Source organism: Rhizobium sp. P38BS-XIX, assembly GCF_012641435.1.
In the GTDB taxonomy this organism is placed as follows: domain Bacteria; phylum Pseudomonadota; class Alphaproteobacteria; order Rhizobiales; family Rhizobiaceae; genus Rhizobium.
In genome coordinates this window covers 57,672-115,342 of the sequence record NZ_JABAIJ010000004.1, presented here as the reverse complement: position 1 = coordinate 115,342, position 57,671 = coordinate 57,672, and the positions used below count along the sequence as shown (strand labels likewise).

Below are 57,671 nucleotides of genomic sequence, written 5' to 3'. Positions count from 1 at the left end.
CTTTGACGTAGGCTTCGTTGACGACGTTGAACCAAGCGGCGTAACGCTGCTGATCGCGCGGCCAGATCTCGGAAAGCTCCTGCACTTGTCCTTCCGCTAGGCCGCGAAGGTGTTTGATATTGTGCAATGCCGGACTGTAATTGATTAAGACTAATAAGAATGACGTATAGGCCTGCTCGATTGACTGATGCAGCAGAAAAGCGGCCTGTTTTAGGCCCCTTCGTTCAAAAGGAAATTCGCAGTTTTGGCAAATATTCGCGCATTAGGTATCCGATCCTCGTAGTACTCTGTAGCAAAACTGTAAGCGTCGGCTGGACGTAGCAGAACTGGATTGGAAAGCGGTTTTTCATCGACTTCGTAAAGGACGATATCATCGCGCCTAAGGTCGACGAAGAAGTACCCGCCTTGTTCCAGCCGCATATTGACTTCCCGAAGCGAGTGCACGATGAAATTTACTGGCGTTGTGGGCTGCCTTTCGCTCATTAAGCGATTTTCCGCTCGTTCCTACTAAGTGCTGAAATCCGAAAGTTTCCTATTGTTGACGACCACAAGCAGATCAAAGTACCGAGCGGTACCCCTTTTTGGTATGGGGGTCGTCCACCCAGCCGCCGCGGGCGTAAGAACCAAACAAGATAATTTTGAGGATACGGCCGCGTTTCGTAAACTCGGCTGAGGCACCCTTCAGGACATCATCGAACTCCTCTCGCAGCAACTCCACGACTTGATGTAGCTTGTGCTGCTCGACGGGTGGCAAATGATCGATCGTTGACTTCATAAGCACCGGCTTAGACTTTCGTGGGATAGGAGAGGCATACCGGAGCTTGCGCTTCGAATCCATACGGTGCTCCTACCTAAGAAAGATTGCAACATAAGTGCTGCATCAAAAATGCGTGCCGCATTGCTCAAAATGGAAGGATACCTACGATCGTGGCCGGAATATAACTAATATGACGGCCAAAACATCCTATTATGATGCAACAAGCTACGTTCAGCATAACCGCGGCACAAGGGAGGGAGTTCTCTGTCTATCTCGCCTAACGTCGATTGCTAATGTACGCCGAGTTGGCTAGCTTTGCGGGTGATTTGCCCGGTTGAGCTCGGACAATCGCATCGTTCAAAATATGAAATTTAACTAATGACTATCGATACTTGATACTTATCGATGGTTATCACACTAACCCGCAATCATACCATGTGAGGAACCTCAATATTCCGATAGAGTTCCTATAAGAGATCGTTTACCATAAAATCAATGGCTTATGATCTTTCGAAAATTCCAATTTTGAATTTGGTTCAGCCGGCTTTTGACGCCGGTATCGCCCTCACGCGTCTCGACGAGCGCATCGCTCGCTCATCGGCCGGCGCTGGCTTTCTCGAGCGGCAAAATTTCGCCGATGCCTGCGCCTCCCTCTGGATCGACGGCGAGCTCGTTCACCTCGAGGACCTCGTTCTCCACGACGCGTTTCGCGATACGCGCACACCCACCCACGAACTCACCATTGCCCGCGACGTGTTGCGAACCCGCCGGCGTATTGCTGGCCAGGTGCCGGACTGGGCCCTATCACCCGACGGTTTGCGGACGCTCCGGCAGACCTCGGAGATCACAGCCGCCGGCACGGGCCTGGAGGAGGCGGCAAGCACCATGCGGCCCGCGGTCCCGGCCGATCCGGAAGGGGAGGGGGACGATGTCGATGACCTCGGAAATCTCCCCGGCGTCGATCTCGCCGCGATCGATGCGGTGCTCGCGCGATCGGAGGCGGCAATCGAGGGCGCAAAACGTCCCGGCCGCGCCGGCAGCAACAGACCGTCCGACAAGGATCCTCTGATCTACGATCTCGACTGGGACGAGGATGCCCGGCTCGACGAATGGCGCGGCGTGCTGCGCCAGGCCGAACACCTGCCGGCGATGCTGCAGGCGATCGTTGCCCTCGATGCCTGGAACGAGCTGTCCGTGCTGCAGCACGCGCCATGGCTTGGCCGGCTGTTGTCCGCTTCAATTCTGCGCCAGGCAGGCATCACGTCAGGCGCCCATCTCGCCGCTATCAACTCCGGCCTCAAAACCATTCCCGTCGATCGGCGCCGGCATCGCGATCGCGATACCCGGTTGCTCGCCATCGCCCAAGGGCAATTGGCGGCCGCTGAGACCGGCATGAAGGAGCATGACCGGCTGACGCTGGCAAAGACAATGATGGACCGAAAGCTCGAAGGACGGCGAACGTCGTCAAAATTGCCGGAGCTGGTCGAGCTCGTCATGGCAAAGCCGCTGGTGTCGGCCGGGATGGTGGCCAAGACGCTCGACGTGACGCCGCAGGCGGCGCGGCGGATCGTTTTGGAACTCGGCCTCAGGGAGATGACGGGGAGGGGGAGGTTTCGGGCGTGGGGCGTAATCTAAGCTCAAGCGTTCAGGTGCCGACCCATATGATAAGCCGGCCGATAACGCTTCCATTAAATGGCGACCACAACCTTAATCATTTTGTGACAGGAGAGAACGAAAGTAGAATCACCGGGCGATTTGCAGATTTTTGGCGAGAGGTGTCACCATGGCGATGAATTCGACGATCGAATGGACCGACCACACTTTCAACCCGTGGACCGGCTGCACCAACATCAGCCCAGGTTGCGACAACTGCTATGCCGAGGCTTGGGCCAAGCGGTCCGGTCAGGTCAAATGGGGCAACTCGCCTCGCAAGCGCACGACAGAGAGTTATTGGAAGGCTCCGCATATGTGGCAACGCAAGGCCGCAGAATTCGCGAGCGTTCACGGTCGCAGGCAGCGCGTCTTTTGCGCTTCGCTTGCCGATGTTTTCGACAACCAAGCTGATCCGACGTGGCGTGAAGATCTTTTCAAAGTCATCCGTGCAACCCCATCGCTCGATTGGCAGTTGTTGACCAAGCGCCCGCAGAATATCCAGAAAATGCTGCCGGCCGATTGGGGGAGCAAGGGATATTCGAATGTCTGGCTAGGCTTCACTGCTGAGGATCAATCCCGTTTCGATCAAAGGAAGAGATTCCTCTCTCTCATCCCCGCTCGTGTCTGGTTCGTGTCCTACGAGCCGGCGATAGGTCCGCTTCGGATATCACATGGCGATCCGAGGCCGGACTGGCTTATCAGTGGCGGAGAAAGTGGCCCGCGCGCTCGCCCTATGGTGAGCCAATGGGCGCGAGACATAATTGCCGATTGTCAGGAATTCGGTATCGCAGCATTTCACAAGCAATGGGGGGCGCCTGGCAATAATCCGCTTGTGCAAGAGCAAGGAATGTCGCCAGCGCAAGTCAAAGAAATTGATCCTCATGGCAAAGGGGGAGGTCTTGTTGATGGCAGGTTGGTGAGGGAGTTTCCAAAAGGCTGCGAAAAGGCAGATAAGGCCGCCTGAACTTGACAGCTCTACATGTCGAACGCAACTTAGACGTGGTTGGCATGGGAGTCGCGACAATCGCCGAATTTGGATGGAAGCTAGGCAGTGAGCTGCCGCCTCTTAGCGCTCACAGCGGCGCGAAATTGCGTCTCATCGAGACCTATCTTCAAAATTATTTCCCAGCAACGCTCGTGAGCCACGCCCAGGAGAGACAGCGCATCACGTTGGTCGACGGATTTTGCGGAGGTGGTCGATTTAGTGATGCCGGCGAGCTTGTCCGCGGCACACCACTTCTCTTCCTGGATGCTGTAAACAAGGCTCAGGTGGAAGCAAATGTCGGGCGGACAAAGCCGCTCACCATCGACGCCGAATATCATTTCGTCGACAGCAAAAAGGACCACATCGACTTTCTTCGGGAGGAGCTGACGAAGGAAGGCCACCTTGCTGCGATCGGAAAATCGGTATTCCTTCATCACGCAAAGTTCGAGGTCGTGTTCCCGGATATCTGTCGCAGGATCGAACAGCGCACGCGCGGCGGCGTGGGGCGCTCGATTTTCCTCCTGGATCAAAAAGGCTATTCGGACGTCGCCTTTGAAACCGTTCGAAAGATACTCCAGTTCTCGGCGGGCGAATGCATCCTCACCTTCGCCGTCGGCTGGCTTATCGATTACCTCACCGACAAACCTCAAACCGTCAACCGCCTTGCGCCGATTGAAATATCCGAAGATCAGCTCCGCGAATTCCTTCGCTACAAGGGCGAGCATGGTGGACGTTATGTCATCCAACGCCTGCTGCTGCGGCATATCTCAGGCATGACAGGCGCGAAATTCCAAAGCCCATTTTTCCTTAGATCAAAAGAGGCTCGGAAGGATCTATGGCTAGTGCATCTCTCGAACCACCTGAAGGCCAGGAACGTGATGGTCGACAGCCATTGGCTGATCAATAACCAGTCCTTGCACCAGGGGCACGGTGGGTTGGAGATGCTCGGCTTCAATCCGAATCTCGATCCAGGCAATGCTCCGGATTTTTGGTTTGGACCCAAGGACGAGGAAGTCATGAAGGATCGGTTGGCCGACGATTTCATGCGCCGGATCCGCGATACGCACGGTGACGCACCGGTATCTTATGGTGACTTCGTAACATCGATCGCCAACGAGACGCCTGCTCGCCTGAGCGATATCGATAAGGTTACGGCGCTTCTGGTCGGGGAGAAGGAATTGGATCTCCGCAACGCGGCCAATTCACCAAAGCGCACATCTGCTCCGATCTATAGAGACACGATAGGTGTCTCTCAGCAAACGCGCTTGTGGCCGGCGCGGGCGCTTTGATCTTCGTGATCTCGGATAAGGTATCCATCTTCGTGGTAACCGCGACCAACTCGTCAACTTCGTTGAGTGAGGGCTTGTTGAAGATGAGATTTCGGGCGGCTTGTTTTCCTTTCTTTTCAGGGTTACTGGCGATGGAATTACGGGAAAACGCTGAACGAGTAGCTGTGATTAAGTGGTCTGACCCGCTTCGCATCTATTATTTTTTGATCCTTGGCGACGAGGAGTTGCCAGCTCACATGTCGCCCTTTCAAGGCCTCGGTTGAGGGTCAGATGCCACGACGTTGACGCGACTGCTGCGACCGATGCGGATGGAGCGGTGGAAGACGAATCTCTCCAAAGCTGCGGGAATATTTCGAGCCCAATATGCATGTCTTCCAAAAAAATATCATATAAAACAATAATATGCCTTTAGGTGGAAGAAAAATTAACTGAGAGGCGTAGAAAATCTTCCGCGTCGAGTTATAACTCAATGGCAAATGAGATCGGAAGCGCTTGTGGCAGCTGTGGCATCAAAACTTGAAAAAGACATTTTAAACCTGGCTCGCATAGCGCTCTCGGGGAGGCCGCAGGATGTCTTGCAGATGGTACATCGCATGGCGAAGGCACATCGCGAGAACGCGCCAGAACTTGCGACGGGGCTGGTCGAGCTCATGCGGGAAGCTCCGACCCAGGCATCTCCGCTGCGCCGTCAAACGGAAGCTGTTCTCCCAACCGACACAGACACCCGCTTCTCGCTGCTGCGGATTGAAGAGACGCCCACGCTCGATCACGAGCCGGTTTTTTCCGTGGAGATCGGCCGGTCTTTGGATCGGATTGTCGACGAGCGGACACATCTGGACGCTCTTCTAAAGGCGGGATTGGAGCCGACAAGTTCGGCAATCTTTACTGGACCGCCTGGTGTTGGCAAAACCATGGCAGCGCGCTGGGTTGCGCGATCGCTCAATCGACCACTGCTGATCCTTGATCTGGCAGCCGTCATGAGTAGCTATCTCGGTCGGACCGGGACCAACCTTCGGCATGTTCTAGATTATGCAAAGTCGATGCGGTGCGTCTTGCTGCTCGATGAACTGGACGCTATCGCAAAGCGGCGAGATGATCGCGGCGAGATCGGGGAATTGAAACGGCTTGTCACTGTCCTGATTCAAGAAATTGATGACTGGCCGGCAACCGGACTGCTGTTGGCGGCGACCAACCACGCAGAGCTTCTCGATCCAGCGATCTGGCGACGCTTCGATCACGCGGTCGAGTTTCCGATGCCGGATCCACAGGCGATCAGGGTCTTCGTGAAGGCTGCTCTCAGTCCCTATATGGAAAAGTCGGACGAATGGGCTGGGATCATGGCTGGAACGATGGCCGGTAAGTCCTTCAGCGATATCGATCGGGATATTAAGTCTGCGCGTCGGCTTGCGGCCATTCACGGTGGCGATTTGGCCAGCTATCTGAAGGATTTCATCCGTCCGGACCAGTTGGCGAAACCGGAACGAATTGCGCTGGCGCGGACGCTGGCTGGAGAGAAGCTGATGTCGCAACGTGCGGCGCACGAATTCACCGGTGTTGCACGCGAGACGATTAGAGGTGAACCTTCCAAACCCAAGGCGAAGCCGGAGCGAAAGCGGAAACAGGATGGCAAAGCGCAACTTTCTTCTGGGCAAAGGTGAGCGGCTCACCAGTAGCGTAATCGTGCGAAGTGGCCCACCCAATAAAGTGGCGCCCTATACCTTCGCTGAAGCGCGTGCTCGCCTGTCGCCGATGCTTTCAGCCACGGTCGTGACCCTCGATGAATTGCCTGCGGCTGCATGTCCGCAAGATCATGCGGTCGCGTCTGTGACGCTGAACCCGGAATATATTGCCAAATCCTTCTATCCCGGCGCATTGTTAAAGCAGACGGGTTTGCTGGCCGTCGGCAGCCGGCCGCGCCGGATCACCCCGGCCAAAAAGTCGAAAGGGCGCGAACCCACCGAAACACTGACGACCGAGCTTTTCTTGCTCGGTCCTCGATCAGCTTTCCGCCAATGGCAGGGCGCGTTGCCACGATGGGACGACGACACCAGCGTTGCTGACGACATGATCACGATCGAGGAGATCGCGGCCCCAACCGTTGACGACAAGATCAAGGGGCCGTTGCCAAGGGGCAGGGAGGCGGTCTTCGAAGTCGTTCTGCACACTGATCCACTCCTCGGCGAAACCCAGATCTTGCCAGCTTTTGACGTCTATCTCGCGACCCTTGGCATCGAGCAGGATCTTTCCAAGCGCTTTTACGCCGGTGGTCTATGCTTCGTTGAAATCGAGGCACCCGTTGATCTCGCCGATGAAATTGCAACATTCACGATCGTTCGTGCAATCAGGCAGATGCCGCGGCTTCGGATCTTGAGACCTGCCTTTCGAACGTCGGGACTGCCATCGCAATCGATCCGGTTGCCGAGCGAACCCGCGGTGGATCCCTCGATCAGAGCTGCAATTTTTGACGGCGGCCTCCCCGACGACCATGTCCTCGATCCATGGGCGACTTCGATTGAAGGCCGACATATCGGTGGATCTCATCCTGTGCTGATGAGCCATGGTCTGCAGGTCACGTCAGCTTTTCTTTTCGGATCGCTCGATCCAGCCGGGCCGATCGACGTTCCGTATTGCAATGTTGATCACTACCGGGTGCTTGATGCCGAGCCGGGGCAGGATCCACGCGAGCTCTATGAGGCGCTGGAGCGCATCGACTACGTCTTGAATAATCGGCCATACGATTTCGTCAATATTAGCATCGGTCCGAGCCTCTCCATCGAGGACGACGACGTGCACGCCTGGACCGCGGTTCTCGATGAGCGCTTCGCGCTCAACGACACGCTTGCCACCATCGCCGTGGGTAACAATGGTGAAGGTGACGCCATAATGGGCTTCAATCGTATCCAGGTTCCGTCCGATTGTATCAACGCACTGGCGGTTGGCGCAGCAGATTCTCCCGGCACAACCTGGCAGAGGGCGGCTTACAGTGCTGTCGGGCCTGGGCGAAGCCCCGGCCTCATCAAACCCGACATTGTTGAGTTCGGAGGATCGCTTCCGAGGCCGTTTCTCGTTGTTGCTGAGGGCCCGGTCGGCAAACTTGAGCCGACTGGCGGGACGTCTTTCGCTGCCCCCAGCACTCTGCGACTCGGCGCTGGTTTACGAGCCCATTTTGGCGGTGCGGTAAATCTCCTTGCCGTGCGATCACTTTTGATCCATTCGGCCGAACCAAGCGACCTTCCGCACGCGGAAGTCGGTTGGGGTAGGGTAGCGCGCACGATCGACGAGATGGTTCTGTGCGATGACAACACGATCCGGGTGATTTATCAGGGCGCAATATCGCCGGCCAAATATATTCGGGCTGCGGTTCCTATGCCCGACACAGAGCTCGCCGGCATGATCGAGATTACCGCAACACTTTGCTATAAATGCCAGACGGACCCACATCATCCCGGCAACTACACACGGGCAGGTCTAACCGCCACCTTCCGTCCGCATGATGGGAGGTTCAAGGCTGACGAACAAGTCCATGCAAACTCGAAATCGTTCTTTGGCGATCCTGGTCTGGATGCGGCCGAAGACGAATTGCGCCGTGACGCCTGGAAATGGGAAAACTGCCTGCACGCTTCCAGACGATTCCAAGGCAGGAGTCTGAGCCGTCCGTGCTTTGACATTCACTACAATGCCCGGCTAGAAGGCCGAAACTTCGCACCTGACGAGCAATTGGCTTATGCGTTGGTTATCACCGTTCGCGCAAGGAAAGTGGCCGATCTTTACGACCAGATCGTCCGCAAATACGCGACCGTGCTTGAGCCGATCAGACCCATCATCGATATCCCGGTGCGAACCTGACCCCTATTTGGTGCTTCGCAAGAAACGAAGATACTCGAGAAGTTTTGCGTCTTCTTCGGGCGTCAGGTTAAGCTCGGTGAAGCTATTGTGGGCAGGAGGATTGGGCTTTTGCGTCTTTGACATGACAGCATAACCCGCCATCACCATCAGTTGCTCGTAGTTGATTTTATAGACGACCGCGAGTGAATGGAGGACGTTCGGGGACGGTTTCTTGATCTTGCCGTTCTCGATTTGGCTGAGATAAGCGTTTGAAACTTCGCGCTTCGTTGCCGCCTCCACCTCTCTCAGTTTCATGCCCCGATCCTCGCGAATCGAAGCTAGATATTGCCCGAGATTCGGAAGGGTCGCCGGTTTTTGTTCGGTGTCCTGATTCATAACCATCTGATAACATATTGATTTGTCTTAAATAATACGCCCGCGTGCTCATTCTGTCAAGCATGCTAATTTTTGCTTGACATATCAAGCAGGCTTGTGACACCATGCATACATTGGTCGACGAGGTCGGCTGCAGCACATGAAGGACAAAAAAATGAACATGCATGAAAAGGGCAACGACCCGGGCGAGGAACAGATCCTCGATGACATCATTGATCTCGAAGAGTATGCCAAGCTCGGCAAGCAGCCCCCACTTGCCAAGGGCTATCGCCTTCAGGTCAACGGCAAACCGTACGTGATCCAGAAGCCGAACCCGACCGGCTCGGAAATCCTGACGCTCGCAGGCCTTCTCCCTGCCAAGGACTATACCCTGCGACTGAAGATGGCTGGCGAACGTCCCGAGAAGATCTCTCTCGATGAAGAGGTTGACCTACGTCGCAAGGGCATCGAGAAGTTCAAGGCGCTGCCGCGCGATCAGACGGAGGGCTGAAGCAATGGAAATGCGGCGTGCTTTTGATCTTGGTGTGGAAGACGAGGAATTTCTCGCAACCTACGAATGCCCGTGGGAAACCATCGCCGATGGTTCGTCCTGGGTTCTTATCCACGAGTTTACGGTGCCTAAGGGCTATAACCACGAAAAGGTTACGGCCGCCATCCGGATCGAGGCGGGCTATCCGAATGCTCAGCTTGACATGGTCTATTTCTATCCTCCGCTCAGCCGCCTCGACGGACAGCCGATTGGCTGCTCCGAAGCGCAGCAGCCGTTGGATGGCAAGATCTACCAGCGCTGGTCGCGACATCGAACCCCTGCCAATCCGTGGAAGATCGGTTTCGACAATCTGGGAACCCATGTTTTCCTGATCGAAGAATGGCTGGAACGGGAGTTCGAGAAATGCCCTGCAAGGTAACGCTCGCGCTATCAGGCGATCAACACGCACATCTGAAAAGCTTTCTGTTCCCCGGTGACGGGTACGAGGCTGTAGCCATCCTTCTCTGCGGTCGCCGGGACGGCGACCGCAGTCATCGGCTGACGGTACGAGAGATTCACGATATCCCTTATGAGGAATGCCTCGAACGGTCCTCAATCGGCGTCGTCTGGAGCCCCGACTACATTGCCGGCATTTTGGATCGAGCTGCTGAGAATGGGCTTTCGGTTATCAAGGTCCACAGCCATCCGGGCGGCTATCCGCAGTTTTCAGATGTTGATGACGTCGGCGATCACAAGCTACTGCCCATGATCCGAGGTTGGGTGGAAGCCGATATTCCGCACGGGAGTGTCGTCATGCTGCCAACCGGGGAGATGTTCGGCCGAGTGCTTGTTGATGACAATGACATGCGCACCATCAGCGGCATCAGTGTCGCCGGCGATGATTTGTTGTTCTGGTATCCCAACACGGGTGATGTTGAGATGCCGAGTTTTGTCGCCTCTCACGCGCAAGCCTTCGATGAGGGAACGATCGAGCGGCTCCGCAAGCTGTCTATCGGCATTGTGGGTTGCTCCGGTACCGGCAGCCCGGTTGTTGAGCAGTTGGTGCGTCTTGGAGTGGGCGAAGTCGTCATCGTTGACGACGATCCGATTGAGGACCGCAATGTGAACAGGATCATCAACTCAACCATGAGCGACGCAAAGGTCGGCCGAAAAAAAGTTGACGTCGTTGGCGATGCCATCGAGCGGATGGGTTTGGGCACCAAGGTTGTTCGGCTGCCTCGCAATCTCTGGGACCCTGACGTTGTTCGGACCATTGCCCAATGTGACGTGCTCTTCGGATGCATGGATACGGTCGATGGACGATATCTTCTGAACTGCATCGCGAGCCAGTATCTCATACCGTACTTTGATATCGGTATCCGGCTCGATGCGGTCCGCGACGGATATAACCGCGGCCAGATCCGTGAGGTTTGCGGCACTATTCATTATCTGCAGCCGGGCCGCTCCTCGTTGATGAGCCGCGATCTGTTTTCTATGGAAGATGTGGCTGCGGCTGGCCTTCGCCGGACCGATCCCGATGCCCACCGGCGGCAACTGGAAGAAGGATACATTCGCGGCGTCGTTAATCGTCGGCCGGCGGTGATCAGCGTCAACATGCTCGCGGCCGCTCTTGCGGTCGATGAGTTTCTTGCCCGGCTTCATCCGTTTCGGGAATTGCCGAACCGGGACTACGCGAGCGTTACCTTCAGCCTCGCGAGCATGGAACTCTTCTACGAAAGCGAAGCGGGGATCTGCCCGATCCTTTTGCCGAAGACTGGCTTCGGGGATACTAAGCCCCTCCTCGGGATGCCTGAACTCGGAAAGCGTAGCTGATGAACTGGATTACTCAATTCCTCACATGGCTGCGCCTGCTATTCGCTGGCTGGATTAACCCGCCCTATAAAACAATCGTGGTCCAAGCCCTTCTGCCGGAAAAGCTGAAAAGGAAGACCATCTACATTGTGGAAGAGGACGGCTTCGAAGAACAGGCAGCCATGCTTTGCCCGCGCTGCCGTAATCACGTTCTCCACATGAACCTTCTCCCGGATGAACGGCCGTGTTGGACAATTACTTGCCACGACGACGGAACCGCATCGCTTCATCCGTCAGTTTGGCGGAAAAAGGAGTGTGGAGTGCATTTCTGGTTCAGGCGAGGCCGAGTTCGTTGGACTTGATGTAAGTTGAACGATCGACGCCTTTAATGGAATCGAAGCACCCATGGGCCTGTGGCTAAGGCTGCAGATCAACAGTAAGGGCAAGTGCCGAAACATTATCCGGTACCGTGAATAGCCCAAGCTGACCTGACAAAGGAACGGGGTTCAGCAACTTTCGTGGTCGCTCAAATCGCCATCCGAAGGCTTTATTCGGCATCGGACCTGGTACCAAGTGTTCCGATCGGAGACGGCTCCACAATGCTTGTGTGAAAGGTTGAATATCCGCCAAGTCGGCGACACCAAGGAGGCCCCCTTGGAAGCTCGTATCAATGTCGGGAAACCTATCTATGAACTCTTCGGCCGGTTTCTTCCCAGTATGGATAAACAGAGGCCCGCGATAGTCGACGGACCAACTGCGTACTTCAATTGTCTTCCGGCCGGCGACGATTAGGGCGGCCCAAGGCTGTCGAATACTGATTGCGAAATGCGGGCGCTGGCGGGTTGGCGGCGACATCGTTTTCGTCTCAAGTAAACGTCTTGATGATTTCTGTGGCGAAGCGACGCTGAAGGGCAAGAGCTGTTTCTATCGTCAAGTCGCCGTTCGAAGCAGCGACCGCCTCGCGTAGGATGCGCGGCGCCTCGAAGAGATAGTCTTCGGTCTTGTACGAAGGACTGGTAATCTTGCGTGCCCAGGTCAGAAACGCATCAACATGGATGCGCACGTTGGGATCATTGTAATGGGGGGCCTTCGCTGACGTCAAATCGACCGCACAGGTCAACGGATCGGGAGACAGCGCTGTCCGGCGCACAAGGCAGGGAATGCACACGCCGCAAGGCTGTCCCAAACGCTTCGTAACACTGCCGAGAATCTGTCGCGAAGCGAGGCTCCAACAGGTCTCTGTCTTTGCGACCGTCGAGAGAAAACGCTCTCTTCCGAGCCGTTTGTAGAGTGCATCCGCAGCCTCTCCTTTAGTGAAAACCAAGAACGGGTTTTCGACCTTTATTGTCACCGAAAACAGCGCGGTTAGCAATTGCTCGACCAATCTGTGGAGCAGCGGGTGAGCGTGCCGCGTCATCCTGTAGGTCGGTGAGGGGGGCGCGGCTATGGCAAGAGGTCCGTTTTCGAACTGCATGAGCCTGGCGGCACCGAACGAAATGGCGACGGCCGCACCCAAAGCTAGGAAGAGAGCCGAGCGATATTGGAATTGCCCGCCGATGCGCCTACGACCGCCGTCCCAGCGGCAGCCGACCTGCACATGCCGCTCAAAACCAAGTTCTAAGGCAAGCTCCTGCTGTTTCGCCTTCGCGCCGTAAAACGAGGCCAGTACGGTCTGGCTCCGTTGGTCGAAAAGATTGCCGAGACCGCAGGTGCTGTCGAGCCCGCCGGAAAACAACGAGACCGTCTCTGCTTTGCCAGACTTAGTGCGGGCGGCGTTCGCCGCAAGCGCGTCGAGCGCGTTGGATCCCTGCCGCTGCGTGAAATCGAACTGCCACTCTGTATTGCCAAGCAGGCGGAGCATTGCCGTCAGCGCCTGCATCGCCGTTACGGACCAACCGGACGGCTCGCGCAGCGGCATGGCGATCGAGACCTGCCGCAGCCGCTGGCTTGAAATTCGCTTCGGGACGTAGCGCTCAACTTCCCAGACCACACGCATGATTTCGAGAAGATCGAGTGCGCGAGGGTGCAGTCCTTCAGAGCCTATTCCGATGCCGTCGTGCCAGGCGATAGTATCCAGATCGAGAACTTGGCTTTGGCTTTCCGGGCGCGGTCCCTTCTGCAGGACGACAGTTACCTGGTTCTTGTTTTTGAGGCTCATGAGGCGGTCACCAAGGCAAAGTAATTTTCACCGATGACGCGAAGCGCATCGCGCCGTTCGGCTTTTCCTTTTTGGACGAACTTCGCATCGAATCGGTCGTAGATTGCAATCGCCAGAGTATTGGAGGCTTGCTGGACCGCCGGAGTTGCCGCGCCCAGGTCGACGTAGGACTCGGCCTGAAGGACCTGGCCAATAAGGTCGCCCAAGAACCCGCCGATCGCATTGGCGAAGACATTGCGGTCAATCGCTGCATCGACCTGCGCAACGTCGCCACGGGTTGCCAGAATGCGGTCTCCGCCGACCGACGCGACCATGAACTCTCGGAAGGCCGCCGAGGCGCTTTCAATATACCGGTCATCAACCTGGTAGGCCCTAGCTCGTAAGGCCTGGTCGATGCACGCGTCACAAAGGGCTTGCATCGATCCTAGGCCTGCATCGACCCCGAAGCTTTGCGCAATTTGCGCCCAGCCCTCACCGGCTCGCAGTCTCGCGCCAATCGCGAGGAGGTCGCCGAGAAGCGCGTTGGCAAACCCGTCTGTTAGCATGTCGCTAAAAAAAGTAGCTCTGCCCCGGTCGCGCAGCAACTCATTGATGACTCGAGTCAAACGCCCCTGATCTGGGTCCGCGGTGAGGCGCCGTGTAATTTCCCGCAAACCTTCGATGGCACGCAACAGAGAACCCTTTGCACCACCGCCACCGTCGCTCCCTGCTCCATTCGAGGTGCCGCCGTGCCCTTTCGATCCGCTTCCCGAGCCGCCGCCGCCGACGGATCCGCTACCACCTCCGAAGCTTCCGGTTCCCATTACGCAGCCTCCCACATTTCCTTGGCAGTTCGCTTCTTCCATTCCTCCGAAATCCTCTGTGAGAGCGGATTGACCAGAAATTCCCGCCAGGTTTGTCTGGAGCCGCCGGAAAGCACGTCGAGGCCAGAGAATGTGCCAGCGGCGTTTTGGGCATCTTCGCCTCCAGACAGATGCGTCAGGCGCCTGAATTCACGATGGTTCTCTTCAAGCAGCTGTCTTGCCCGATCCAGATCGAGCTGAGAACCGCGGTGATAGAGTAATTTGGCTGCACGTAGCCTGGTTTTGATGGCAACCCTTGCAGCCCACGAATGATCGAAGAGATCGAGCATCCGTAAGCGCCCCTCTAGATCTTCCCAGCTAAAAACGCGGCGGCCCTGCCTCTGCTCGTTCCAAGCAAGCCGATCGTTGGCGATCGCAGCCAACAGGGGATAGTTTCGGGCGCTGGATCCACTTGCCAGTTGCGCAAGGAGCCCGGCCGCGGCGATATCGTCGCCAGCGGCTTCGGCGATTCTGGCCCGGGTATACAGAAGCTCCGCTTCGACCTGCTTGAGGGAAAACATCGAGACCATACCGAGTCCCTCTTCGACAAGATCCTCAGCTTGCTCTCGGATGGTGGGGTCGAGAGGTCGTTGGGCGGGATCGAGTAGGCATTCTGCGGCATTGCGGGATGAAGCAGCAAACAGGTAGGCCAATGCCATGTCATTCTTAGCCTGTGTGCGAAGCAGGTCACGGATGTCTTGGTACAGCTTCAAGGCGCCTTGATAATCGTGTCGAAAATATTGCTCGAGCCGAGCGAGATCGTGGCGGAACGCCAGCACATCGGTTTCCGTCATACCCTCGCCGGCGGCGACAGCGGCTTCGGCGCTTACTAGGGCATCATTGGCATGCCGCCACATCCCCGCGATCGCCGCCGGCCGGCCGGCATCGGCTTTTAGACATTCGGCCAGCATAGCGTGTCGACGAGCTTTGTGCGTCGCAGAGCGCGGACGGAAAGCTTCGAGGACGAGCCGAGCAACTTGTGTTTCCTGGGCGGTGACGGCTGCTTGCGCTAAAGCAAGCAAAAGATCGTCTTGGAGTAGATCGCAAAGTTTTGCGCGGGTGGCGGCCAGATTGAACAAACGCAGGCGTTTTTGGACCGACCAAAGGTCGCCGCATACCGCCCATGCGGCGTTGACCACTTCCGCTGCTGCTGCGTCGCGGCCGAGAGCCAGATGCTGGTTGCAAACTTCGACAGTGGCGTCGAAGTCATGTTCAACCGAGTTTTCGCTGAGGAAGTGAATGCATTTTTCACGGGCTTCGACGACCACGTTTTTGTCGAGGTTGTCGCGGAGCGTTTTGCGGACAGTTTCCGCTAAGACGCGCCGGCTGCCAACGCGCACGAGGAGAGGGTCAAGCCGATCAAGAGCCCCTGCACTCGACCCCGTCATGCGCTCTACCTCACGTAACGCGATAGGTCGCTCGATCACACCAAGGATAGCGCAGCCGAGCGGCTCCTCCACAATGATGTTCGAGAGTTCTTCAGCGTTTGGGCGAAACATAAGCGTATCCAAAATCCAACCTGCCGTTTCGGCAGATGGAAACCGCCCGAGCACGACAACAGAGGAGCCTGTCGGCGTGTTCGCCAATACGTCCCATCCGGCTGATCGATCTGGCGGTTCGGAGAATATCACGACCACCTCTGGAATGGCCAACAACCGCGACAGGCCGTTTAGGCGCTCGGTGGCGATCGATGCGATCGCCATCGCCAGTTCGCGGTCATGAAAGCGCGGATCGAGATAGCCGTGCGCATCTCCAGCCCAGTTTCCCAGACGTTGGTCGAACGTGGTTCCTGTGCGCAAGAAAACCGGCACGACGGGGCGCCCGGTCCGCTTACGGATCATTGCCGCGACGCCAACGAGCCTCGCTCTAACTGCAACGTCCTCGACAGATTCTCCGCCATTGCTCGTAGAGATGAAAAAACGGCCCGGGGTAGCCCAAGTTTCGGCGAGAGAGGCAGTCACATCATCGACATCTGCACTGCCGGCGGCGAATTCCGGAAATTCATTTCCGGTTGCGATCAAGGGCAACGCGACCCATGACGCTGGGAAGGCTTCGTCTGCGCCCCAAGTTATGCGGTCGACAGGTTCACTTCGCGACCAGACAGCCGGCGCGGCGTAGTCCATGCGCCCACGAGTCTCAGGGAAGCTTTCGAGGCAGGCCGCACGCGATAGACCGGCAGCGATCTCGAGAGGCTCACCTGCAGCGATAGCGCTGAGGAGTGCCTCAAGCATGACCCGCGCTGTTCTGATTTGAATGCGCGATCGCATCGCCAACGCCGCGATGCCGCCCCGCTCTCCAAGGACACTGAGCATCTGGGGTGAATCGAGATGTTGGTCGGGCTGGTTGGCATTCTCCGCAAGTGAGCATGCCCAGAAAATCCAGAACGCGGGCCGCTGGGACGCGTTCATGAAGACTTCGTCTACAAAGGCGCCGAGCTCCATCCAGCCGTCATCGCCTGCGGCGAGTCGTATTCTGGGCGGCGAATGCCCGCCGTGACCGAAGAAGAGAAGGACGTTAGGGTTGAGATCGGTGACCACGCTGATGCAGTCTGCAAGGTTTTGGCGGCGAAGCTGAGTCACTACCGCTCTTTCGACCCGAGGATTTGCGGTGACGGCGGCGTTGAACACAGAGGTGAGAAACGTTTGAGCGTTGCCGGGATCGAAGGCCGTGTCGTCGCCCGGATGCCCCACCAGCGCCAGGATCCGCATCCGCGACGGCGTCTTGTCGAACCTGAAGGCTTTATCTTGGTCGATCGCCCTGACAATCGCCAACTTTCGACGGTTCGCCGTATCCAGCTGACGCTGGAAGGCCTCCCACGGCACAAGATCTGCTTCAGCTGCAGGGACACGAAGAATCGTCGGACCAGCTCTGTTGAACATGCGCTTGTCGAGATCGCTGGCGATCCCCGAAGAACCGAAACAGGAATCAAACTGCTTTTGAGCGTCTTCACTCCAAAGGTTGATTGGTTTGGGTGCGAACGGCAGATTTCGTCCTGGCACTATGAAATCGGCCGCGCGATCGATGTCGCTCAGCGTGAGCGTTCGTTTGAACAGACTGGTCCTGATTGACGCATCGACAATTCTCACGACCCCCACCACAGGCGCACCTGGTGAATAAAGTCGGGCTTAGCTTCGGTGCCCAAATGGTCATCTTTCTCGACGCCGAGAATTTGAGCAAGGAAAACCGGTGCGACGGCCCCAAACGCCAGCCCCTCCAAGGCATCGGCAGGATGGCGGAACGCCACGACGACGGCGCCCAATACAGCCAAAACGGCCAGCATCGACCAATACCAACCCGTACCGAGATAAGCCGGCCGTTTTTGGAAGCGCTTTCTGATTGCCTTGAGCAGGTCAGGCAAAATCGCCCCAATAGCGCCAACAAAAGCAGCTTGCCAAGTTTCCATCAAATCCCTCTATCTTTTCAAACTAGTTCTTTGGCCCCTTGGGGGGCACTACGGACAAGCCATATCGCCCATTTTTTGCTCCCGTCAGCCCTTACAAGATTGCTACCTTCCCGTGAATTGTTCAAGGACATTGCGTTAGCCAGGGAGTATCATTTTTGCCAAACATGCAGGGGAAAACTGTTACTCGAGTTGGCTATCCATAACTCCGATGATTAGAAAATCTCCGATCATGTTGTCGAGAACAGCGTACGCGATTTCCGTCAGCTGAAGACCTGGCTACCATCGTGAGATCGCACCTTCCTGCTCGATCCTCAACTTCAGCGTCTTTGGTCGGTTAAAATTAGGCGAATTCCTACCTCCACGGCCTCCTCGTCCAGGTGAAATCTCCTCATCCCTGTAAGGTTAAGTCACTGATCAGCAGGTACCCACTTCAGTTGGGAGGGACAATACGAGTTTCATCCTCTCGAGGTTTTGAAGGGCGCCTATTTCGATTTCAATGCCACATGCCGCCTATGTCTTCACATCAACACGTTTTCGTTCTACCTATGCTCGCGAGACTATGTTGGAAGGAATGCGGCAAACACTATGTTGATCTACCGTCGAACCAGCCTGCTCGAGTCGTCCGCCCAGACACTGGTCAACACAGTGAATTGCGTTGGAGTCATGGGCAAAGGGATCGCAAAGGAGTTCCGGGACCGCGAGCCGCAGATGTATGCGGCATATCGCAGGATCTGCGAGCAAAAGCTCCTTCGGCCGGGAAAGCTGTGGCTTTGGAAAGGATCGACCCAATGGGTTCTGAACTTTCCGACGAAGGATCATTGGCGCAATCCGTCGAAACTCGAATGGATCGAGCAGGGCCTTCAGAGGTTCGTAAGTGGCTTCTCCGAGCTCGGAATCCGAGAAATCTCGTTTCCGCGTTTGGGTTGTGGCAATGGAGGTCTCAATTGGGACAACGTGCAGCCGGTGATGGAGCATTATCTAGCCCCCCTAAAAATCCAGATCTTTATCCACGACTTCGATAAGAAGATCGGCTTGCCTGAACACCTGGAGCACGTGCCATCTATCCTGGCAGGGGAGATCGATACTGCACCCTCCTACACCGAATTTCTGTCTATGCTTCCGCGTGCCATCGAGCTCGCCGGACCGAATTTCATCGACTTGAGCTCGCACGAACGGCTCAGCGCTGAGTATGATGGGACCGAACTCCGGCTATCGACGCCCAATGTAGAGTGGGCCTTCGACGCCGAAGACCTCTGGGGCATCTGGGTTTCCCTCCAGAAGGGCTTTCTCACTCAAGAGAAGGCCGGCTGGGCGGCGTTCGAAAGTGGGAGCGCGCTGATATCGCTCCTTGCTTTGCTACCATTCGTCCGTCTCATCGAAATACAGCGCTTCGGCGACGCGGCATCCGAGCTGGCACTAGAACTGGCCCAACCGGCAACGAGCATTGCGCCCGCCGATGCCCAGTCAACCGAACAGATGACGCTGCAATGGCACTGAGCGGTGCTTTTGTAGACAGCCATATCGCCACCTGGTCGGCAAATCTGGCGGGGAGCTACCGACCCTATCGTGGTCGGTGGCCGGCAAGGCTTTTTCATCATGCGCCAATCGAAAACGCGGTGGCAATCCTGAGAGACGGGAATCTCAGGTCGAGAAACGACGCCCAGAATGCGCGGGTGAGGGATGTTGCCGGCGTTGGCGTGATCGACGCACGCAACCATGCACACGAGTTCGGTCGGATTTACTTCCGGCCGCGAACTCCGACGCAATGGCATATCGAGGGTATCCGCAAGCCTGGCGAGTGCGCCCACGGCGAGAATTCCCATGCCCCGATCCTGATCATGTTCGTTTTCGACGCTCGGAGCGTCCTTCTTCGGGATGGTGTGTGCTTTAGCGACCGGAACATGCAGCTCGCGTCTGCTTCAGTGGGTGACACCGAGGCCTACTTTTCGTCGATACCCTTCCACAAGGTCTATCATGAAGGCGATATCGCAGGTGATCGCTCAATCATTGATCACCGGTGTGCGGAGGTTTTGGTGACGTCACCGATGTCATTGGCTCAAACCTTGCAATGGATTTACTGCAGGACGGATGCAGAGGCATCGACGCTCCTCCATATGCTCGGACCTGACGCCAACGGGTGGCGCGACCGCGTGTTGGTATCTGATGACCTGCTCGTATTCGACAAGCGTTTCGTCTACGTCGAAAAAGTCGCGATCGCGCGTGATGGCGTTGTTGCACAGTTCAGCCCTCGACAGGATTACGCACCTATCGATATCCGTGTCGATGTGTGGTCGTCTGACGGGGCAAAGCGCGTCGACTACCGAAATCCCTCTAGCCCAGCGCGACCACCCCTGCCGTCAACGAGCTGGCGGTTTCCTGCACAGCTTCAAGATGGCAATTATCTGGTGAAAATTCATCTCGAAGGTCATCTTGGCTTCGCCTCGTTCATGGACGTCGGCAACAACATTTTCCTCTAACGACTTATCGAGTGAAGAACGATGACCTGAGCCGGTACTGCGTCGGGCATGGGTTTCGCCCAAGAGAGTGACTGACGCCGTCAAGCCGCAGAAAGCGCATTTGGCTGTCCAGAGCGGACGCCTCTGGCTCTCGCGGCGGCTCAATTTATAATGCGCTGTCTAAGATTAACAACCGCTCAAAATAGGTTATGCCGGGAAATATGGCCATGATCTTTTTGCCCGCCGGCAATGTGCATGGCAACCCTGTTGGCGCGAATTAGGTCGCGGATGTTTGAGCATTCGCGAGAGGAAATGAAAAACCCCTGTGATCTCGTGCTGGTAATAAGTGTCGCACAACGTTGGATTCGCATGAAATCCGCCGGTCGGTGTGTTCGGTCACGTAGACTAACGTCACGCCGCGGTGATGTTTTTCAATAGCTTAGCCAAATCAGATTACGGGCCGGCGGTTCTTATCCCTTCAAGGCGAAACCTTCGCTAGCTTCGCAGCTTTATGTCAGCCATATAAATCGGAACGCCGACGTTGGAGAGCTGCCGGTCTGATTGCGTAACTCCTTTGGCAGTGATGGGTTGGTATCCTGCACGTCAGGTTTTAAGCAGCTCAGTCATATAGTGGTCGCTCCATGGTTGCCACATTTGAGCGGTGAGCGCACCTACTGTGGTCATTCAACAATGATCGGATGTAAAAGCAGTTATTCTAATACACTCCTTCTGATAGCGGGAACCTTTTGCAAGACTGATGGATCGAATAGTGTGGCCCGATGCTGCACAAAGATGATCATAAGCTTTTCGAGGAATATTTCCTGAACGCCGAGGAGAGCTGCTTCGCCGACCCGCGTCCGCCCAGAAAACTTCTAGCGGCTGCAGAAGGTGGCTTGCACGCAGCAGATCTCAGGCGATTGTCGCACTCAATTAAGATTTTGGCCTCAGCAGGTCTAATGTCCGAAGCAGTTGCAATCACATTTGGCATATTGAGCAAGGATGTGTCCGGGGATCGATATGTCGGTTTCGACCACCCAGAGGCGTGGATGGAAGCGATATGCTGGGCGAAGAAGCAGCCTGACTTTCTTAAGGATCCGTCATGGCCCGAGCGGGTAGTTTATGTTGGTAAGGCCGCGGGTCGCCTGATGAAGCGAGGATATAGAATTGAAGCTTCGGCTTTCGGACCGTATGCATCGCTGGAAACCGTCAAGCAAATCTGCGATCAGGTTATCTCGCTGGTGAAGCTTTTAGGGGGAGCTTCCTGCGCCCAGCAGATTTTTCGGGTATTGGTTGAGAGCAAGGCAGTCCATGACGGGTTTTTCATCTTCGGCAACAGGGTATCATCAACGCCGGGAGAGTATGAGCCCGCCTATCCATGGGGCTGGCTCCTAACACTTGCCATCGCTAACCTGGGCTCTCCGGGCAGCGCAAACAAGCCAGAGGTTGCCTGGAAAACGCTAACGGATTTGGCGAGAGACTTTGCCGCCATCCACGACTGCCAGCGATACAGCCAGTACGAGCAAATGGCTGGGATTCCGCCAGAGGAGTTCGAGCGGGTTCTGAGGGAAAGTATCACATGGCGCGAGCTGTTTTCGCTTCCGCAGGCGCCGCAGCTCATCGTGATGAAAATTGGCGATGCTCTGAAAGCTTGCCTGAAGCCGGTCGATGAGGAAAAGCTCGGGTTCAAGTTAATCGATCTACTGAACGAGCTGCGGCTCCTCCTCGTTCAGAGTCACGATACCGAACTTCGGCTTTTCGCATCCGGGCCAGTTCGTGCTTCGCACCCGATCCTTTGGCGCGAAGCTTTCGGCAACAAAGACAAGGTCAATCCCGGCTACAAAGAACCGGCAGACAGTCACCGCCGAAACCAGGACAGGTTTCTGATCTTCGAAGCACCGGACAACAGCGTCGCCTTGCTGCCGCGTCCGCTTGCGGTCAACGCCGCCTGCGAGATGCTGTTTAGGTTGATCTGGCAACGGTTACCTAAAGCGCGAGCTGCCGAAGTTACGGGGCAGGTGCTGGAATTGGCGATTGCGGCCGCGTGCCGCGAGAAGTCGCCACCCATTGTGGCGCCGGATGTATCCTACGAACGCGACAACCATGTGTTTCAACTTGACGTCGGCACGCGGGATGAAGGCGCGCTCGTGCTGTTCGAGACTAAGGCCAAGTCGCTCACCGCCAAAGCACGATCGGGGATCATCTACTCGGGATTTATCGACTACGCCGATAGTTTCCTTGCGATGCTGAAGCAACTGGTGCGCCACGACTTCTATCTTCGTAAGACTGGTCTACCGCCCCTGACTTCCGGTGACGACAAGACGGAAGATCTCACGGTTTTCAAGGTGGCTGTTTCTCCGCTGAGCTACGGCCCAATCATGGACCGGTTGCTCACCGCCAATGCCATGCCGGCAATTCTGGGCCGAAGGTTCGGTTCGCTCAGCCCTATGGCCGAAGATGTAAAGGCTATTGAGGACTTCAATGCGGCAACAACCGAGGTTCTTGATCGGCTCGCCAAGATCGCGCCCACCAATGACCGAGGAGAGCTCGATTTGTTCCCATACTTCATCGATGTTTATTGGATGGACCTTGGCCAGCTACTCTATGCACTGGATCGTGCGCCATCCGTGTCTGCCGCATTCCGTCCTCTAAAGCACCTCACGTTCGGGACGAGAGATTTCTGGACCGAGATAGCGTTTGCTGACATCCAGCTCTTGACGGGCAGACATGGCTGGCGACAGCCAAGAGTGGATAGCTGATCATCTGCTCGACTCCCATCATCGCAAGCCGCCAGTCCGCTTCGCAGAGAACACACATCTGCTCCGCCCCGGAATGATCGCCCGCCTTTGGCACTGATCAGGTCGGGACGATGCCCTCATTATCTCAGCGCCGTATCAATGCTGCCCGGTATCGAGTAATTTCCTCATTATCGAGGTCGAGAAGCGGGATCTTGATCTTTGTCCCGAACACGTCGAGCGTTTCCTCACGCCAGGATACGACACCCTTTTCCGCGATATCGCTGATCGACTTCATGGCGTGCTCGGGAAGGGTGGCAAGATCGAATGCCTCCTCACCGGCGGCGGTGTTGGCGATGCCCTGCAGCAGTTGCAGGTTCAGGGCGGCGCGGCCCTCCATAGCTTGCCAGGCCTTGACGGTGCCGAACGAAGACCGAGACAGGACTGCCGACGACCATCGGACATTCTCGGCATGGACCTTGAATTCCTTTCGGATCATCTCGTCCTTCTCAGCCGGGCTCAGGTCTTCAATCTTCTGAAGCTGCTCGACGGCCTTCAACGTGTTGGCTTCCACCTGTCGGGTCATGCGGGCGCCATTCGCCGGAATTGCCGCTTTCGCTTGAACCTGAACCGCCGAATTGGTCTTCTGGCAATACGCAACCAGATCGATCTCGCGACCATCCCAGATGACATTTGGCTTGCTCACGACGCCAGGCAGGGCCTCGAAAATGGGCCGCGCATGGGCAAGCAGTGAAGGCTCGAGTTCTGCCGAGACTAGTTCGTCGAACTGCTTGCGACCGACTTGATTAAGGACAAAGAGGATATTCCGCTCCGGCGTCATCAGATGCAGCGAGCGCGGTGACAAGAGAAATGCGTCGCCAAGGACTTGGATCGGCGCCAGATAGCCGTCGCCGGAGATCGTTTGGCCACCTACTGCAGGCTCCTGAAAATATGCAAGGATCTTGTTCACACGGTTGCGTGGAACCTTGGTGAGCTGATCGATCACGCTCAGTACCTGTTTCGACGAATGAAGCGGAGCAACCCACTCGTGGACTGTATGGAGGTAGCGAACTCGCGTCTTTCCCCGCTCTTGAATAGCGCCGGCTTCCGCCGCCTTCGCCATGTTGAGGCACCATGTGGCATAGGCCATCAGTGCCGCCCTTACCCGCTGGAATTCATCATGGGTGAATCCAAGTACCCGCTCATAGGCTGTCGCGCCGACAAAAATGTTCTCGTGAACACCGTTCAAGTGGAAATCGTAGGCCGCGCGGAGGCTCGTTATGAAGTCTTTTCCTCCTCCGCGGGGCCACGTGTCTATCATGCGCAGATAGCACGCCACATCAACACGAAAGTCGTTATCAAGTACGGTCAAAGCGAGTTCGCTGGCGATCACGTCCAGCGCCTCGAACCGTTCCGCGGCTTCGGTCGGATATGACAAACGGAAGCCATCCCCCGTCTGCTCAACCCAGAAGGCGCCGCGGTGTGCGAACGGCATCAGCTCGCTGAAATGGGCATAGATCAACGTCTTCCCGATCTCCGCATGCATCTGCTGTGTTACCGTCTCGAGATCCTTGCGCAATGTCTTCTGCGTGGCTGCGCCAGTGCGACTGAGATAGCCCCTGCAGAGCGAGAGACGCGCCAGCGTGGTGGCACCCTTCTCAGCATCCGGTGGGCGATGTCCGGTAAATCGTCCGCCGCTGAACGCTGCATCGGCAATCAGGAGCATTCTCGAATACAGCGCCCGGAACGACAACCCCCAGATGGATAGCGCCGCCACCTCCTTGTCAGCCTCTTTCTCAAACGCTCTCAACGCCTCAAGGGCGGCCTTCTGGTTATTGTGGGGCATGGCATCGCTCTTGGATCAGGTTAGGCGGGGGTTGCGAATACTACGATCTATGACTTTGCCAGAGGAGGTTGGCAATTTGTGCCGGACCGTTGCGGCAGACCCATTTTACCCGTGCATTTCGCGTTGAACATACCTATTGTCCGCAGTGCGGTTGCGCATTGGGTAAGCGACCCTGATGAGCTGCATGAATGTCCTATAACAAGCTAACGCCTCTGAAACTTGGGCCTTTGCCCGTCGAAACGCTAAAGGCATTTGGAATAATGGCGGCCCCCGGAGAGGTCGTTTTTACGGTCGCAGCGCAAAAGCATGCGATCAAAGGCCATGCGGAAGAGTTTGCACTTTGCCTGCGCTACATCGATCGCGCCGTGCAATCCCCGACCCATGTGGGGCAGGCGCCCCAGCACAAGGATGTTGGCGTCGAGCTGATCTATGAGCATGTGGTCGATAAGGTGATCATCCTGGTGGCGGTTCATCTGGAACAGACCAAGGATGGCAATTACATCGTCAAATCGACATATCCCATTGCGCGGGACAAGCTGGAACGCCGGATACGGAAAAAGTTCATTGTCGCCACAAAGTAAAAAACCCGCCATAAGGCGGGTTTTTTAGATTGTTTTCGGCGGGCGCTAACGTCCGCATCTCTTGGTCTTTCGACTACTAACCACTCTTGCGAATGGCGCGTGGGGAAGCCGTTCCCACCTCGAAAACAAGTGGGCTCTATATAACCCTGCATACTGTGTTTGTCAATGCCGAGTTGATGAACCTGTACAGGCCGCCTGTAGCGTCGGCCAGTGGTAGTCCCCTGCGCACGCGATGGCAACGGCGCGCCAGGTGTGATTAAAGGCATCAGGAAAAGCGGGGCTATCGTGTCTCGAAGGGGGAGGGGCGGACCATCGCGTCCATGTTGTCGTCAGTCGGCCGCCCCCCAATTTCACGGCAACTGCTCATTCGGGTGGGCAGCTCAGGCCTGCTCGTGCATCCGACGCCGATATCGCCTTCCGTGGCCAGGTCAGGCAGTTCGATTTTCGGGTTAGCGCACCTGGTTTTGATTAGACCGCTGGCGAGATTACCGTTGGGCTGACTGTACCGACCGAAGGTATCGGCTTTAGCGTTGGCGATGAAATTGGCGTAAAGATAGGGGGCAGGGTCTGTCTCACGCTGCACAGTAAGTGATCAAGTTATGCCCTTATCGAGCTTGAGGCCACGGCTTGAGGCCAACTTATTGGAGAAATAGGCTTTTACGGTCCTCGCAATGACATAGCCGGTGGTTCATATCCTTTCAAGAGCGTAGATACCATCGAGCTTTGGTTGGTTATGGTAAGCCGGATACAGTATTGGAGTTGTATGATAGATCTCTGTCTATCGCATCACGAGCGTTCCGCGACATAAACCACAACGTTTGCGCTCCGTTTCTCGTCCAACAAGTCGGGATCTAGTAAGCGCCCTGCGTGCTCAGTCCGAAACGCCCCAGCGACATCCTCTCCGCAAAGCTCAGTGATGGCGCGGTGAAGTCGACGACCCATCAGTGCCAAAGGTTTGTCGAGCAGGTGACGTTGTGTACCAACGCTTATCTGCTTCATCTGTGTGGAAGGCTTGTTGTTTGCGACCATGGCCCTCAGTCGGGAATTGGCATCATAATGGACCGTTACTCGAAGCCGCAGGGGACGCTGAGCATCGGAATCCGTGTCTATTTTTGCTAGAATTTCGTCGATTGCCTCGCGAGTCATTAGATGACTACTTGCGACATTGGGGACGTGCTCAAGGCGTTCGGGAAATTGTCTGAGTGCGACCGCCTCGGATTCCTCGCCGACGATGTGAAAGGCTGAAGGAGTATCCGCGAGCCATTCTTGCCGTTTCACGATCGCACGGTGTTTTGCGTCGACATCACCATACCTTGAAATCGAAAAGCTCTTTGTCCTTGCTCCGTCGGGAGAGGAAATGTAGGCGACCCATCGCGGCTGAGGATGATCTGCCTTGTAGACGCCGGATACGCCGCTGTGTTGTCGCTTCTCAGGCAGTTTGCCGTCTCTCTCAGGGTTGCCGGCGGCAAAGCGTGCATGATTGCGTCCGATAGTCGCGTGCCTGCTCGAAGGCAACGTCAGCAGATCCGTAAGCGGTATCCTTAAAGGTGCGATTGATGTGCCGCCCCTGTCGACGCAGCATCACTCGCCATGCGCCAGCGATGCCACCCCGAGGCGGTAGGCGCTTGAGAGCATAGATGTGGGTGCTATCTCCAGACTTCGAATTCGCGCCCGTACTGCAATCAGGCTGAGCTGTTGGGGCGTCAAATCTTCGTTTATCGCGGTCTTGAATTTCCAGGACGGCACCTATCTTAGATTGCGTCGGACACTGGTGGCACTCGCATCGTAATCACGCCTTGCTGATCATACGTTGTGAATTTCGGGAGAGCACGCGGGAATGGCGCTTGACGAACTTGGCGATACGCTGATGAGCGAAGGTTTTTCGCAGGTTGATCGAACCCTCCGGATTGAAACGGTTTTGGGAGCCGATGTCCTTCTGGCAGAACGCCTCTATTATCGAGCCGGGATCAATGAACTGTTCGACTTGCGCATCGATGTACGTGCCAAGGATGGCGAGATAGACCCCAAGAGGTTGATTGCCACGCTTGCCGACGTGTCGCTGGAAATCGGAGAAGGACAGCGCAAGACCTGGAACGGGCTCGTTCAGAGCGTGACGGCCGGCCCGCCGCTGACCAGGGGCGGGCGGGCCTATACGCTGGTGATCAGGCCGCAACTGTTTCTGCTCAGCCAGAAATCGGACTGGCGCACATGGCAGCATCTGTCGAGTATCGATGTTGCACAGATGTTGCTCTCCGAACACGGCTTGCCCGCGCCGGACGTATCGGGCGTGATCCATCAACCCAAGCCGATGGTCTATGCCGTCCAGGCTGGCGAGACGGATCTCGATTACCTCACTCGTCGTCTCGAAGCAGACGGGATTTTCTACTATTTCCGACATGAGGGTGGCCATAAAGGAGCGGTCTCGGCCAAGCACGTCCTTGTCCTTGCCGATCATCAATCCGGTTATGACAAGCCCACCAATGAGGCAGACGGAAAGGTCCGTTATGCTCTCGGGAGTTCCGATCGCAACCATATCAACAACTGGCTGCAGCGCTTCGAATACTCTCCCGGTCGTCGCACGGGTGCGGATTACAATTTCCTGCGTGTCGATATTCCCACGGCAAACGCTCCCTCGTTGATCGAACTCAACGGCAATCAGAAGTACGAGCTGTTCGAGTTCGGTTCAGTCGTCGGCGGTTACGGGGTCGGCTCCGCATCCGAAGGCATCGACAGCACCGAGGTGGAGAAGCAATCAAGGTGGCGCATGCAGGCCACCGAAGTCGATCACAATCTCACCGAAGGCGCTTCGACCGTCCGCACCCTGGAGGTCGGCCAGAAATTCCAGCCCTATGATGTCGCCAATCCCGCCAACAAGTTCGAAGAGATGGTCGTCCACAAGCTGGAGGTGAGTGCGCGCGATCATTCCTACGAGGCGGCCGATCAGGATGAGCCGGAATATTCCAACCGCTTTGTTGCACTGCCAGCCCGGGTCCCGGCGACGCCACACCGAACCACCTCAAAGCCGCGCATCGACGGCGTGCATGTTGGCTTTATCGCCGGGCCGGAAGGAGAAGAGATCCACACGGATCAGCATGGTCGGATTAAGCTTTGGATGCCATGGGATCGCAAGGCCAAGAAGGACGGAAGCGATAGCCCTTGGATACGGGTCTCACAAGCATGGGCTGGGTCGACCTGGGGCGGACAGATCATCCCCCGTATCGGTCAGGAGGCAATGGTTGCGTTCATCGGCGGCGATCCGGATCGCCCTGTGGTCTTAGGTCTCGCGCCCAATGCCAAGCAAACAGTGCCTTACGATTTGCCGGCGAACAAGACACGTTCGACCTTCCGCTCCAACTCCCATAAGAGCGTTGGCTTCAACGAATTTTCGCTGGAAGACAAGACGGGCGGGGAGAACATGTTTTTCCATGCCCAGAAGGACCACACGACCCGTGTGCTCAACGACCGCACGGCGCGTATCGACAGCCACGACGTTCATTCCGTCGGAGGTAATCGATCGGTCGAGGTCGCCAACAACCAGAAGCATGAAATCGGAGGCTCCTATCACCTCACCGTGGGAGGGACCGGTGCTGGCGCTCTCGGAGCGCTCGCCGGTGTAGCCGGGCTCGCAGGGCAAACCGCCAGCCTCTTGCAGCAGGCGGGTCAGATCGCTGGTGGCGGTGGCGCGGAACTTGGTGGCTTCGCCATGTCGATTGCTTCCTCGGCACTGGGATTCCTATCAGGCGAGGGATTGAGCGCACGGGAGGGCGTGGTGTCCGGTCCCAGCCCCCGCGCAGATGCTGGCACGGCTCTTGCCGGAGCCGGAGCCGGCGTGGGCCAGGATGTCGGCGGTCTCTTTTCCCTGCCGGGGATGATGTACACCGTAGCCGGTACCTTCAAGCATGACAGCATTGGTATTGCCCGCGTCGAACAGATCGGCATGAGTAAAGTCACACATGTGGGGCAAACATTTATTGAAAAGGTGGGCAAAGAACAGCACACTAACGTCGGCAAAAAGATCAATGTCCAGGTCGGCGAACTCTACAACATCGCCTCGGGGGAGAAATTTCACGGTGAGTCCAAGGTGTGGGAGATCTACGCCGGTACCGAGATTCGTTTGTCCGCTCCAGGCGGCTACATTGCCATCAACAAACAAGGCATCAAGCTTCACGCCCTTAAGATCGATATCGAAGGCGACCAAATTGACTTTAGAAAGGGCGGACCGGGCCAAGGCCCCTCTTGTCCCAGGTTGATGGCGAAGTCCTCAACACCTTTTGTGAGGACCTGAACAGATGACAGCCATGCAAACCGCAATGCCAGCCGAAGAGGACGCGTTCTCAACGCGTTTTCGTACGGGACTCGCCGACATGATGGCGGCGGGACCAGCGTTTGCCGTGCTTGATGGCGCGCATTTCGATGATTTGCAGCATGAGTTGCTCAGTCTGGACATTCCCGCCCGGTCATTGTTCCTCGCGGGAGGCGATCCCAAGTGGCGGCGCGACGGACCGTGGCTGGTTTCGCTCGTCAACAGGCATATCTGCGATCAGGTTGCAGACTTTGCGTTGGAAAAGCCCTGTGCTGTGTTCTGGTCATGTCCGGCCGGAGAGGCGGCGCTCTACAAGCACCTGCGAACCCTCAACCGGATTCTGGTCCCGGACGACCGCATCGCGGGCAATGATGGCCGATCAGGCAAGAAAGTTGTCTATGAGCGTGTATTGTTCCGCCATTGGGACCCGAACGTACTGGGATCATTGCTGCATTCATTTACGAAGTCGCAGTTCGCACGAATTCTCGGCCCGGCGACGACCATCTTCATGAATGCCACAGACTATGGCGGTATGAAGCGGGTGACAAAGTCCAACAACCTCCCGCCCATGCCGAAAGGCCTGCTTGCTATTACGCCAAGTGAGATATCGGCCACGAACGATTTGATGGCACAGGCTTCGAAGCGGCGGATCTGCAATTACCTGCGCAATGTCGCCCCATCGCAAACGGCCGCCATGAGCGACGCCGAACTGTCCGCGGTAACGCAAGGCTACATAAATGAGGGGCGCAAATACGGCGTTCAAAGCGAGGCCGCACTTGCCCGGTGGAGCTATATGCAGGTCGCGACATCAGGCAAACTCACGACAAATCCTGACGTCGTCAAAGTCATGACGGCGCGCGATCCCGCTGTTTCTCCCGACAAGCGTGTACAGCTGTTGCTTCAGGCCAGTCTCAATTATGCAAGGGAGAATCGCTAATGCCTCCCGCAGTGGCTGCAGGGTATTTCGTAGTAGAAACTGCACCGGTTTGGGGTCCCGCGCTCGTCAACGCCGCAACATGGATCGGCGGCGGTATCCTTTTGGCCGTTGGGTTGAGTTCGGATACCCCGAATGCGGACACACAGGCTGACGCGCAGACCAAGGCCGACACCGCCACCTGTGCAACAGGTAATTGCCCGCCAGAAGACAAATGCAAATTTGACAAGTACAACAAACTCAAATGCGGCGAGAACCAGCAGAAACACCACATCATTGCCGATTATGTGATTCGAGCCGGAAAACGACTAGATGACAGCCTGCGGCTGCCAAACGCGCCCTCGCTGGATGACGGGCCAAGCATCTGCCTTGATGATACCGAACACACTAGTGTACATCAACTGATGGATCGGGCGGTCAAAAACCTTGGGCCGGGCGCTACGCTTGGTCAGGTCAAAGATATTGCGATGGACGCGATCAAGAAGGTGAAGCCGGAATGCGAAGGGAAGATGGGCGACCTGAAGTCCCAAGTCGATAAAGCGTTCGAGAAGATGGGTGACGACGCTCCCATCAGGCATCAAAAGAGCCCACTTCCCAACCAAAATCAAATAGACAGATTGTTCGGACGTGGCATTGGCGACGGACTGGAATAAAGCGAGGTGAAAATTGGACTATCTACGCTTTCGGAACGGATTTGCCAAATACCCCCATCTGGCCATGTTCCTGGCCTATGTTGGCGACAGCGATCCATTCGAACCGCCAACCAAGCTCATCGTGCTTAAAGACATCGGCACACCCGATGGCCAATGGGGGCTGGAGAATATCCAGGATATCTTCAGAGACATCTGCACGTTCAAGTCGGATGACATGGACCGTCCGGCATTTGTCTGCGTTTCGGAAGAAGGAAAGGTCTGGTTCCATCTTCCGACGCGTATCGAGGAAGACATCGCCGATGCCGGTCTGCACAAGTCCGGCTGCCTGGGTCTTGGCTATCTCGGCGGAATCAAACAGCTTAACAACGAACTCTTCGCATTTGGCCTGGCTGGCCAAATCTACCGGCGCATCGCCCCCGGAAAATGGGAACATTTCGACGAAGGGTTGCTCGGGTCCATCAATGATGACTATGACGTAACCGACATGTGTGCGTCGGGCGGGTCATTCTACGCCGTGACCAGAATGGGTGGCAGAGGCCGGATCTGCTCCAGAAGCAATGGCATCTGGGTGGACGAATTCAACCCGTCGGGCGATTGGCTTAACGCGGTCGCGGCCGATCCCACCTCCGGGACGGTGTGGGCCTGCGGTCGAAATGGCGCCCTTCTTCACGGCAGCGCCCAAAGTGGATTTACCAGTGTTGGCAACCTGGGTTGCTATGAGGAATTCCTCTCCATCGCCTTTTTCAAGGGGCAAGTCTGGGTGAACTCGGTAAATGCGATTTACACCTATGCTTCGGGGACCTTGTCCAAGGTCGAGACCGGGCTTGTTCCGAAATTGCAGAATGCGCATCGTTTGCAGGCTATCGGCGATGTGTTGTGGTCCTTTGGCTATGACGACATCGCACGTTTTGACGGTGAGAAATGGATGCGTTTTGTTTGCCCCGGCACGAAGCTGTTCACGCCTAAAGCATAAACCCGGAAAGTGATGAGCAGAGCGAGGTGATGTTTAGCTTGGTCACATCTGGCTCAGGAAATAGCGTCCCGATGCGGTGACCGTTGAACACGAAGCGGGCGAACCCGCATATGACTTGTGAGGGATATGAATGGGAAGCCCGGCAACATTGAAGGGTCAAATGCACGTCTGTCCGATGTGCGATCCAGGTCCGAAGCCCCACGTAGGTGGGCCGGTGCAATCGTGCCAGCAAGGCTTCGTCAAGGTGAACGGCGTTCCTCTCGCGACCGTCGGCGATAAATGCGTATGTACCGGTGTTCCGACGACGGCAGCGATTACAGGCGGCTCGTCCGTAGCCACGATCAACGGCAAGAAGGTTGCACGCATGGGCGATGCCTGCGAGCATGGTGGTCGGCTCGTAGAAGGTGAAGCCTGGCTCAGGTTCGAATAGGTATTTGTCTCCTTTGGGAAGGATGGCTTCTGTCAAACTTAGTGTCAGTCGCTCGAAGCAATTTCGTCCACCATCAGGAAAATTTCCTGGTTTCTTTTGATATTGTTATAATCAGGAATAAATTTCACAAATCCGGAATTTAGGTAGAATTCAATATTCTCAGAATTATATTTCGAATAAAAGATTCCAATGCTGCGTTCGCGATTGTTTTTAACCTGTTCTATCATCGCCCTACCTATGCCGCGCCGCCTAAAGTCCTTGCAGACATAGATTGAATTGATAATCGAAAGTGGTTTTTTGAAGTTTAATACTTCCTCATTCACATCGTATAATCCAAGTGCCTTATGGAAACGAAAGTGGTCTTTAAGTAAGGCAAAATCAAGTATTTGAATAAATCCAACTCGATGTGAATTAATATTCGCAATAGAAAATTGCTTCAACTGATACAGCGGATCAATTCTTGATTCCAATCTGGATGCTATCCAGCCAGGGTCTGCATAGGCTGGACCTCCTTCTATGGTGGGGAGCGTCTTGATCTCAGAAAAGCCACTTGAAATAAAATCTATGTCTGAATTTCTTGCGGTCGTGAATTCCATGCAACTCCCGTCCATTCGCTCAATCTCTCTAGCCTGGTTCAGGCCCGGGGGCTCCGTTCAAGGTCCGCAAAGTATATCAGGTTTTCCGGTTCTCGTGGTCTGGCCCAAAATCGGGGAGCGCTTCACACGACCGCTGGAGCAAACTCAAAACTGGATAAAACTTGGGGGCGACGTCAGTGGGCTTATTCGCGATCTGAGCGAGATGACCATTGCCAATATGCGAACCTAGAGGAAATGAGCTTTCGACTTCCTTTGATGGAAAGTCCGCTTAGGGCCGATACTGTTGAAAAACTCCATCGGGATATTCTCGCTTTCGAACATTTCGGCAAATATCGGATTTTCGTAAAGACTAATGTCAAAATACGGCAGAGCGGAGCTAGGAACTTACCAATTCAAAAGTCGGAAAGGCCGACGAGAGAACATCCATGCATGCCCATCCCGTAATAAACCGGTAATGTTTTGTATTGCCAACGGAAGCCTTCCACGCTTCTGATTGTGAGCGTTCAAACGTGGCTCCGGTTACCGAATATGCGAAATGCTCTGATACCAGCCCAGAATTGAGACTGTCTTCATGCTCAGTGCTTAGTGGCATCTCATCAACCAGTCGAACGATGCATGCTCGATTGAAGGAAATTCGTAGAAGATGCTCCGAATCATGCGGTACAATAAAATCCGCTTCAATTCCGTCGGCCTCCCAACGCAAGTTTGCTAAGTCACTCAGGCTTGCCTCCATGGAGACGCCAGTGTTGATTGGAGTGTATTCGGGCATAACGATCTGTCATCTGTTCGTCGACAAGTAAGCGGGCGAGAAGGATTCCTTCTATATGAAGCTCCCGATAATCGCTTTCAGAATTTGCGTTGTCGGTGCTCCCATACCGTGATTCAATCGCCTCATTGATTTGCGGAGGATTGGGCGATGATGGGATGTCAGGCAACTCCGGGGCAGCTCTTCTACGACTTCTGCCTTGATGATCACGTCCCCGCCGAGCACCTGTTGCGTGGAATAGACCGTCATCTCGAACTTGATGGCGTTCGAGAGCAGTTGAAGCCTTTCTATAGCAGCACTGGCCGTCCCTCGGTCGATCCCGAACTGATGATGCGGATGCTGATTGTCGGTTACGCAATGGGCATTCGTTCGGAGCGGCGGCTGTGTGAAGAGGTCCATCTCAACCTCGCCTACCGCTGGTTCTACCGCCTCGGATTGAACGGCAAGGTACCTGATCACTCCAGCTTCTCGAAGAATCGCCACGGCAGGTTTCGGCAGAGCGATATCCTGCGACATATGTTCGAAACGGTGGTGGAGCGATGCCTCGCTCAGGGATTGGTGGGCGCGGAAGGATTTGCCGTCGATGCCAGCCTTATAGCAGAGGATGCAAATAAGCAGTGTTCGGTACCAGGAGCCGAGTGGGAAGCAAAGGAAGACGCTAGCCGTTCGGTACAGGAGTATCTGGCTGTTCTCGATGATGCCGCTTTCGGTGCTGCGTCGCCAGTGACGCCAAAGTTCATCTCCCCGTTTGACCCTGCCGCCCAATGGACCGGCGCTCACAAAGGCCATGCCTTCTTCGCCTACGCAACCAATTATCTGATAGACGCCGATCATGGTGTCATTGTCGATGTGGAGGCGACGCGTGCGATCCGCCAAGCCGAAGTCGGGGCATCCCGCACGATGCTCGAAAGGACCGAGAATCGCTTTGGCTTGAGGCCGGACTATGTGGCTGCCGACAGTGCTTACGGTTCCGCCGATAACTTGGCATGGCTGGTCAAGAAGAAGATCGCGCCGCACATTCCTGTCTTTGACAAGTCGAACCGCACAGACGGCACCTTCTCACGTTCGGATTTCGCCTGGGAAGCTGAGAACGCGCGATACATCTGTCCTGCCGGGAACGAGCTGAAGCAGTTCCACCGCACTTACGATACGCCGAGATCAGGGATCACGGCCGAAGGAACACGGATTTATCGTGCCAGCAAAAAGGACTGTGATGTCTGTGACCTGAAGCAGTGTTGTTGTCCTAAGACGCCTATGCGTAAAGTGCCCCGCGATCTCAATGAAGATGCGCGTGATGTTGCCAGAGCAATTGCGGCTACACCAAAATATGAACTGTCGCGTCACCGCCGGAAGAAAGTCGAGATGCTCTTCGCGCATCTCAAACGCATTCTACGGGTGGCGCGTCTTTGACTTCGGGGACCATGTTGTGCGCGAGACGAATTCCTGCTTGCCGCAACGGCGCAGAACCTGAGGAGGCTGGCAAAACTCAGACCACAAACGCCGCCATCTGGCGTTATTGCTGCGTGAGAGCGACATGAATTGAGGTCCTGCGCCACAGCGCAGGGCACATAAGCATAGGTACGCCGCCCGGAAAAACGAAATCGGGCGGATGAGTAGCCAATCCTGCGAGTTTTTCAACGAAATCTGCCAGAAGAAGACGTAGCGGCTGTCGCAAAATTCCCTAGACTTACCCCTTCAGGCGCTCTACTTTGACGCTGGGCAAGCTTGAGATAGTATCAGGTTCAGCCCTTTTTTGCATCGTCTGCCACATTGAATGCGGGCACGGATGCACTTCACCCTTCAACTTAATGTAATCTCACCGCACACGCGGAAGGAGTTTCTATGGCTTTCGCCGAACATATGTTCGTCGTTACCGGTGGCCCCGGTTCCGGCAAAAGTAGTCTGATTAAAGCGATGGCCGAGCGCGGCTTCCGCACAATGCCAGAAGCAGGCAGAGCGATCATACAAGATCAGGTTAGGATTGACGGGCCAGCGCTGCCGTGGGCGGATCGAGCTATGTTCGCTGAACTCATGTTGGGTTGGGAGTTGCGTTCTTATCAGGAGGCTGTCGCAAGTGATGTGCCTGTCCTTATGGATCGCGGGATACCTGATGTTGTCGGCTATCTCACACTCTGCAATCTTCCTGTTCCGGCTCATATAGAGGCGGCGGCGGAAATCTATCCCTACAACAAGCAGGTTTTTCTCGCACCGTATTGGGACGCCATTTTCACGCAGGACACCGAGCGCAAGCAAGATCGGCAAGAAGCCGAGGCGACAGGCATGATCATGGCTGAAACCTATACCCGACTTGGCTATCAGATTGTCGAGCTCCCTCTAGTGGGGATTGAGCAGCGTGCCGAGTTTATGGCGGATAGATTGCGGGCAATGTCGCGCAACTCCTGAATTCCATAACGGAAGCACTTAGATTGAACTTTAGGGAAATCTTCGTCGCTAAACTCACTCGCAAAAGTCGGTAACTCACGACCGATTTTTGCGACGAGCAATGACTGGTCTGGGCCGAATGCTGACGTGTTGACAGCTGCGTACTATTGACCGTTCGGCGCGTCCAGTCAGTTAGTAGCCTCGATCGAAGCTATGATCTCGAGGTGTCGAGTATGGTCCATTCCCTGGCGCTGTTCCTCCGCAAGCTGGCTATCATCCTCGCTGGTGAGGCGGATGGTGGGGCGTGAAGACGCGGTTCCAAAATTAATTACAATTCCTTTGCCCAGAGACTGCGGATAACCGGGGATTTCGTTCGCCAGGAGCCCCCTATGTGCAGGCTCTGCTGAACCGTCCACTTCGTACAGCTCCATATATCTCTCGAAGGTGGGCCAATCGACTTCCGCCCAAACTCCCCAGCCGAACGTACCAGAGCAGTCGGAAAATGGTACGAGTAGAATGCACCTTATGAAGAATCTTTCGCCCAACTGGCAAAAATCGCTGTCGAACTTTGCCTTTTCCGATCTCTCGGCCTCCGGAATGCTCCAAACATCATCAGGAAGTTTGTAGGCCCGATCGGTGATAAATCCCTCATGTCGGACGCCACATACCGAACAAATGAAGTGATCGCTCATATTTCCCCCGGTTAACAAGCACTTCTTGCATCGCATGTGCTCGCTTGACAAGCAATGGCTGCTTCGGGCCTAAAGGAGTCCATTTCCGTCTCAAACAGTCGAGGTCATCGAAGGCAACAGCTTTCTCAGGAAATACCGTCGTGGCGTCCGCTCGTCTCCGTCGAGTTCCCCGAACTGCTCATAGCCAAGCTTTATGTAGAATGGTCTGGCTTGAAAGTCGTAGGTGTCGAGAAAGATGCCCCGGTACCCGCGCTCGCGTGCGATGCGCTCCGCCTCTCCCATCAGTTGACGACCAAGCCCCTTTCCTCGGAGTGCTTCAAGAACAACCAAATACTTGACGAACAGCCAGTTGAGTTCATCGGACGCGTAAAGCCCACCGACGATCTCACCGGTCTTTGGTTGCCTTAAAACGATACAGAGATGGGGCCACTCCGGTACGGTCGCCGTGTGGCTGCTATTGAAGTCCATTAGCGGCTTCAGCAGCTGTGCACGTTCGTCTGAAGTTGGCTCGGTGGCGAGGATTTCTACTATTGCAATCATTGCGCGAGACTGTGTGAAAGGTTGGCGTTTGTCTAGTGCATAGTCGTGGCATCTCAACCGCGTTGCGCCGATAGTGGACGTCGGCGGCTTCGCGCCAAGCGCGGTCATTAATTGGTCGCGACTCTCGGGCAACCTATCCGCCGATCATTAGAGTGTGGAAACAGCTATGAGACGCGATTGTCCGGTAGGTAGTTGGGAAATTAACAATCTGCCAGGCAATGGCTGGGATCGGGACTTGATTTCGAGAGCCTATGATTCAGCCAGCTCTTTCGGTTGCATATCTTGCGTGGTTATACACCGAGGCAAGATTATTGCCCAGCTTGGCGATCTATCGCGAAAGGTGCTTATCCGATCCATCCGGAAGAGTTTTCTCAGTGCCCTGATCGGAATTGAAGTTGGACGGCGGCGCATTCGTTTGGGGGACACGTTACGAGACTTAAAGATTGACGATGTCGAGGAGCTTAGCGATAGCGAAAGAGAAGCTTCGGTAAGTGATCTGCTCAAAGCTCGCTCTGGTGTCTACCATCCCGCGCTAGCCGAGACTCCAGAGATGACAGCCGCGAAACCGCCGCGTGGAAGCAATGCTCCCGGTTCGCATTGGCTATATAATAACTGGGATTTCAACGCCTTAGGTAGCATTTACGAGAAGGCAACCGGTCAGTCGGTCTTTGAAGGTCTCTATAGTGACATCGCACTACCCATCGGAATGGAAGATTTTACATCGAGCGATGGATCGTATTTGACTGGTGAGCAGTCATGGCACCCGGCCTATCATATGCACATGACAAGTCGCGATCTTGCCCGCTTTGGTTTCCTTTTCCTAAATAGAGGCCGTTGGAACGACAAACAAATCGTCCCTGAAGAGTGGGTGTCGGAAAGCGTCAGAGCGCACTCCTTCGACGGCTCAAACGGCTATGGATATATGTGGTGGACGACAGGCCATGACGGTGAAGCGCAGACTGGGACGGTATCAAGATACCGCAAAAACATGCCTCCCTTTCGATATTTTGCGCACGGCGCATATGGGCAGATGATTGCCGTTATGCCGGGTAGGGAACTTGTCATTGCGCATTTGGCGGAAACTAAGCAACGAAGCGCGGCGGAGAACCTAGAGATTTGGGAGTTTGTTAGGCTCATCCTGGAGGCGCAACCTCGCTCGAATTCCGCTTTGGGCTAGACGCTGTCATGGCGTAGAGGGCGACACGCTGTCGTTCACGCAGAGGTCTACATGGAACTTCCGTTTGCGGTGCAGCCGCCTGAGGCCCCAGTTGCATCGAGACGGTCGGTTTCCTCAATCGGATGTTCTATCTCGCTCACGGCGCGGCACCCACACCGGATGTCTCGGCCATCCCTTATCGTGCGAGATCGTTGGCTGGAGGCGTTCCGAACATGCTCTTGTATTCCCGGCTGAATTGCGACGGGCTGACATAGCCCACCGAGAAGGCGACCTTCGCAACGCTGAGGCCGCCTGCGGCAAGTAGCTGTCTCGCTTCCAGGAGGCGCATCTGACGTTGGAACGCCAGAGGACTATGGCCGGTCACGGCTTTAAAGTGTCGATGGAACGACGTCACGCTCATACCCGCCGTTTCCGCCAGATCGGAAATGACGATGGGCTTGTCCGTGTTCGAGCAGAGCCAGTCCGCCGCCGCCTTGATCCGACGCAGCCGGTTGTCGCGCTGGCCGAGCTGCCGAAGGGTGTCTCCCATCGAGCTCTGCAGAAGACGGTAGTAGAGCTCGCGCTCATAGTGTCGTCCGAGCATAGCCAGATCGTCTGTTGTATCCGTTAGCGCTATGAGACGCAGGAAGGCTTCTCCGACAGCTCCTGCGAGCTGGCCGCCGGAAGCGGAACAGACCCAAGTGTCTTCACATCTCGTCATCTGGAGAATGACGTCGACGAGGAGATCGACATCCAGATCGAGACTGACGGCAACATAGGGCGCAGCGCGGCTCGCTTTCTCGAAATGCCCCACAAATGGCAGCCCGAAAGATGTGGCGGCGCACGCACCCGCGGAAAGTTCGAAGCGATTGTTGCCGAGCGACAGAACCTTCGTGCCACGCAGAACAGCGTAGAACATCGGCCGGAACAGCGCGGGCGTCGGTGATGTAGGCACGGTGCTGGACAGAACCTTCAGTCGTGGCATGGGCGTCTCAGAGGCGTGAGTACCGGGCAGCCGGCTCACGAATGGCCCGACTTGATCGAGTAGCCTGTCTACGATGGGCGCGTATTGTGTCATGCGCCCAAGGTAATGCAGTTGGTAGGATCAGGCAAGATTTTGAAACTATCAGGAAAGCGCGGCGCGACCACTGTTCATATCTCCTATTGGCAACAAGGAGAATGCAATGATTACAAAACGGACTGCATTGGTTACAGGCGCGAACAAGGGAATAGGCCGCGAAATCGCGCGCCAGCTCGGTAAAAAAGGATTCACCGTTTGGCTGGGCTGCCGCGACGAGGGCCGCGGGCGGAAGGCCGAGGAGGAGCTACGAGCGGAGGGCATCGACGCCCATTTGGTAATATTAGACATAACCGAGGATGCCAGCGTACGTGCGGCCGTCGAGAAAGTTGGCCAACACACGCCTCATTTGGACGTGCTGATCAACAACGTCGGTATTGGTTCGGGCCTCGGAACGCAGCCGAGCGACGAGAATGTCGGCGAGATCAGAGCGCAATTCGAAACCAACGTCTTCGGAACGATCCGCGTGACGCAGGCCTTCCTTCCGCTGGTCAGAAAGGCGACCGACGCACGTATCGTGATGATGAGCAGCGGACTTGGTTCCATCACGCTCACTGCCGACATGAAGGCCCCGACGTGGAACCTGGCCGCGATGGGCTACTCGGCGTCGAAGGCTGCGCTCAACATGTTTACGGTCAAGCTGGCGAAGGAGCTGCTGACGACCGGTATCAAGGTGAACGCGGCATGCCCCGGCTCCGTTGCGACCGACATGGGCGGCCCAGGTGCGCCGCGTACGGTTGAGCAGGGAGCCGCAATCGCTATTCGGCTTGCCACACTGGATTGGATAGGGCCGACGGGCGGCTTCTTCCACGATGGAGACGGACCACAGATCGCGCCCTACGGCTGGTGATCTTTCAAGGCGGGCGACAGGGGAATGTCGCTCGCCAAAAGGATATGACGCGACGAGATTTGGGGCATCGCCGGAACGTCGCAAGCCTGTAAACTATCGACCCGGAGAAGCTTTGCAATCCGGGGCCCAAACGCCGCCTGATGACCGCTTAGGGCCGATAGCAGACATAACCACAATGCTCGATGTCGTGATCATTCTATATCAGATCGGACAAAGGGCCTTGCAACTCAAGCAGCAAGGGAAAACTGTGCGTTGAAAGTTTGCAGCCAGTTGCGGATCGATCGTTTCCGTGCAAATTTTGCTATGTAGCGACCGCACGATCTGGGGTTGGTCTGGACGGTCATGTCGCTGCCGGTAGGTGCACTAAATCTCCAACGCAACTCGTCTGGGACGATGCGAACTCGTCCTGCTTGTCGCTGCCTTGATGGGCCTCAGTTCAATTGCTCTCGACATTATGCTCGCCGCACTGCCAGATATTGGTCGCGCGATGCGGTCCACTGCGCCCAATCTGGCGCAGTGGACCGTCGGCATATTCCTAGCGGGCGCCGCCGTCTCAGCGTTCCTGATTGGGCCGGTTGCGGATGCCTACGGGCGTCGGCTGCCGATCCTCGCTGGACTGACTTTGTTTGTGGTCGCGTCACTGATTGTCCCATTCGCACAAAGCATGGAGATGATGCTCGCCCTTCGTCTAATGCAGGGAATCGGGGTCGGAACTACGCGGCTCTCCCAAGCCATGTTGCGGGACCACTATTCCGGCAGTGAGATGGCTGAGGCCATGTCGCTGTCGTTGGTGGCTTTCCTCATTCTGCCGGTCCTCGCACCTCTGATTGGCCAAGGCATTTTGATGGTCGGTGGCTGGCGGGCAATTTTCCTGACGATGGCATCTCTGGGACTGGCTGTGTTGGTCTGGGCATGGTGTAGACTGCCGGAGACGCTGGCATCAGAAAATAGGCGGCCACTGAGCCTTAGTTCAATCCGGGCGGGCCTAGCCATTATCACCCACGACCGCAACGCAATTGGTTATGGCTTAGCCGCCATGTTTCTGCTCGGCGGTCTATATGGATTCATCGCCACGGCCCAACCAATTTACGGAGAGGCGTTCGGGCTTGGGGGATACTTCGCCTTTGCGATGGCAGCTACAGCCATTGTCCAGTCGGGTGCAGCTTTTGTCTGTTCGCTCGTCATTCGGCGGCACGGTGCTCAGGTAATCGGCCTGATTGCCGTGTCAGCTTATGTTGGGATTGCGGCTGCGATGGTGCTGATGCTGACCATGGGGATGTTGTCTTTCTGGCTATTCTTAGTCCTGATCACCGCGATGATGGCCATGTTTACCTGGGCCGATGCCACGTTGGGCGCTATCTCAATGAAGAACTTGGGACGTGTTGCGGGCACCGCCGCATCGGCATTTGGAGCTATCCAAGCCCTGGGCGCGACGCTGCTCGGCTCACTTATTGGGCAGAGCTACGACGGAACACCGGGGTCGCTAATATGGGGATCGCTCATTCTGGGTATTTTGTCCCTCTTGGCGGTTGTCTGGGCGAGAAGGGCTCCATCCGGGGGATTACGCAGCGTCACGAGCGCCTGATGTGCGGTTCTGCAGCATGAGGTGTCAGTCCCTTTCCACCACACCTCAGTCTTCCGAGGACCGGTCAGAATGTCCGCTTAGGGCCGATAGTGGACATCAGCGGCTTCGCGCCGATACCGTTGAAAAAGCTGATCGGCTGCCCCAGCGAAGGCGACTCGCGGCGTTAAACTAAACTAGGCCAATGCATATGGATTTTTGGGAGACCCGTAGTGCTGCTCCCCAATCCTGCCCAGCCATTGTGGTGAAGTTCCCGTAATGGAGCTCATCGCCGTAGTTCCAGATGCACAGCCTCGTTTCGTGGTCATCAATGAAGGCTAGCCCGACGACACTATTGTTTTCGTCCAGGACTTCGTTCACCGAGACGATATCAGAGCGCAGAATGACTTTGTCGATGCGGTCTGTGAGATAATGTACCTCAATCCTTCCAAACTCATCCATGTTCGTGAGGCCATCAAGAGCATGCTGGTCAGCAATGACACTCTCTCCATCGCTGGAGCAGCGCACCCTGACTACAAAGTTATTGGAAAATTCGACTCGGATCGCGACAGGATTTGTCCAATCCAGGTCTCCTTCAAAGCTGAACAAATTTGCGGTGATCGACCGTATCTTCATGCAGAGAGTTTTGCACATTTCATGTAACGCGGACAAGAATTGATACCGCGCAGGTGAGCCAATTGCCTACTTTCATGTCCCGTGATTCAATCGCCGCATTGATTTGCGGAGGATTGAGCGATGATGGGATGTCACGCACCTCCGGCTCAGCTCTTCTACGATTTTTGTATCGATGATCACGTTCCCACCGAACAACTGCTACGCGGGATCGACCGCCATCTCGACCTTGAGAGTGTACGAGCGCGATTGAACCCTTTTGACAGTTCGACGGGTCGCCCCTCGATTGATCCAGAGCTGATGATGCGAATGCTGATAATCGGCTATTCCACGGATATGCTACGCCTATCCCGTTCCGAGATCAGATTTGAGCGGATGGGCAGCCAGTCCAGCGAGTTTTTCAACGATATCCGCCAATAGGAGACATTGCTGCACGAGGTTGCGGTGCGCTGAAATTCTCCCATGGTCGTCAAAGAAGATCAACAAAGCATTGACCTTTAGCACAATGAATATCGAAGTTTATGAGGCGTCCGACCAGCATTTCAACATCGTAAAATCCATGCCTTGGCTTGAATCGAACCCAAAGCCGATGAGATGACCAATCTCGATTTAATTGTCGCGTTAGATTGCTGAACTTTTGGACGCGGAATCTTACGATTAGGTTCACAGTGACGGCCAGGTTGGACGGCGGTGTCCGAGTTTCGGGTTAGTGGAAATTATGCGATATCATCAGGGGCAACGGAGAGATTCGATGAACGGCTTGGCCGACTTGATTGCCTGGGTTATCGCGCAAGGACTTGTCGCCGACGATATCGACGCTTTATTGGAAGAGCTTGCACTGCGCCTGACCGAGGAGGGCTTTCCGCTGCTGCGCGCCTCGATTGGCATGCCGTCGATCGATCCTAAGCGCCGTGGTCTTTCGGTTACCTGGTGCCGGGATACCGGGATCTCCAGGGAGGCGCAGAAACACGGCGACGAGGGTGAGGCGCTGTTTCGGCGGTCGCCGATCTTCTACCTACTGCAGAACCAGCTAGAATATATGCGCTGGAGCCTTCCTGCCGACGCCGATACGCCGCCATTTCCGGTTCTCACGGATTTGAGCGATCTCGGCGCCACCGATTTCGTTATCAAGATCACCCCCTTTCCGGGCAATACTGCGTTAGCAGGAGCAAGTTTCTCGGTCGCGACCGATCAACCGGGCGGCTTTTCGGAGAGCCAACTGGCTGGCTTTGAAGGCGTCATGCCTGCGCTTTCACTGGCCTGCCTGCGAATCGCCTTGACCCGAGTGGCGAAGGATGTGCTGGCCGTGTACACGGGAGATCGGACAAGTGAGCTGATCTTGAACGGGCAGATCCAGCGAGGCGAGGGCGCATCGATCTATGCCGCCATTCTGCTTGCCGACCTCAAGAGTTTCACCTCGCTCAATGAGAAGCATGAGCCGCATCTAATCGTCAATTGGTTGAATGAGCATTTCGATGAGATCGGCCAGCCAGTTGTTGAAGAGGGTGGCGAGATTCTGAAATTCATGGGTGACAGCCTACTGGCAATCTTCCCAGTGCAGGGCGCCGATACGGCGAAAGCCTGCCGCGTGGCGATGTCGGCAGCGCAGAGGGCGATCGCAACGAACGACGCGCTCAATCTGAGCAGGCGAGAGCGCGGCGAGCCTGAAATCCTCGTCGACATAGTGCTGCATCTTGGCGAAATATTCTACGGCAATGTTGGCACCGACCGACGGCTCGATTTCACTGTCATTGGGCGAGCCGTCAACGAGGCGTCGCGAATAGAGAAACTGGCCGATACGCTGGAGAGCAATCTCTTGGCGTCGGCGCCGTTTGCCGCTCAGACCGATGGCGCCTTCCGGCTGGCGGGGTATTTCAAGCTCCGGGGCGTTGAAGAACAGGCCGAGATCTATACCTGGACGGGCGCGTTCGACCGGCCGATCCATTCGGATTCTTGAAAAACACAAACTAAAATCGTCATCATTAGCCGCGTTCCGTTACATCCCCGGCCAGCTTTTTGATAAGATAACTTATTCGCCATGGGTTGACGGCGAACTTCACCGCCCGGGAACGCTCACGCCGCGTTTAGCTTTTGGTTGATCGGTGCGGCGAGGAAGCGTCCCTGCGCTTGGCCAAGTCGAGAGCACATGATCGGCGATCGGCTGCAATGTGGGCCTCGTACTCGGCAATAGCGCTCGCTTCAGCTTCTTCATCGTTCAGTTCGCCGCGATCGAACTGCGTCAGCCATAACTGGATGAGGTTTGCGGACATCCCATAAGTGCGTTGTGCGTCTCGCCGCCCAATGACGCCGTTTCGGATATCTTGGCAAAGCTGCAACTTGAACGGCGTCGAATGCCTGCGATATGGACCTCGGGACTTCATGAGCCTTCTCCGATTGAGGCCCGCAGAGTGTATCAGTTTTTCCGCGTCCCGTGGTCCAGCCCGAGGGGTTCACTCCAGTCGCGGGTCAGCTCTCAGCGCAAATCAACAAACGACCTCTATCATCATTCCACGGCCCGAAAATCGGTGACGTCGGGCATCAGCAACGCAGTATATCGCGCCGAGGCATTGGCGGATCTGGTCCATGCTCATTATTCCGAGCAAGTCAATCTTTCAATGTTGGCCAAGCTTGCTGGAGTGCATCCAAGCACCGCCAACAAGACCTTTCGGACTATATTCGGCATTCCGGTGAACGAGTATCTGACGCGCTACCGCCTGGCGCAGGCAATGCAGCAACTCGCCGAGACCAGCAGTCCTATCCTGCAAGTTGCCTATGACTGCGGCTTCGGATCCAGTAGCCGGTTCTATGACATCTTCAAGCGACGGACGGGAACGACACCCAGGCTGTTTCGCTCGTCGCTTGAACGGCGCGATGATCCCGTTGCCAGATCCGTTCGGTAAGCCGTGCACGAAATTCGTTCGACGCATTTCGTCGAAGAACAGCTCATCGAAACGCCAGAAGTACGGAAGAGCGAAGCCCGACCTCTTTCAAGCGCGACTGGCGAAGGCATGAAGAGTCCCATCTGCAACCGAGCCGGCAGTTGGCTGCCCGCTTGGTTGCTACGTCAAGCTTGGCCTTGCTTTGCGATATGCAGTGTCAGACCTGCGTCGCCCCGCCGTCAACGCAGAGCTCCGCGCCGGTGGTGAAACTGCTCTCGTCGCTGGCGAGAAAAAGCGCGGCAGAAGCAACCTCGTCGGGCCGGCCCATTCTGCCGAGCGGAATCATGCTTGTCAGGGCGGCCCTAACCTCGTCAGTCGTTGCCGCCATCATCGCAGTGTCAGTCGGCCCCGGGCTGACCACATTGACACGAATACCCCTGGGCGCCAGCTCATTCGCCCAGGTTCGAGCAAACGATCGTACAGCCGACTTGCTGGCACTATAAACACCATAGCCCTTAGGGCCGATGGCATCGGCGATCGAGCCGATCAGCACAATGGCGCCGCCCTGCTTGATCAGGCCAAGGGATTCCTGAGCTGTAAACACCAGAGAGCGGACGTTCAGGCCAAAGATGCGATCGTAGGTGCCTTCAGTGATATCACCCAGCTCGGCGTATTCCGAAATGCCGGCATTCAAAACCAAAACGTCGATATGCCCTTTCTCACCCCGGATCCGCTCGAAGACCTGTTTCAAATCTGAAGGTGCACCGGCGTCGGCGACAACCGGAATGACTTGTTGGCTTTCCGTGTCAAATGGCTTGCGGCTGGTGGCGTATACGAAGGAACCCTCATCGGCAAAGCGTGCCGCAATCGCCGCGCCGATACCGCTAGCGCCGCCAACGACCAAGGAAATCTTGTCCTGCAACTTCATTTCTGACTCCTTTGAAATGTACAGGAGCTAGATATAAATTCTATATCTGATGTGAAATACGCACCGCGAGTAAAGCAGGTATAAAGGAGTATATCGATGGCATCGTCGAAGGCCGATTCTGCAGCTGGACAAATGCAGCGCGCCCGTTCGCTGAAAAGTCTGATGGACGATGCTCTGCTCGATGCCAGACGCGCGCGGCCAGTGCTCGAGCAGGTCGGCAACAAGTGGTCAATCCTCATCCTGAGCGTTCTTTGTACCAAGCCCTCACGTTTCAATGAAATCATGCGTCGGCTCGACGGGATCACACACAAGGCACTGGCGGATGCGCTAAAACGCTTGGAGCGAAACGGGCTTGTTCGGCGGCATGTCCTGCCGACGGCGCCGGTTGGCGTGGAATACTCGATCACGCCCATGGCGGAGTCGCTTCGTGAACCTTTTGCGGCGCTATATCAGTGGGCGATCATTAACGGAGCTGAAATGGAGCGCGCCCAGCTGGAGTATGACCTGCGCGCGTAGGGCCACGCGAGCTTGCGGACGGAATGGCCTTTGGAAGCTAAGGCAAATTCTCTCTGATGATTGCTTCTGGTGTCGGGCGTAATCCGGCTTTCCGAAACAATCGACGGAGATGGTGACGATCTACTTCCCGCGGCTCGCGAGCACGGACCCGACCAATAGCCTGTCATGTCCCTGTGTATGTTAGTCGGACCACAATTCTATAAAACTGGGATTGGCCGAGACAATCATCGGCTGAATATTCGAAACTGTAGATATCGGACACATCAGGCAACGGTAAGCTTGTAAGTTTTGCCCAGAAGCTTATGTCATGGTATTAAAAGTCCAGTCCATAGGAGATGTTTTGAATAGGGCTCGTCCAGCGCTTCTTCTACTGAGCGCTTCCCTGATTCCAGTCATTATTCTAGCTGCGGCAATGGGTTGGTTTTTCGTTACCGCGCAGCGGGAATCGCTCGACAATGATATCCGGGTGAAGGCTGAAACGATCGCGGCGACCATCCAACGTGAATTGGATACTCAGATCCAGCTCCTGTCGGTGATCGCCGAGTCGCCGAGATTCGATCTGCCGATTACGCGTTCGAGCTTTGCGGAAACAGCGCGCCGGCTGCGTGAGCGTGTGCCCGGCTGGGATCAGATTCGCGTGTCCGATGAAGACGGCAATGTCGCCTTATCCTTGCCTCCGCTGGAGACGTCGTCCAGCCGGCGCGTCATCGATCTTGAAAGTTATACCAGATTGCTTGCGACCGGGCAGGCAGTCGTAGGCAACATCGTGATTGGTACGAAAGGCCGACCCGCATTTGCCATCCGAGTACCGATCGAAAGAAACGATAAGATAAAGGCCGTCCTGTCGGCAGTCATACGCCCGGCAATGGTTACGAACCTTCTGCGCGCTTCGGGGCTTCCCGACACGTGGCCGGCCTGGATCGTCGACGGGCAAGGGCGATTGATCACATCGACAGGTCCAACCGAACTGGCAGGCAAGCCGGAGACCGAGTTTGCAGGTTTTTCGGGCACCGAAACGGCGCTTGCGACTTTGAAGGACGGGGGAGAACTACGCGTAGCGGACGCCGTTCTTTCGCAAACACCTTGGCGGGTGAAAGTCGGTATACCGATGGCAGAATATGATGCGCTGGCCAACAAGGCTCTCGTATTCGTTGTTGCCGGGTGTTGCTTTACGATCTTGCTCGCCGGCGCGGCCGCCGCTCTTCTCCAACGTGAAGTCAATTTTCGCAACCGCGAACGCGAGAGCTTGGCCAATTGGCAACGAATGGATGCCTTGGGAAAACTGACGGGCCAGGCCGCGCATGATTTCAACAATCTCCTCATGATTTTTCAATCGGGTGTCGAAGGTATCAAGCGGCGCAGAGATGATGAGCAGAGAGTGACAAAATTGCTTAGCCACATGGCGGACGGCGTGGAGCAGGGAAAGGCAATTACGAGGCGCCTGCTATCTTTTTCAAAGCGCTCCAATCAGAGTGCTGCGCACATCGAATTGGATACCAAAATTGTCGAATTCGAACCTCTGCTGCGACAAGCACTTAATGACACGATTGTCATGGATGTGAGCGTACGTGGTGATCTTTGGCCCGTTCGCGCCGATCCGGTAGGACTTGAAATCGCGCTCATCAATCTTTTGACAAATGCGCGAGAGGCAATGCCGAATGGGGGGCGCGTCTATATCGCGGCCACAAACATCGAGGACGGTGCTTCGGAGGATGGCGCGCTTCGTGGGCAGTATGTGGCGCTGACTGTCACGGACACCGGAAAGGGTATCGATTCCGCCAATCTAACGCGGGTGTTCGAGCCGTTTTTCTCAACGAAAGACAATGGTCGGGCCGGCCTGGGTTTGACTCAGGTTCACAGCTTCATGCAGGCGGCTGGAGGCAAGGTGAAGGTCACTAGCCTAGCCGGTCACGGCAGCGCCTTTACGCTCCTATTGCCAAAATCGGACGCGCCACGGGCGCGACACGGTGACGAAAGTGGAAATTTCGATTTACCGAAAACCATCTTGATCGTTGACGATACACCTGCATCACTGGAATCCGTCCGATTTGCCTTGGAAGGAACGGTGACAACTATTTTGACGGCAACGGGCGGCGTCGAGGCGCTTGCAATCTTGGAGGATCGGTCTGATATCGAGGCCATCGTGAGTGATATCATGATGCCGGAAATGTCGGGGATTCAACTTGCCGACGCTGTGGCGCGAAAATATCCACGATTGTTGATCGTGTTGATGACAGGATATAGCGACAAGCTTGAAGCCGGCCTGGAGATCGATCGCCCAGTTGTCGGCAAGCCATTCAAGATTGAAGAACTCGCCAAAGCATTGGCGGCAGAGGCGTCGAAGTCTGTAGATCTCAGCAATGTCGTGCGCTTTGACGTGAACTCAAAAACTTCATGATGAATTGAAATGAGCGGATTGCCGGACGCGTTAACTGCTGCTCCAATCTGCTGGAACGGTGAGCCAGTGATGAAGTGCAAATTCTGTTAGGTCAGAACTGCGGCGGTTGACTTGGCATGTCTACTCTATTCCGTACGGAAAACGATATTCAGGGTTCACCATCGTCTTCGTCCCGAGCACTCATCGCGATGTCGTGCAGCGCCTGTGTGTCCTCTGGATCGTATTCCGCTGCCATGATCACGGACAGGAACGCCGCGCGCGCAACGTCCTTCTTCGTCGCGTCCGGATACCTCTGCCTGACGGCGTCGATGAGTGCCTTTGGCTTCATTCCCGGTTTCGCCAATTGCCTGATCGTCTCGGCGATCTCCTTTGTCTCCCGCAGCTTCTCTTCCCGCATGTCACGCTCCCGATCAATTTTCGGCAGACATAACACTCGTCCGTGTGGCCTGTATGAAAGTTTCCTAAACGACAGGTTTCCATGGTCGCGGGGCCGGCGAGTTACCTCGCTATCGCCTCGTTTCGTCTCACATCACTGAGATCAGGACATTGCTCCGCGCTGGTGCGTGCTTGATCGCGATCGACGCGACGAGCAGCCCTACTCCCAGGGCGACTCGGGGCGGCGAGCAGGGCAGGGATTTTCTACCACCCCGTGATTATGACGGGCCAGCTGCGCTCAATCAAACGGCGGTTCGTAAGGCTGACAATTCTGCAAACGGCAGCTTCGGTCCTTGGCCGGCACCCAATCATCCGTCGCTACTTCACCGGAATTGCAATAGCCGCTATCGCTCACATACCGATCGTAAAGTGTTCCCGACTGGCGAGACCCAGGATGAGTGATGATAGCCGCGCCGCGGCTTGCAATGGCAGAGCGCAGCTCGCCGCATGTGTGGCGAGTGGCGTCGATGCGAGAAATCGCGAATGCGGGTGAAGTCGAAAGGCCGATGGCGCAAATAAGCAGGAAAGAATTCACGTTGCCGAGAAGGTTGCGCATCACTGTAACTCCGTTGTCGTCCAACTAAACTTCATCGCGTTTGCAATGGTTCCGAAGACACCAGCAAATGAAGCCGGATGAGATCCTGCGGCACCAACACGCATTGAAAAGTTTCTCGCCGAGCAATTGCAGGATGTCGATTTCATACAAAGACGATTTTCGATGCTTCGTTCGAACGATGCCGGCATACGCCTCGTACTGATCGGATTCCCTGTCGCTGAAAAGATAGACGGCCGGCTGCCTTCCTTGATTATTTATAAAGGCGAAGTCCTCAGGAAAGCGATATTCGGTGAGCGCCTGCGGAGGTGATGTCGGTCTTGGGTCGTCCACGCCGCCGCAGCTTGTCGAGAAGAAGATAGATGACGGGCGTCGTGTAGAGGGTCAAAAGCTGACTGACGACGAGGCCGCCGACGATTGCGTAACCGAGTGGCTGGCGGAGCTCCGCACCCGATCCGTGTCCGATGGCAAGCGGCAGGCCACCGAGCAAAGCGGCCATAGTCGTCATCAGAATGGGTCTGAACCGCATCTGCGCCGCTCTGACGATTGCTTGCTCGCTTGTGAGACCCTCGTCTCGTTCTGCCTGAATGGCGAAGTCTATCAGCATGATGCCGTTTTTCTTGACGATACCGATCAGCAGAATGACCCCGATCATCGCGACAAGCCCGAAATCGAAACCCGCCAGCTGAAGTGCCAACAGCGCTCCCAGTCCGGCGGACGGCAAAGTTGAAAGGATGGTCAGCGGGTGAACGAGGCTTTCATAAAGGACACCGAGAATGATGTAGACGACGACCAACGAGGCGAGAATTAGCAGGGGAATGGTGCCGAGCGAGTCCTTGAATGCTTTGGCGCTGCCTGAGAACGTCGTCTGGAGCGAGCCGGGTGGATGCATGTCGGCGACGGATTTTTCGATCGCTTGTGTCGCCTCTCCAAGCGCGACGTCTGGTGCAAGATTGAACGAGATCGTAACAGCTGGAGACTGCCCCTGATGGGAAATCGAAACCGGCGAGGTGCCGTTCGTGGTCCATCTGGCGACGACCGATAGCGGAACCAGTGTGCCATTGCTTGCTCGAACGGAAAGACGGTCGAGCGTCGCGATATCCCGTTGCAAATTTGGCAGGACCTCCAAGACAACACGAAACGTATCGGTCTGCGTTGAGAACGAAGAAACCTGGCGTTGGCCGAAAGCGTCATAGAGCGTCTCGTCGATGGTCGCGGGCATGACACCGTAGAGGGTTGCCGCCGCTCTATCGATTTTGATGGTCAGGTTTGGGGCTTCGGCCTGCTGGTCGCTTCCCACGTCCCTCAGTTCCGACAATCCCTGCAGCTTGCTGGTGATCTTAGCGGACCAAGCGCTCAATTCCGCGATATCGGCATCCTGCAGGGTGAATTGATATTGCGTCTTTGCCGGTCGTGCACCGATGTTGATGTCCTGAGCAGACTGCATGAAAAGCTTGATACCCTGTTGAGCGTTCAAGGCCGATCCCAGCCGATCGATGACGGCTTTTGCGCTGGCATCGCGATCCTCCCGGGGTTTTAAAGTGATGTTGACGTGGCCTTGATTGAGTGCGTTGCCGCCATTGCCGCCGCCTATGTCCATGAACACGCTGAAGACCGCGGGGTCTTTCATGATGATGGCGCTCACTCGTTCCTGCAGTTTCGCCATCTCCGTGAAGGAAATATCTGGCGATGCTTGAGACAGTCCGGCGATAAAGCCCGTGTCCTGTTCAGGGAAAAAGCCTTTCGGTGCGACGATGAACAGGTAGGCCGTCGCCGCGATCGTTGCCATGAAGACGGTCAGCGTCAGATAGCGATGACGAATGACCGGTTTCAAGCTACGGACATAGAGCGATGTCAGTCTCTCGAAGAATGCTTCGCCGGCCTTGTAGAAACGCCCGCGTTGGCTTTCTTCAATCGGACGAACGAATTTTGACGCCAGCATCGGGGTTAGTGTCAGGGAAACGATTGCGGAAATGACGATCGCGACAGTCAACGTCACCGCGAATTCGCGGAAAAGCCGCCCGACGATCCCACCCATCAACAGGATCGGGATTAGAACTGCGATCAGGGAAAGGCTAATCGATACGATGGTGAAGCCGATCTCACGTGCGCCTGTCAGCGCGGCCTGCTGCGGGTCAATCCCATCCTCGATGTGACGCGTTATGTTTTCCAGCATGACGATTGCATCGTCCACCACGAACCCGACCGCCACGACGAGAGCCATCAGCGACAGATTGTCGAGGCTGAAACCCAGAAGCCACATCGGCGCGAGCGATCCGGCAAGTGCTATTGGGAGGGTCAGGACCGGAATGATCGTCGCGCGTACGTTGCGAAGGAACAGGAAGATGACGACGACGACGAGACCGATGGTCAGCATGAGAGTGAACTGGACGTCGTTCACTGAGGCCCTGATCGTGGTCGTGCGATCGGTTACCAGTTCGAGCCTGATCGACCTTGGCAACGAAGCCTGAAGCGCCGGCAGCTGCTCTTTTACGGCGTTTACGACGGCAATGACATTGGCGCCCGGTTGGCGGAACACATCAAGCGCAATGCCCCTCTTGCCGTTGGTCCAATGAGCCATCTTGCTGTTTTCCGCACCGTCAGTCGCCTGACCGATATCGCGAATGCGGACCGGGCCGCCGTTACGGTAAGCGATAACGGCGTCGTTCCACTCGGCACTGCTCGAGATCTGATCGTTCGTATAGATCGGAAAGGTCCGTGTGGGATCGTCGATATTTCCCTTGGGCGCGCTGAGACTGAGGTTGCCGATTGCGGTGCGGACATCTTCCAGGGTCACGTCGGCCTGGGCAAGACGACCGGGATCGACGGCAATCCGGATGGCAGGCTTCTGCTTGCCACCGATATTGACGAACGCCACGCCTGAGACCTGACCGATTTTCGAGGCAACGTTACGCTCGATATATTCGTCAAGCTGGGGGAGGGTCAGGGTGTCCGAGGTTGCCGACAGCTGCATAACGGGCGCATCGGCAGGGTTTGCCTTGTGTACCGTCGGCAGCGAGGTCATGTCTTTGGGAAGCTGTCCCGCCGCTTCGCTGATCGCGGTCTGCACGTCGCTTGCCGCCGTCTGAATATCCTGATCAAGACCGAACTGCACGGTGATCGAGGTCGTGCCGAGTGCGCTGTTCGAGGTCATCTCGGTAATGCCGCTCACTCGCGAAAGGGCTTCTTCTATAGGTTGCGCGACGCTGGACGCCATCGTCTCGGGCGAGGCGCCGGGAAGGTTGGCTTCGATCTGGATCGTCGGAAAGTCGATCTGTGGGAGAGCCGATACCGGCATAAAGGGATAGCAGACCGCGCCAACCAGAAACATCCCACACATGATCAGGCCGGTTGCGACCGGATGCATGATGAAAAAATCGAAGAAACCTGCGGCTTTTGTTTGCTTCTGATCAGAGGACATCATGGCGTCGCCTTGTCGGCGAGTTCTCCGGTCGGTGTGCCGGTCCATGGCGAAACCGTGACCTTCGTGCCCTCGCCAATGCGTGATTGACCGTCCATGACGACCTGCTCGCCATTGGCGATGCCTTCAGTGACCAACGCCCGCGCATCCGTCACGAAAGCCGTCCGGACCATGCGTTTTGAAACCTTGCCGTCGCCTGAAACAACGTAGGCGTACAGGCCGTCTCTGCCGCGTGCCAAGGCCTTGTCGGGCACGACGATACCTCGGTGCTTTTCAACGGTCAGAATTGTTGCGACGGGCAAGCCGGGCCATAGGATGCCGTCTTTGTTGTCGAACGTCGCTTTGAGGTGTATCGAGCCGTTCGATGCATCCACGGCGTTGTCCATGATGGTCAACCGGCCCTTAGTAAGGACCCGGCTGCCGTCCGTCGACGCCAATGTCACTTCCGAAATTCCTTGTTTGAGCGCTTCACGGATTTCGCCAAACCTGTCGCCTGGCGCGACGAAGGAAACAGCGATTGGATCCATCTGTGTGATTGTAACAATACCGTCGGTCGAGCTGGCACTTATGACGCTGCCGACGTTGACTTGCCTGAAGCCGGTTCGACCTGAAAATGGTGCAACAACCGTCGCAAAACTGAGCTGTGTCTCGGCGCTTTTGATCAAGGCATCGTCGGACTGCACCGCTGCGGCATATTGCTCGCTCGCCGCATTCTTCTGCTCCATCGTCGATGCGGAAGCCACGCCTTTTTCAGCGAGAGCCGCATAGCGCTCGGCATCCGCCTTGGCGCTGTTAAGCTGCGCCTCATCCTGCGCTTTCTTGGCCTTTGCCGAGTTGAGAGCAGAAACGAGCTCCCTGTCGTCAAGCTTCAGGATGATGCTTCCCTTTTCCACGATCTCGCCTTCGGCAAAAGGTACTTCGACCACCTGACCGTCGATACGGGGGCGGACAGTCACGGATTGGAGCGGTGCGACCGTTCCTATCCCATTAATCACACGGTCCAGCTGTTCGATTTTTGCGGTGATTACGGTCACCGGTACCGCCGGTGCCTCATCCGCTGCAGAAGCGTTGAGGGACTGTGCAGCAAGTAGTGTTGCCAGCGTAAGTAGCCGGCCGCCGAGAGCGACCGGCAAGAGAACGGAAGAACTTGTCATGCGTGTCACTCCATCAAAGCCGCGGAAGAACGCAACAAATCCAGATTGGTTCAACCTGGCCGCGATGAAGGTCATTTCACCGCGAGAATCGGATACTTGCCTCGTATTTTGGACACTCGCGTTAAAGGCGCAGATGGCGCATTGCTGCTTCGATGGGACCGCCATGCGGCGGTGGGGGCGCCGGTGGGCCGAGAGAAACAGTTTCGCCGTCCTGACGGATCAGGAAACTGGCGTGAAGGAAGCCCTCATCGAAACGCCCCTGGATACGAACGGGCTCCCCGATCTCAACGAGCTTGCCGCTTTCGCCGGCTGGCCCTGTCTCGACGAGTGCGCGACCGGTATCATCCTGGACGATAAATTTGTTACCGAAGAGTTCTGCCACCTTGCCTTTGACCGTTACGATGTTCCAATCGTCCTTCAGGCTCGAAATAGCGACCGGAGCAATAGGTGGCATCTGGACGCTTGGGCGCGTCAAGCTTATCGCAACCGCGCCTCCAGTCGCGCCGATCGCAAGGATTGCGATTGCGGCGACGCTGAAGGCTGCAACGTGCCTACGGCCGGCGCGGCGCTTCGGCGCGTTGTCAGCTGGTTGGTTGATCTCGGTGTCATTTGTCATATCAGGAAGTCCCATACTGGTTTCGACGAGTGGAAATTTATCGCCTGTTTCCCGACGCAGGCTGAACCTTCCGGTTCAGTTTCAGTTAAGGGTCCACGCCTTAGTTCTAACCAAGCCTTGAACCCGAAAGAGTAGCAATGCGAGTACTTTTGGTTGAAGACGACAGTGACTTATCCAAGCGGCTGGCAGCAAGTTTGCGAGCCGAGAATTTTGTTGTTGATGTCGCCATCAACGGCGAGGACGCCGAGCATGCGGGGCTTACAGAGATTTACGACGCTGCCGTTCTCGATCTCGGTCTGCCGAAAGTCGACGGGGTCTCGGTGCTGCGGTCGTGGCGCGATGCCGGACGGACCGTTCCGGTCATTGTCCTGACGGCACGTGATGGGTGGCCGGACAAGGTCGCCGCTTTCAAAGCAGGCGCAGACGACTTTGTGACCAAGCCATTCAAGATGGAGGAGCTTGTCCTTCGTCTGCGCGCCGTTGTTCGTCGCTCAACCGGCCATGCGGCCTCGCAGGTTAACTGTGGGGCGCTCACCTTTGATGCGCAGCTTGGCACCTTTGAGCTAGATGGTCTTCCATTGAAACTGACCGCGTTCGAATGGCGGGTCCTGTCCTGTCTGATCCTGCGCAAGGAAACCATCGTAGACCGCCGCGAACTGACCGAGCGAGTTTACGAAAGCGACGCGGATGTTGATTCCAATTCGCTCGAGGTCATCGTTGGCCGACTGCGCAAGAAGATCGGCACAACCTTCATCGAGACGACCCGAGGTCGTGGTTACATGCTGACGGCGCGCGAATGACCATACGCCGTTTCTTCAAGGCCAGCATAGCCGGTCGGCTTGTCATCTTCTCGGCCGTGTTTGCTGGCGCAACGATCTCCATCGCTGCCTTGGTTCTTTGGTTTATCGTCACCTCGATTGTGAGGGAACAAATTGATCAGCGGCTTGACGTTCAGATCGAGGGTATTCGCAACGCCCTAACTGCGGACACCAGCGGCAAGGTCGCAATCAAAACGTCGTTGGACGGTCCGCCTTTCGATAGGCTTGGCTCGGGTTGGTATTGGCAGGTGACTGGCAAAGGTTTGGACCTGTCATCCCGGTCACTGGTCGGAACCAACCTTGAAATGACACCGCCGCGTTTTGAATGGACAAGTCTCCTGCTTGAGCGATCGCAGCCCACCGAAGGGACCGACAATCAAGGAACGCGTCTCCATGTCCGGGTTGTCAACGCGCTCGTCGATAATCAAGCTGTTAGGATCCTGGTGACGGCTCCGACATCGGCGATCTTCGTGCCGGCTTTGAAGGCACTTGCCTGGCTGATCGCGACGATGATCGCGCTCGGTCTTGCGTTGATGATCGGCGGGTTCCTCCAGGTGAGGTTTGGACTAAAGCCGCTCAGAGCCCTGACATCAGAGCTTTCCGCGATTTCGGGCGGTCAAGCGGCGAGGCTCTCGGCAGTCGACGTTGTGGAACTGGCACCGATCGGAGATGAGATAAACCGCCTGATCGAAATGAACGATGTCCGTTTGCACGACACTCGCATCCATTTCGCAAATCTCGCACATAGTCTGAAGACGCCGGTGGCAAGCCTTCAACTCGCGCTTAATGATCAGAATGACACCACTGGTGAACTGCGCGATCTTGTCAAACGTGTAGAGCTTCGCATTCGCCATCACCTCGCGCGGGCGCGATCGACAACTTCGGCGGTCGGACAAACGCAGACAGTATCAATCGGTCCTCGGATCGAGGATATTTTGAACATGATGCGTCGGCTCTACGCCGATCGGCGCCTTTCTGCCACTCTGAAGATAATGTCGGAAACCGTCGTTGCGTGTTCGGCCGAGGATTTTGACGAGATCGTCGGAAATATCGTTGACAACGCCTTTAAGTGGGCGCGGACGTCGATCTCCATAAGTGTCACATCCGACAGAGATCGCGCAGCGATCACGGTCGCCGACGACGGGGCGGGCCTGTCCGATAGCGAAATCGCTCGGGCGATGGCGCCAGGCGTTCGCATCGAT

At 56.0% G+C, this 57,671-nt stretch carries 50 protein-coding genes and 2 pseudogenes (2 of these 52 cut by a window edge); 30 read left to right on the top strand and 22 right to left on the bottom strand.

Annotated features, from left to right (window positions below; all coding sequences use genetic code 11):
- The 3 genes from HGP17_RS34035 to HGP17_RS34025 form a co-directional block, all read right to left on the bottom strand.
- Positions 1–181: the 5' portion of a hypothetical protein gene (locus tag HGP17_RS34035; protein ID WP_348648953.1), read on the bottom strand. The gene continues 47 nt to the left of window position 1, outside the view; 181 of the gene's 228 nt are visible here — the first part of the coding sequence; its start codon is at positions 179–181; its stop codon lies beyond the left edge, outside the window.
- Positions 182–210: 29 nt separating this feature from the next.
- Entirely contained in the window at positions 211–483 is a 273-nt protein-coding gene (locus HGP17_RS34030) for a hypothetical protein (protein ID WP_348648944.1), read from the bottom strand.
- A 73-nt stretch (positions 484–556) separates the two neighbouring features.
- Positions 557–838: a hypothetical protein gene (locus HGP17_RS34025; protein ID WP_348648943.1), complete on the bottom strand. Its 282-nt coding sequence runs from the start codon at positions 836–838 to the stop codon at positions 557–559.
- Positions 839–1,252: 414 nt separating this feature from the next.
- Between HGP17_RS34025 and HGP17_RS14940 the strand changes: the two genes are divergently transcribed.
- Both HGP17_RS14940 and HGP17_RS14935 read left to right on the top strand, forming a co-directional pair.
- Positions 1,253–2,392 (top strand): RHE_PE00001 family protein, encoded by a 1,140-nt coding sequence (locus tag HGP17_RS14940; RefSeq protein WP_168810235.1) that lies wholly within the window; start codon positions 1,253–1,255, stop codon positions 2,390–2,392.
- A 148-nt stretch (positions 2,393–2,540) separates the two neighbouring features.
- The gene (locus HGP17_RS14935) at positions 2,541–3,374 is read left to right on the top strand and encodes a DUF5131 family protein (protein ID WP_168810233.1); all 834 of its coding nucleotides are present in this window, start codon (positions 2,541–2,543) and stop codon (positions 3,372–3,374) included.
- Positions 3,375–3,454: 80 nt separating this feature from the next.
- Here HGP17_RS14935 and HGP17_RS33745 read toward each other — a convergent pair whose 3' ends face one another.
- Positions 3,455–4,159 carry a hypothetical protein gene (locus tag HGP17_RS33745; RefSeq protein ID WP_246704109.1) on the bottom strand — a complete coding sequence of 235 codons (705 nt, stop codon included), beginning with the start codon at positions 4,157–4,159 and terminating at the stop codon, positions 3,455–3,457.
- Positions 4,160–4,237: 78 nt separating this feature from the next.
- On the opposite strand from HGP17_RS33745, the gene HGP17_RS33740 reads away from it, so the two are divergent.
- From HGP17_RS33740 to HGP17_RS14920, 3 genes are all read left to right on the top strand, one after another.
- Entirely contained in the window at positions 4,238–4,684 is a 447-nt protein-coding gene (locus HGP17_RS33740) for a hypothetical protein (RefSeq protein ID WP_246704108.1), read from the top strand.
- Positions 4,685–5,265: 581 nt separating this feature from the next.
- Positions 5,266–6,342 (top strand): ATP-binding protein, encoded by a 1,077-nt coding sequence (locus tag HGP17_RS14925; RefSeq protein WP_246704107.1) that lies wholly within the window; start codon positions 5,266–5,268, stop codon positions 6,340–6,342.
- Positions 6,308–8,530: a S8 family peptidase gene (locus HGP17_RS14920; protein WP_168810227.1), complete on the top strand. Its 2,223-nt coding sequence runs from the start codon at positions 6,308–6,310 to the stop codon at positions 8,528–8,530. Before HGP17_RS14925 ends, HGP17_RS14920 begins: the two co-directional genes overlap by 35 nt.
- A gap of 3 nt (positions 8,531–8,533) precedes the next feature.
- Here the strand turns inward: HGP17_RS14920 and HGP17_RS14915 are convergent, their stop codons facing one another.
- On the bottom strand, positions 8,534–8,905 hold the full coding sequence (locus HGP17_RS14915) for a helix-turn-helix transcriptional regulator (protein ID WP_168810225.1): 372 nt from the start codon (positions 8,903–8,905) through the stop codon (positions 8,534–8,536).
- A 154-nt stretch (positions 8,906–9,059) separates the two neighbouring features.
- Between HGP17_RS14915 and HGP17_RS14910 the strand changes: the two genes are divergently transcribed.
- From HGP17_RS14910 to HGP17_RS33935, 4 genes are read left to right on the top strand one after another with little or no spacing between them, the layout of a single operon-like run.
- On the top strand, positions 9,060–9,395 hold the full coding sequence (locus HGP17_RS14910; protein ID WP_168810223.1) for a multiubiquitin domain-containing protein: 336 nt from the start codon (positions 9,060–9,062) through the stop codon (positions 9,393–9,395).
- Positions 9,396–9,399: 4 nt separating this feature from the next.
- A complete protein-coding gene (locus HGP17_RS14905) occupies positions 9,400–9,813 on the top strand; it encodes an E2/UBC family protein (protein WP_168810221.1) in 414 nt (137 codons plus the stop codon).
- On the top strand, positions 9,723–11,207 hold the full coding sequence (locus HGP17_RS14900) for a ThiF family adenylyltransferase (RefSeq protein ID WP_348648942.1): 1,485 nt from the start codon (positions 9,723–9,725) through the stop codon (positions 11,205–11,207). Before HGP17_RS14905 ends, HGP17_RS14900 begins: the two co-directional genes overlap by 91 nt.
- Complete coding sequence (locus HGP17_RS33935) at positions 11,207–11,548, top strand: DUF6527 family protein (protein ID WP_281412762.1); 342 nt, start codon at positions 11,207–11,209, stop codon at positions 11,546–11,548. The genes HGP17_RS14900 and HGP17_RS33935 overlap by 1 nt, the downstream gene beginning before the upstream one ends.
- Before the next feature lie 503 nt (positions 11,549–12,051).
- On the opposite strand, the gene HGP17_RS14890 is transcribed toward HGP17_RS33935, so the two are convergent.
- The 4 genes from HGP17_RS14890 to HGP17_RS14875 are packed head-to-tail and all read right to left on the bottom strand — an operon-like array spanning position 12,052 to position 17,589.
- Complete coding sequence (locus tag HGP17_RS14890) at positions 12,052–13,344, bottom strand: hypothetical protein (protein ID WP_168810217.1); 1,293 nt, start codon at positions 13,342–13,344, stop codon at positions 12,052–12,054.
- Positions 13,341–14,189, bottom strand: a complete 849-nt coding sequence (locus tag HGP17_RS14885) for a hypothetical protein (protein WP_168810216.1) — start codon at positions 14,187–14,189, stop codon at positions 13,341–13,343. The genes HGP17_RS14890 and HGP17_RS14885 overlap by 4 nt, the downstream gene beginning before the upstream one ends.
- Entirely contained in the window at positions 14,147–17,272 is a 3,126-nt protein-coding gene (locus HGP17_RS14880; RefSeq protein ID WP_168810214.1) for a hypothetical protein, read from the bottom strand. The genes HGP17_RS14885 and HGP17_RS14880 overlap by 43 nt, the downstream gene beginning before the upstream one ends.
- Positions 17,269–17,589 (bottom strand): hypothetical protein, encoded by a 321-nt coding sequence (locus HGP17_RS14875; protein WP_168810213.1) that lies wholly within the window; start codon positions 17,587–17,589, stop codon positions 17,269–17,271. The genes HGP17_RS14880 and HGP17_RS14875 overlap by 4 nt, the downstream gene beginning before the upstream one ends.
- Before the next feature lie 585 nt (positions 17,590–18,174).
- Between HGP17_RS14875 and HGP17_RS14870 the strand changes: the two genes are divergently transcribed.
- The 3 genes from HGP17_RS14870 to HGP17_RS14860 all read left to right on the top strand — a co-directional run bounded on the left by HGP17_RS14870 (position 18,175) and on the right by HGP17_RS14860 (position 22,801).
- The gene (locus tag HGP17_RS14870; RefSeq protein WP_168810211.1) at positions 18,175–19,086 is read left to right on the top strand and encodes a macro domain-containing protein; all 912 of its coding nucleotides are present in this window, start codon (positions 18,175–18,177) and stop codon (positions 19,084–19,086) included.
- Entirely contained in the window at positions 19,077–20,066 is a 990-nt protein-coding gene (locus HGP17_RS14865) for a DarT ssDNA thymidine ADP-ribosyltransferase family protein (RefSeq protein ID WP_168810209.1), read from the top strand. The genes HGP17_RS14870 and HGP17_RS14865 overlap by 10 nt, the downstream gene beginning before the upstream one ends.
- Before the next feature lie 758 nt (positions 20,067–20,824).
- The gene (locus HGP17_RS14860; protein ID WP_168810207.1) at positions 20,825–22,801 is read left to right on the top strand and encodes a hypothetical protein; all 1,977 of its coding nucleotides are present in this window, start codon (positions 20,825–20,827) and stop codon (positions 22,799–22,801) included.
- Positions 22,802–22,925: 124 nt separating this feature from the next.
- Here the strand turns inward: HGP17_RS14860 and HGP17_RS14855 are convergent, their stop codons facing one another.
- Positions 22,926–24,623 carry a hypothetical protein gene (locus HGP17_RS14855; RefSeq protein ID WP_168810205.1) on the bottom strand — a complete coding sequence of 566 codons (1,698 nt, stop codon included), beginning with the start codon at positions 24,621–24,623 and terminating at the stop codon, positions 22,926–22,928.
- A gap of 188 nt (positions 24,624–24,811) precedes the next feature.
- On the opposite strand from HGP17_RS14855, the gene HGP17_RS14850 reads away from it, so the two are divergent.
- Entirely contained in the window at positions 24,812–25,204 is a 393-nt protein-coding gene (locus tag HGP17_RS14850) for a hypothetical protein (protein ID WP_168810203.1), read from the top strand.
- Between the two features lie 786 nt (positions 25,205–25,990).
- On the opposite strand, the gene HGP17_RS14845 is transcribed toward HGP17_RS14850, so the two are convergent.
- Positions 25,991–26,719 carry an AP2/ERF family transcription factor gene (locus HGP17_RS14845; RefSeq protein ID WP_168810201.1) on the bottom strand — a complete coding sequence of 243 codons (729 nt, stop codon included), beginning with the start codon at positions 26,717–26,719 and terminating at the stop codon, positions 25,991–25,993.
- Positions 26,720–27,041: 322 nt separating this feature from the next.
- Here HGP17_RS14845 and tssI point away from each other — a divergent pair, with 322 nt between their 5' ends.
- The 5 genes from tssI (at position 27,042) to HGP17_RS14820 (ending at position 32,497) form a co-directional block, all read left to right on the top strand.
- Positions 27,042–29,489: a type VI secretion system tip protein TssI/VgrG gene (gene tssI, locus HGP17_RS14840; protein WP_246704106.1), complete on the top strand. Its 2,448-nt coding sequence runs from the start codon at positions 27,042–27,044 to the stop codon at positions 29,487–29,489.
- A gap of 4 nt (positions 29,490–29,493) precedes the next feature.
- On the top strand, positions 29,494–30,444 hold the full coding sequence (locus HGP17_RS14835; RefSeq protein ID WP_168810199.1) for a DUF4123 domain-containing protein: 951 nt from the start codon (positions 29,494–29,496) through the stop codon (positions 30,442–30,444).
- A complete protein-coding gene (locus HGP17_RS14830; RefSeq protein ID WP_168810197.1) occupies positions 30,444–31,094 on the top strand; it encodes a hypothetical protein in 651 nt (216 codons plus the stop codon). The genes HGP17_RS14835 and HGP17_RS14830 overlap by 1 nt, the downstream gene beginning before the upstream one ends.
- 13 nt (positions 31,095–31,107) lie before the next feature.
- Complete coding sequence (locus HGP17_RS14825) at positions 31,108–32,067, top strand: hypothetical protein (RefSeq protein ID WP_168810195.1); 960 nt, start codon at positions 31,108–31,110, stop codon at positions 32,065–32,067.
- Positions 32,068–32,197: 130 nt separating this feature from the next.
- Positions 32,198–32,497 (top strand): PAAR domain-containing protein, encoded by a 300-nt coding sequence (locus HGP17_RS14820; protein ID WP_168810194.1) that lies wholly within the window; start codon positions 32,198–32,200, stop codon positions 32,495–32,497.
- Between the two features lie 44 nt (positions 32,498–32,541).
- Here the strand turns inward: HGP17_RS14820 and HGP17_RS14815 are convergent, their stop codons facing one another.
- Positions 32,542–33,093 (bottom strand): GNAT family N-acetyltransferase, encoded by a 552-nt coding sequence (locus tag HGP17_RS14815; protein WP_168810192.1) that lies wholly within the window; start codon positions 33,091–33,093, stop codon positions 32,542–32,544.
- 916 nt (positions 33,094–34,009) lie between these two features.
- Between HGP17_RS14815 and HGP17_RS14810 the strand changes: the two are divergent.
- Together HGP17_RS14810 and HGP17_RS14805 are read left to right on the top strand one after the other, a co-directional pair.
- Positions 34,010–35,386, top strand: a pseudogene (locus HGP17_RS14810) (IS1182 family transposase).
- A 315-nt stretch (positions 35,387–35,701) separates the two neighbouring features.
- Positions 35,702–36,262: an AAA family ATPase gene (locus HGP17_RS14805; RefSeq protein ID WP_281412761.1), complete on the top strand. Its 561-nt coding sequence runs from the start codon at positions 35,702–35,704 to the stop codon at positions 36,260–36,262.
- A gap of 167 nt (positions 36,263–36,429) precedes the next feature.
- Here the strand turns inward: HGP17_RS14805 and HGP17_RS14800 are convergent, their stop codons facing one another.
- Complete coding sequence (locus tag HGP17_RS14800) at positions 36,430–36,933, bottom strand: DUF2199 domain-containing protein (protein ID WP_168810190.1); 504 nt, start codon at positions 36,931–36,933, stop codon at positions 36,430–36,432.
- A 90-nt stretch (positions 36,934–37,023) separates the two neighbouring features.
- Entirely contained in the window at positions 37,024–37,581 is a 558-nt protein-coding gene (locus tag HGP17_RS14795; protein WP_246704105.1) for a GNAT family N-acetyltransferase, read from the bottom strand.
- A gap of 58 nt (positions 37,582–37,639) precedes the next feature.
- Between HGP17_RS14795 and HGP17_RS14790 the strand changes: the two genes are divergently transcribed.
- The gene (locus HGP17_RS14790; RefSeq protein ID WP_168810188.1) at positions 37,640–38,650 is read left to right on the top strand and encodes a serine hydrolase; all 1,011 of its coding nucleotides are present in this window, start codon (positions 37,640–37,642) and stop codon (positions 38,648–38,650) included.
- A 175-nt stretch (positions 38,651–38,825) separates the two neighbouring features.
- On the opposite strand, the gene HGP17_RS14785 is transcribed toward HGP17_RS14790, so the two are convergent.
- Positions 38,826–39,614: an AraC family transcriptional regulator gene (locus tag HGP17_RS14785; protein WP_246704104.1), complete on the bottom strand. Its 789-nt coding sequence runs from the start codon at positions 39,612–39,614 to the stop codon at positions 38,826–38,828.
- Positions 39,615–39,813: 199 nt separating this feature from the next.
- On the opposite strand from HGP17_RS14785, the gene HGP17_RS14780 reads away from it, so the two are divergent.
- Both HGP17_RS14780 and HGP17_RS14775 read left to right on the top strand, forming a co-directional pair.
- Complete coding sequence (locus HGP17_RS14780; protein ID WP_168810184.1) at positions 39,814–40,557, top strand: SDR family oxidoreductase; 744 nt, start codon at positions 39,814–39,816, stop codon at positions 40,555–40,557.
- A 424-nt stretch (positions 40,558–40,981) separates the two neighbouring features.
- On the top strand, positions 40,982–42,142 hold the full coding sequence (locus HGP17_RS14775) for an MFS transporter (protein ID WP_168810182.1): 1,161 nt from the start codon (positions 40,982–40,984) through the stop codon (positions 42,140–42,142).
- Positions 42,143–42,310: 168 nt separating this feature from the next.
- Here the strand turns inward: HGP17_RS14775 and HGP17_RS14770 are convergent, their stop codons facing one another.
- Entirely contained in the window at positions 42,311–42,754 is a 444-nt protein-coding gene (locus tag HGP17_RS14770; protein WP_168810180.1) for a hypothetical protein, read from the bottom strand.
- A gap of 120 nt (positions 42,755–42,874) precedes the next feature.
- Here HGP17_RS14770 and HGP17_RS33730 point away from each other — a divergent pair.
- From HGP17_RS33730 to HGP17_RS14755, 3 genes and pseudogenes are all read left to right on the top strand, one after another.
- A pseudogene (locus HGP17_RS33730) lies at positions 42,875–43,078 on the top strand (IS5/IS1182 family transposase); the annotation flags it as partial.
- A 424-nt stretch (positions 43,079–43,502) separates the two neighbouring features.
- Complete coding sequence (locus HGP17_RS14765; RefSeq protein ID WP_168810178.1) at positions 43,503–44,708, top strand: adenylate/guanylate cyclase domain-containing protein; 1,206 nt, start codon at positions 43,503–43,505, stop codon at positions 44,706–44,708.
- Between the two features lie 364 nt (positions 44,709–45,072).
- Entirely contained in the window at positions 45,073–45,651 is a 579-nt protein-coding gene (locus tag HGP17_RS14755) for a helix-turn-helix transcriptional regulator (RefSeq protein WP_246704103.1), read from the top strand.
- A gap of 196 nt (positions 45,652–45,847) precedes the next feature.
- On the opposite strand, the gene HGP17_RS14750 is transcribed toward HGP17_RS14755, so the two are convergent.
- Positions 45,848–46,558 (bottom strand): SDR family oxidoreductase, encoded by a 711-nt coding sequence (locus HGP17_RS14750; protein ID WP_168810174.1) that lies wholly within the window; start codon positions 46,556–46,558, stop codon positions 45,848–45,850.
- 162 nt (positions 46,559–46,720) lie between these two features.
- Between HGP17_RS14750 and HGP17_RS14745 the strand changes: the two genes are divergently transcribed.
- Positions 46,721–47,074, top strand: coding sequence for a helix-turn-helix domain-containing protein (locus HGP17_RS14745; protein ID WP_246704127.1), 354 nt, complete (start codon positions 46,721–46,723; stop codon positions 47,072–47,074).
- A gap of 307 nt (positions 47,075–47,381) precedes the next feature.
- The gene (locus HGP17_RS14740; RefSeq protein WP_246704102.1) at positions 47,382–49,472 is read left to right on the top strand and encodes a cache domain-containing protein; all 2,091 of its coding nucleotides are present in this window, start codon (positions 47,382–47,384) and stop codon (positions 49,470–49,472) included.
- Between the two features lie 148 nt (positions 49,473–49,620).
- Here HGP17_RS14740 and HGP17_RS14735 read toward each other — a convergent pair whose 3' ends face one another.
- The 5 genes from HGP17_RS14735 to HGP17_RS14715 form a co-directional block, all read right to left on the bottom strand.
- Positions 49,621–49,869, bottom strand: a complete 249-nt coding sequence (locus HGP17_RS14735) for a hypothetical protein (protein WP_168810170.1) — start codon at positions 49,867–49,869, stop codon at positions 49,621–49,623.
- Between the two features lie 276 nt (positions 49,870–50,145).
- Positions 50,146–50,463, bottom strand: a complete 318-nt coding sequence (locus HGP17_RS14730; RefSeq protein ID WP_168810168.1) for a hypothetical protein — start codon at positions 50,461–50,463, stop codon at positions 50,146–50,148.
- Between the two features lie 271 nt (positions 50,464–50,734).
- Positions 50,735–53,884, bottom strand: a complete 3,150-nt coding sequence (locus HGP17_RS14725) for an efflux RND transporter permease subunit (RefSeq protein ID WP_168810166.1) — start codon at positions 53,882–53,884, stop codon at positions 50,735–50,737.
- Positions 53,881–55,035: an efflux RND transporter periplasmic adaptor subunit gene (locus tag HGP17_RS14720; protein WP_168810164.1), complete on the bottom strand. Its 1,155-nt coding sequence runs from the start codon at positions 55,033–55,035 to the stop codon at positions 53,881–53,883. Before HGP17_RS14720 ends, HGP17_RS14725 begins: the two co-directional genes overlap by 4 nt.
- 121 nt (positions 55,036–55,156) lie before the next feature.
- Positions 55,157–55,651: a hypothetical protein gene (locus HGP17_RS14715; protein WP_168810162.1), complete on the bottom strand. Its 495-nt coding sequence runs from the start codon at positions 55,649–55,651 to the stop codon at positions 55,157–55,159.
- Positions 55,652–55,788: 137 nt separating this feature from the next.
- Between HGP17_RS14715 and HGP17_RS14710 the strand changes: the two genes are divergently transcribed.
- Positions 55,789–56,451 carry a response regulator transcription factor gene (locus HGP17_RS14710; RefSeq protein ID WP_168810159.1) on the top strand — a complete coding sequence of 221 codons (663 nt, stop codon included), beginning with the start codon at positions 55,789–55,791 and terminating at the stop codon, positions 56,449–56,451.
- Positions 56,448–57,671 carry the 5' portion of a HAMP domain-containing sensor histidine kinase gene (locus HGP17_RS14705; protein WP_168810157.1) on the top strand. Its footprint extends 138 nt past the window's final position, so 1,224 of the gene's 1,362 nt are visible here — the first part of the coding sequence; it begins with the start codon at positions 56,448–56,450; its stop codon lies beyond the right edge, outside the window. The genes HGP17_RS14710 and HGP17_RS14705 overlap by 4 nt, the downstream gene beginning before the upstream one ends.

What these genes read in the sequence shown, in the direction of transcription:
- HGP17_RS14870 (WP_168810211.1), top strand. Translation starts at nt 18,175, where the DNA reads ATGTTGATCTACCGTCGAACCAGCCTGCTCGAGTCGTCCGCCCAGACA.
- HGP17_RS14830 (WP_168810197.1), top strand. Translation starts at nt 30,444, where the DNA reads ATGCCTCCCGCAGTGGCTGCAGGGTATTTCGTAGTAGAAACTGCACCG.
- HGP17_RS14775 (WP_168810182.1), top strand. Translation starts at nt 40,982, where the DNA reads ATGGGCCTCAGTTCAATTGCTCTCGACATTATGCTCGCCGCACTGCCA.
- HGP17_RS14730 (WP_168810168.1), bottom strand. Translation starts at nt 50,463, where the DNA reads ATGCGCAACCTTCTCGGCAACGTGAATTCTTTCCTGCTTATTTGCGCC.
- HGP17_RS14780 (WP_168810184.1), top strand. Translation starts at nt 39,814, where the DNA reads ATGATTACAAAACGGACTGCATTGGTTACAGGCGCGAACAAGGGAATA.
- HGP17_RS14860 (WP_168810207.1), top strand. Translation starts at nt 20,825, where the DNA reads ATGCTGCACAAAGATGATCATAAGCTTTTCGAGGAATATTTCCTGAAC.
- HGP17_RS33745 (WP_246704109.1), bottom strand. Translation starts at nt 4,159, where the DNA reads ATGCCGCAGCAGCAGGCGTTGGATGACATAACGTCCACCATGCTCGCC.
- HGP17_RS14905 (WP_168810221.1), top strand. Translation starts at nt 9,400, where the DNA reads ATGGAAATGCGGCGTGCTTTTGATCTTGGTGTGGAAGACGAGGAATTT.
- HGP17_RS14835 (WP_168810199.1), top strand. Translation starts at nt 29,494, where the DNA reads ATGACAGCCATGCAAACCGCAATGCCAGCCGAAGAGGACGCGTTCTCA.
- HGP17_RS14915 (WP_168810225.1), bottom strand. Translation starts at nt 8,905, where the DNA reads ATGAATCAGGACACCGAACAAAAACCGGCGACCCTTCCGAATCTCGGG.
- HGP17_RS14935 (WP_168810233.1), top strand. Translation starts at nt 2,541, where the DNA reads ATGGCGATGAATTCGACGATCGAATGGACCGACCACACTTTCAACCCG.
- HGP17_RS14890 (WP_168810217.1), bottom strand. Translation starts at nt 13,344, where the DNA reads ATGAGCCTCAAAAACAAGAACCAGGTAACTGTCGTCCTGCAGAAGGGA.
- HGP17_RS14920 (WP_168810227.1), top strand. Translation starts at nt 6,308, where the DNA reads ATGGCAAAGCGCAACTTTCTTCTGGGCAAAGGTGAGCGGCTCACCAGT.
- HGP17_RS14765 (WP_168810178.1), top strand. Translation starts at nt 43,503, where the DNA reads ATGAACGGCTTGGCCGACTTGATTGCCTGGGTTATCGCGCAAGGACTT.
- HGP17_RS14820 (WP_168810194.1), top strand. Translation starts at nt 32,198, where the DNA reads ATGGGAAGCCCGGCAACATTGAAGGGTCAAATGCACGTCTGTCCGATG.
- HGP17_RS14940 (WP_168810235.1), top strand. Translation starts at nt 1,253, where the DNA reads ATGGCTTATGATCTTTCGAAAATTCCAATTTTGAATTTGGTTCAGCCG.
- tssI (WP_246704106.1), top strand. Translation starts at nt 27,042, where the DNA reads ATGGCGCTTGACGAACTTGGCGATACGCTGATGAGCGAAGGTTTTTCG.
- HGP17_RS14715 (WP_168810162.1), bottom strand. Translation starts at nt 55,651, where the DNA reads ATGACAAATGACACCGAGATCAACCAACCAGCTGACAACGCGCCGAAG.
- HGP17_RS14790 (WP_168810188.1), top strand. Translation starts at nt 37,640, where the DNA reads ATGAGACGCGATTGTCCGGTAGGTAGTTGGGAAATTAACAATCTGCCA.
- HGP17_RS14865 (WP_168810209.1), top strand. Translation starts at nt 19,077, where the DNA reads ATGGCACTGAGCGGTGCTTTTGTAGACAGCCATATCGCCACCTGGTCG.
- HGP17_RS14745 (WP_246704127.1), top strand. Translation starts at nt 46,721, where the DNA reads ATGGACGATGCTCTGCTCGATGCCAGACGCGCGCGGCCAGTGCTCGAG.
- HGP17_RS14795 (WP_246704105.1), bottom strand. Translation starts at nt 37,581, where the DNA reads ATGACCGCGCTTGGCGCGAAGCCGCCGACGTCCACTATCGGCGCAACG.
- HGP17_RS14740 (WP_246704102.1), top strand. Translation starts at nt 47,382, where the DNA reads ATGGTATTAAAAGTCCAGTCCATAGGAGATGTTTTGAATAGGGCTCGT.
- HGP17_RS14735 (WP_168810170.1), bottom strand. Translation starts at nt 49,869, where the DNA reads ATGCGGGAAGAGAAGCTGCGGGAGACAAAGGAGATCGCCGAGACGATC.
- HGP17_RS34025 (WP_348648943.1), bottom strand. Translation starts at nt 838, where the DNA reads ATGGATTCGAAGCGCAAGCTCCGGTATGCCTCTCCTATCCCACGAAAG.
- HGP17_RS14720 (WP_168810164.1), bottom strand. Translation starts at nt 55,035, where the DNA reads ATGACAAGTTCTTCCGTTCTCTTGCCGGTCGCTCTCGGCGGCCGGCTA.
- HGP17_RS14815 (WP_168810192.1), bottom strand. Translation starts at nt 33,093, where the DNA reads ATGGAATTCACGACCGCAAGAAATTCAGACATAGATTTTATTTCAAGT.
- HGP17_RS14925 (WP_246704107.1), top strand. Translation starts at nt 5,266, where the DNA reads ATGGTACATCGCATGGCGAAGGCACATCGCGAGAACGCGCCAGAACTT.
- HGP17_RS14770 (WP_168810180.1), bottom strand. Translation starts at nt 42,754, where the DNA reads ATGAAGATACGGTCGATCACCGCAAATTTGTTCAGCTTTGAAGGAGAC.
- HGP17_RS14910 (WP_168810223.1), top strand. Translation starts at nt 9,060, where the DNA reads ATGAACATGCATGAAAAGGGCAACGACCCGGGCGAGGAACAGATCCTC.
- HGP17_RS34030 (WP_348648944.1), bottom strand. Translation starts at nt 483, where the DNA reads ATGAGCGAAAGGCAGCCCACAACGCCAGTAAATTTCATCGTGCACTCG.
- HGP17_RS14725 (WP_168810166.1), bottom strand. Translation starts at nt 53,884, where the DNA reads ATGATGTCCTCTGATCAGAAGCAAACAAAAGCCGCAGGTTTCTTCGAT.
- HGP17_RS14885 (WP_168810216.1), bottom strand. Translation starts at nt 14,189, where the DNA reads ATGGAAGAAGCGAACTGCCAAGGAAATGTGGGAGGCTGCGTAATGGGA.
- HGP17_RS14750 (WP_168810174.1), bottom strand. Translation starts at nt 46,558, where the DNA reads ATGAAGTTGCAGGACAAGATTTCCTTGGTCGTTGGCGGCGCTAGCGGT.
- HGP17_RS14710 (WP_168810159.1), top strand. Translation starts at nt 55,789, where the DNA reads ATGCGAGTACTTTTGGTTGAAGACGACAGTGACTTATCCAAGCGGCTG.
- HGP17_RS14850 (WP_168810203.1), top strand. Translation starts at nt 24,812, where the DNA reads ATGTCCTATAACAAGCTAACGCCTCTGAAACTTGGGCCTTTGCCCGTC.
- HGP17_RS14785 (WP_246704104.1), bottom strand. Translation starts at nt 39,614, where the DNA reads ATGCCACGACTGAAGGTTCTGTCCAGCACCGTGCCTACATCACCGACG.
- HGP17_RS14800 (WP_168810190.1), bottom strand. Translation starts at nt 36,933, where the DNA reads ATGAGCGATCACTTCATTTGTTCGGTATGTGGCGTCCGACATGAGGGA.
- HGP17_RS33935 (WP_281412762.1), top strand. Translation starts at nt 11,207, where the DNA reads ATGAACTGGATTACTCAATTCCTCACATGGCTGCGCCTGCTATTCGCT.
- HGP17_RS14855 (WP_168810205.1), bottom strand. Translation starts at nt 24,623, where the DNA reads ATGCCCCACAATAACCAGAAGGCCGCCCTTGAGGCGTTGAGAGCGTTT.
- HGP17_RS14805 (WP_281412761.1), top strand. Translation starts at nt 35,702, where the DNA reads ATGGCTTTCGCCGAACATATGTTCGTCGTTACCGGTGGCCCCGGTTCC.
- HGP17_RS14875 (WP_168810213.1), bottom strand. Translation starts at nt 17,589, where the DNA reads ATGGAAACTTGGCAAGCTGCTTTTGTTGGCGCTATTGGGGCGATTTTG.